Consider the following 43,206-nt stretch of genomic DNA (forward strand, 5'->3'; position numbering starts at 1 on the left):
GTCAGAAGTGGGCTTCGACCACGAGCATCGGACAGGAGGTCTGGGTCGTCCCCGGTTGCTCGGAGGACGGCGTGCCGTACATGTTGTGCCAGTATTCGTAGCCGATACCTGCATACGCGGTACGCGGATGGCCGGCGAACGATCCGACATCAGCCAGCAGCGACACACGGGTCAGGAATTCCGTGGTGGTGTTGACGCCGAAGCCGTCCTTGCCCTTCGGTCCGGTCAAGCTGGCAAAGCCCTTGAAGACCAGGGGAACCGGGCCCAGACGGAACGGATACAGCCAAGAACTCTCGAGGTGCACCGCCGGATTGAAGTGCACGTCTACGTTGGTGATGCCGTCGTGGTTGCTTTCCGTGCGAACGCCGAGCGTGACGTTCCAGAAACCGTGCGGTACATTGAACTCGATGGTGGGTCCGAGAACGAGCATGCGGGCCCGTTCGGCATAGGCATCGTTCTTGGTGCCGAATTCATAGCCGGCGGTCAGGCCGAAGTCCCGGATGAAGCCATAGGAAAACGATCTACCGAAAACCTTGCCTGCGCTGAGCTCGACGCGGCCTACGCTGTAGACCTCCTGCGCGCCGCCCGAACCCGGCGTCGGATAGCCGTATGCATTGGTCGGACCCGCTTCGGGGTTCGCCATGTTGGAGACCAGGTAATCGACGTTGAACGCATAGCTACCGTACCGGAAGCCCCCCGTGGTCGTCAGAAAGCCGATGTTCTGCGTGATCTTGGCCGGTGCGCCGGAGGCGGTTCGCACGCCGGGATAGTAGAAGTTCGTCCCCACGCGATAGCCGATATACGTGTCATTCCACGAGGTCGGTGGTGCGAATAGCCCCGGCGGTGGTGAAGTTGGCGCGGTGACTGTGCTGGCCTGGGACAGCGTCACGGGTGCCGCAGTCAAATTTGATGCGGCGGCGGGCGCTGTGCTGTCCGTCTGAGCAAGCTGCAGTGTCTGTGCATCTCCTCCTGCGGCCAGCGGCGCATCCCCTGCATGCGCCAGACCCGTGAGGCAGCCAAAGAGAGCGATACCTAGCAGTGGCACGCGGACGGCGTTGGATTTTTTCATGTCTCCTTCCATATTTGTGTTGATAGGCAAGACGCGGTCGTTTCACGACTATCATTTTTCGTACCGTCGACAACAGGTTGCAGAAATCAACGCCGTGAAGCCTGTCGCGGTGGGATGGAATGTATGCGATGCCTGCGCGAATGCCTTTACACAAAATTGAGATTCGCTGGCACTTTTTAATGAGGGATAGAAGCGGGTAAGTCTCAGTTGCGGATGGTCCGGATGTATGGAAGGATCAGCTGTTTTCTGGTCGGATATCCGAAGTTGTTCGGTGGACACAGCAACAAAGGATGGAGCTGGCTGCTTTGGTTGAAAAGGAAGTTCCATGACACTTGGCACGATGACAAAGGATCATCACCGCAAGCAAAGCGGTGCCCTTAAACAGACAACCGTGCCGAAGGTACGGCTCTATGTCGAACGCCCGGAGGACGAAAACTGGTTCGTCCACGTCGGGCATGTGACCGAGCGAGGCCGCTGGCGTACCGAGCCGCATGCGCATCCGGCGTATGGCCAGGTGATCTTCGTGCTGCGCGGGCGGGGCGTCATGAATCTAGAGGGCAGCAGTGTACCCTTTGAGGGGCCGTGCGCACTGCTGCTGCCGACCGAATGCGTGCATGGTCTCGACTATGAGATCGATGTCGACCGCTGGGTCGTCACGATTGACGAGGTTTATCTCCGCCAGATCAATGTTGAGTTGCGCGAGTTCAGCGCGTTGTGGTCCGCGCCTCGCCTGATTCCGCTTGCCGGTTCCGCTCAGACCGGGATCGAACTCTATCGTCTGATTGGCGACCTCAAGCGGGAAGCCGAATCACATGCGGTCGGCCATATCGCGGGAACCCGGGCGTTGCTGACGACGCTGCTGCTCTTGCTGGTGCGTGAGGCGCGTCTGGGTCAGCAGGCTGCGGACAGCGAGACACGCAATGACTTCCGGCTGGTTGATCGTTTCCGTCAGCTCATCGATCAGCACTCTCGAGAAAATCTGTCACAGCAGGACTATGCATCGATGATGGCCATCTCGCCCGTGCAGTTGCGCACCGCATGTGCTTCGGCTGCAGGGCAGAGTCCGACCAAGATCATCCACGCGCGCATTGTCACGGAAGCCAAGCGCAATCTGATTTTCGGGAATCTGTCCGTGGAACAGATTGGCTTCGATCTCGGCTTTGCCGACGCTGCTTATTTCACTCGCTTCTTCCGCCGGGAAGTCGGACAAACCCCGAGTCAATTCCGTGTGACCGCTCGCCAGCAGACGGAGCAAGACACACTGCCCCAGTAAGGCGCTCCGCGATTCGAAGTGCGGTGCCTAAAGTCCAGGCGAACCCGCACTTTGTACAAGGACAGGCGCCCGCGCAGCGAATAGTCTCGAAACGTTCTAACAGAGAGGCCGGATGCGGGTCAGCCGCCGACCGGGCCAAGGAGCGTGAGAAGATGATGCAACGACTTTTTCTGGACACTTGCATGAAACGAATAGCGGTTGCCGCGTTAGGTCTGTCCATCGGATTGACCGGGATGTTCGAACAGGCGCACGCCGTGTCCGGATACGATCAGTCGCAACTGGTCTATGTGGGAACGCAGCAGGCCCAGATACAGGCACTGCGCTTCGACCCGTCGACGCGCAAGCTGGCCGTGATCGGCCCGGTGGCGAAAGGGCTCAACGCGACATGGGTGGAGAGCGATCCGCAGCGGCCGGTCATTTATGCGGTCGATGACGACAAGGTGCGGGAGGGAAGCGTGACCGCCTATGCCGTGGACCGTGCCACGGGTGCGCTTGCCGAGCTGAACCGGGTGGACTCCAACGGTCGCGGGACCACGAATCTGTCGCTCGACGCGCGGTCGATGACCTTGCTGGCTGCGAGTTATGACAGCGGGACCGTGTCGAGCATTGCGCTCGAACCGGATGGCCGGCTCGGCGCGCGCGCGTCGACGACGATGCAGGAGACCGGCTCGGGCCCCAATCAGCGCCGCCAGGCCAGTGCGCATGCCCATAATGCGGTCGTGGACCCTTCCGGTCGCTATGTACTGGTTCCCGATCTCGGGGCCGACCAGGTGTTCGTCTACGGCTTCGATGCCGCGAAGCATGCGTTGCTGCCGGATAACGGCGATCCGCCGCGTGCCTTTACGGCGCCGCCCGGCAGCGGGCCACGGCATCTGGTATTCGCTGCCGATGGCCGTTTTGCCTACGTGATCACCGAATTGAGCGCCGAGATCTTCGTGCTGCGATGGGATGCGGTGCATGGGCGCCTGGCGCCGGTGCAGACGGTGTCGCTGAGCAGCCCGGAATTCAAGGGCGTCAGGAGCGGGGCGGAGATCGTCATGAGCGCCGATGGCCGGTTTGTCTATGCCGAGGATCGCGGCGAGGACGCGTTGGTCGTCTATCGTGTCGATCCCGAATCGGGCAAGCTGTTCGAACTGCAGCGTATTGCTTCTGGCGGCGCGAAACCGTGGAGCATGGAACTCGATCCATCGGGCAAGTGGCTGTTCGTGGCGAACCAGCACAGCGGGAATGTCGCCGTGTTTAGCGTCGATTCGAGCTCGGGGAAGCTGGCGAGCACGGGGGCGACGGCGGACGTGCCGACGGCGGTGAGCGTGACGTTCGTCAACTAAACCGCAGGGGAGCCGTCATCGATCCGCGAGCTGCGGGAACATTTCGTCGGGGGGGCGCGCGATTCGCAGGCGCAGGATCCGCGCCTCGATCCACTGGCGGCACGCGGATGCAGCGGCCCACGAGCCGCTTCGCATTGCATAGCAGCTTCGCTTTCCGCTGGCTTTGAGGCCAGCCTTCACCCTGTCTTCCGAACCTTGTATATATGGTTCTGTCGCAATAAGGATGATTGGACGAGCAAGGGCGATATGATAAGTAATGCTTATTTGGCTAACGAGTAAAACTGCTCGGCGGTAGTTTGGCCGGGGCCTTTCATTTGCCCTTTCTTAATCATGTACATGACTTCGATTCCACCCAGCAGAATGCGCGCACACCGAAAGGTCTTGAATCCAAGCATCGGTCGGGTGCGACGCTTGATTGCCCGATGATCCTGTTCAATAATGTTATTCATATACTTGTTCTGGCGGATCTTGATCGGTGTGTCGCGCTGGGCGTTCAGCGCCTCAAGCGCGGCCAGATTTGAGCCACTTTTATCGATTGTGATCGTCTCAGGCTCGCCGTTCTGATCGATCGACTTCTCGAAATAACGCTGCGCCGCGGCCTTATCGAGATGGGCTCGTAGCAGGAAATCAACCGTGTGGCCGGCCTTGTCCACTGCTCGATACAAGGGTTCTGTCGCAATAAGACGGTGCGTTATGATTGGCGGGAAGAAAACGAACTGCGTGCTGCGATGAAACAGAGCCTGACGCCGGCGTTGGCGCGTGTGTTTAAACGCCTTCACTATCCGTTTGATGTGATGCTGATGTGCGTGCGCTGGTATGTCGCTTATGGGCTGAGTGTGCGAAACCTGGAAGAGATGATGGCGGAGCGCGGCATCGAGGTCGATCATTCGACGGTGCACCGTTGGGCGATTAGACTGCTGCCCGTTTTGAGAAAGCGTTCCGTCGCCGCAAGCGAGCGGTAGGCAGAAGCTGGCGTGTCGATGAGACGTATATCAAGGTCAAAGGACAGTGGAAGTACTTGTATCGAGCAGTGGACAAGGCTGGAGCAACAGTCGATTTCCTGCTTCGAGCCCACCGTGACAAGGCCGCCGCGCAACGTTATTTCGAGAAATCGATTGATCAGAACGGCGAGCCTGAGACGATCACAATCGACAAAAGTGGTTCAAATCTGGCCGCACTTGAGGCGCTGAACGCTTCGCGCGATAAGCCGATCAAGATCCGCCAGAACAAGTATCTGAACAACATTGTCGAACAGGATCACCGAGCAATCAAGCGACGCACTCGACCGATGCTCGGATTCAAGACTTTTCGGTGTGCACGCATCCTGCTTGGCGGCATCGAGCTCATGCACATGATCAAGAAGGGGCAAATGAAAGGCGGCGGCCAAACTCCCGCCGAGCAGTTTTACTCATTAGAAAAATAAGCATTGCTTATCATATCGCCTTTGCTCGCCTATCCATCCTTATTGCGACAGAACCCTCCCGCGTCGGGAAAAACTGACCGCAACCTGACGAATACGCTAGTGTGCCGCTGATCCGCGGGCACAACGCGCGAACGATCGCCCGACTCTCAATGGAGACTTCGCAGATGAAATCGTTGTCGAAGGAAAACCGCTGGGGCGTTCTTGTGCTGCTCGCTCGGCCTGATGATCAGCTTCGTGGATCGGACCAGCCTTTCGGCGGCGCTCGCGGACTGGCGCTTCGTGCATGAGTTTGCCTTGACCAACGTCCAGCGCGGCTGGCTCAATTCCACGGTGTTTTGGTCTTACGGTCTCGTCCAGATGCCGATGGGATGGTTGGTCGACCGCTACGGCGTGAAGTGGCCCTATGCGATCGGCTTCTCGCTATGGCGCCTGGCGGCAGCGGCGACGGGCGCTGTCACAACGCTCGAAGCGCTGATTCTCATGCGGCTGATCATCGGCGCAGCCGAGGCCGTCGTGATCCCCGCCACCTATCGCTATCTGGCCGACCATTTCGAGGAAACCCGGAAAGGCACTGCGCTCGGCATCTTCTCGATCGGCGGCAAGATGGGGCCGGCGCTGGGTGCACCGATCGCCGCCTGGATGATCACGGCCGGCTCATGGAAACTGATGTTCGTTGCAACCGGCCTCGCCGGGCTGCTCTGGCTCGCGCCCTGGCTACGCATGGTCAACAACGATCATCGATCGGGCAAGGAACTAGCGGTGGCCAGGCAGCGTGCCGCGTCGGTACCGCTGAGAAACCTTCTGGCGAGCCCGGTGGTCTGGGGCGGACTGATCACCAACTTCTGCTACAGCTATTTCGCGTTCTACTGCATGACCTGGATGCCGGCCTATCTGGTCGAACAGCGCGGGTTATCGCTCGAGAAATCCGGCCTGTATACCTTCTTCAGCTTCGTCGGCATCGCAATCGTTGCCGCGCTGGCCGGATGGGCCTCGGACCGGATCATCGCGCGCGGCGCAGATGCCGTCTTCGTGCGCAAACTATTCGTCATCGCTGGATTCGTCGGAGGCACGACGGTCCTGCTGGGCGCCTATACGCCGTCTGCCGGCATGGCATTGTTCTGGAACGTGCTCTCGCTGTCCTTGCTGGGACTCGCCACGGCAAATAACCTGGCACTAAGCAAGCTGATCCTGATCCCAAAGCAGGCGGTGGGCCTGAACACGGGGCTTCAGCAGGTCGCGACGAGCCTTGCGGGTGGCGTCTCCGCGAGTCTCTCCGGTTGGCTGCTCCATCTCGGCGGCAGCTATCGATTCCCCATGCTGGCGATCTTCTCATTTCTGCTGCTCGGCGCGACCAGCACTGCCATTCTGTTCCGGCGCAAATGGGCGCCGAAAGTCAACGACCTGGAACTGACATTGCCGGCGGCAGCGCAAACCGGGTGCGAATGTCGTTGACCGCACGGCACACGCACGCTACATCGTCGAGCGTCATCTGCGTAAATGGCGGCAGCGTTACGGTGCTGGCACCGAAGCGCTCGGCATGCGGGAACAGGCCGTCCCTAAGACTCATCCGACGGTATAGCGAAAACCGGTGAACAGGTGGATGGTGCACGCTTGAACCGATGCCTCGCTCCCTGAGTGGCTCCATGAATTCCGATCGGCTGGTCGCCAGCCGTTCGAGCGGTAGCGTGATCCGGAGCATATGCGCGAGCGCATGACGCTGCTGCGTGAAGCATTCCAGATGCAGCACTTAGCCAGGCCGACGCGCGCTGCGACATCCGTCAGGTTTAACTTTCCGCTAAGCACTTGCCCCTTCCATGTCGAGCCGGGTGCCTGCGCGGCATCCTCGATTACGCGCAGCCTGTGAGCGCGCGCAATCGCGTAGAGCCGGTGCCGCCCCAAAAAAAGCACCGTGCTTAGGCGCGGTGCCTTTGTCATTGCCGTCAGCAGGACAGCTTACTGCTTGGAAATGTAGAGCGGCATCGAATCTTCCCAGAGCGTATCGGTAATCGCATGCTGATCGCTGCCGTCAGCATTCATCACCCAGTTCTGGCCATCCGGCTGGAACGTGTCGTCGTAGAGCGAAAGCTCGTCGCGGAAACCGTACTCACCCGAGCTGTACGCGATGCGGCCATCCGCGGTCCACGTCGCATGGGCCTGGTTCGAGCCTGGCGTGGTCAGACGCTTCACGTCCGTGCCGTCCGGGCTGATCGTGTACACATCGAAGTGGAATTTGTTCGGATCGCTCGGATTGACTTCCTTGCGCGTGAACACGATCTTCTTGCCATCCGGCGACCAGCCCGGCAGGTTGTCCGGCTCGGTGGTCAGGACCGTGGTCTTGTGCGTCTCCAGCTCGAGAATCCGCAGACCCATGTCCTTGGGGCTCCACACACGGTAGACGATCTTGGTACCGTCCGGCGAATAGCTCGGGAAGCCCGCGTTCTCCTTGCCGTCGGTCAGGACTTCCGGCTTGCCGTTCATGCTGCCGTCGGCCTTGATGCGCATGATGCGGCCCGGCATGTAGGCGCGCGTGAAGAACCAGCCGCCCACGCCGAACGCCACCCACTGCTTGTCCGGCGACCAGGTCGGCTGGAACGCGCCGGCCAGACCCGCCCCGAGCATCCTCGGATCGAGGCCGCTGGTGGCCGGATCGTAGATATGGTGGGCATCGGTGAAGTCGGCATTCGCAACCACGATAGACGAGTCGCCCGCCTTCTCCGTGTACACGAGCGACTTGCCGTCGCGAGAGAGCTGCGGGAACACATCGACGAAACGGTAGTTCCACTCCGGATCGAAACTATAGAGCGACGTGCCGTTAGGATGGAAAGGCTTGCTGTACACCACCTTCTCGTAGATGACCTGCTTGCCGTCCGCCGAATAATGGGGCGAGCGGATGCCCGTCCCCGGTGTGGCGCGCGACTGACCGTCTGTCGTGTAGAGGCCCTCCTGGGCGCCATTCTTGATGTGATACGCGACATTCGTCGTCGCACCGACATACTGCGGAAAGATCTTGATGCCCGGTGTGTTCGTCAGATCCTTGCGCTCGCCCGTGGCCACATCGACCTGCACGATCTGCGTGCTGACCTTGCCGATCGCTTCGGGACGGTGCGCCCCCCAGGTCGATTCTTCCGGAGTTTCGTAGAACACGACGTCCTTGCCGTCCGCCGACCACGACGGCGAGCCTTCGGCATAGCCCGGACGCCCGGTGATCTGCTTGAAGCCCGTGCCATCCGGATGGATCTCGTAGATGCTGCTTTCCTGGGTACGCTCCCAGCCGACCGGCAGGTTGTGGCCACGCCAGTCGGTGCCGATGTCAGAGGACAACGCAATCCACTTGCCATCCGGCGACCACGAAGGGCGGAAGAAGCTGTGCGGCTTGCTCGGGTCGAACTTGATATCGCCGGTCACGTTGTGCAACGCACCCGTCTTGATGTTGAGTGTCCAGATGTTGGTGGTGCCCCACGTGTTCTTGCCGCGACGCGACGACACAAACGCAATCAGATCCGGATCGGCTGGGTCATAGACGGCAGCATCGCTAATTCCGGTCCAGTCGGTCAGGCGTTGCAGGCCCGTGCCGTCCACGCGCACGCGGTACAGGCTGGCATGGCCGAGGCCATCGCGCTCCGAGGTGAATACCACCCATTTGCCGTCTGGCGAAAACGAACCGTGATAGTCGAAACCATCGGACGGAATCAGCCGGTGTTCATTGCTGCCATCGGCGTTGGCGACATACAGTTCCGAAGTCGTCGGGCCGATGCGATACATCAGCAGGTCGCCCTTGGTGGCGGTCGCGGCGCCCGCCGCCGGAACGAACGCGGCGACGGCGGCCATCACCAGGCCCGGCAGGATTTGTTTTTTGAGCAAAAGCGAAGAACGCACGATACTAGTCTCCATGTTTTATCGGTATTAGAACAAGCCTGAAACCGCCAGGCGACTATCCCGCCCGGCTGTCACCCCATCAGCCAAGACTGCCCGTCACATCGTCAAACAGCTCGTCGACCGACAGGCGGTGCGGAATAATCTTCTGGTCGAGCGCCCAGTCGATCGCAAGCTGGATGCCCTTGCGATTCGCCTCCAGTCCGATCGGCGGAAACACGGCCGGTACGCCTTCAGCCAGCGAGCGGCCTTCGACAATCATGCGGTACAGCTCGCGCACAATGTCGGGACGCTGTTTCGACACGCTCTCGTGAACCACGAACATGTGGTTGATCGGCACCACGCCCTCCCGGGCGAACCAGTCCTTCGCCGCCTGCTGCGCATCCGGCACCAGCGTGCGCACGCGCGAATCCTTCGGCATGTCCTCGCCGAGCAACGCAGCGGCCAGCTCGCCCTCGAGCATCAGGTCGGGAATCGACGAACCGGCCGGCAAGCGCTCGCAGTTGCTCGGGTCGAGGTATTCAGCGAGATGCCCGTCGCCCAGCGTCATCCAGGTGACCTTGTCCAGATCCACGCCATACTCGTGGCGCAGGATGCCGCGAATCCACAGCGCCGTGGTCTGCGTATAGGTACGCACACCGACCTTTTTGCCTTCGATGTCCTTTGGGTCGAGATGCCCGAAATCGAGGTTGTAACCGGCGCAGTGGTGCTGGAAACGGCCCGAGATCGGCGTCGGCAACAGCACGTATGGCTTGCCGTAGGCCTTGGCCTGCAGGAATGTGACGATCGCCAGTTCGCCCGCGTCGAACGCATTCTCGCGCACCATCGCCTTGAAGCCATTGTGTGCCGGCGTCGGGCCGCAAAAATCGAGCGTGACCAGATCGGACTTCACGCGTCCGTCGCGCATCGCCTTGGTCACCGCATATTCGGACAGATTGGTGCGCAACGTGGGCACCCCGTTCAGTGTCGTTGTCATGGATGTCGTTCCTTGTATATCCGGATCATGTGAATCAGTACAGCCGCACCTCGATCAGGCGCGGACCGGGTTCGCGTGCCGAATCGGCCAGCGCCCGGTAAAAATCCTCGGCGGTCTCCACTGCCACAGCCGGCACGCCCATGCTTTGCGCCATGGCGAGCCAGTCGATGCGCGGACGGTCGATGTCGATCATCGAGAGCGCGCGCTCGCCTGGCGTGCCGGCGCCCATGTTCGAGTATTCGGCCTTGAGAATCGCGTAGCTATTGTTGGCGAAGATGATCGTCGTGATATTCAGCTCTTCGCGCGCCTGGGTCCACAACGACTGGATCGTGTACATCGCGCTGCCGTCGCCGACCATGCAGAACACGCGCCGGTCGGGACAGGCCAGCGCCACGCCCGTCGCCACCGGCGTGGCATAGCCGATCGAACCGCCCATGTTGTTGATCAGGTCATGCGGCGCCGCGCCCATGGTGTGGCCCATCGTCTCGCGCCCAGTGGTCAGCGATTCGTCGACGACGATGGCGTTCTCCGGCAGCGCCGCAGCCAAGGCGTCCGCGATGCTCAGCGGATTGAGCGCGCCGCTCGGCACCCGCGTCTCCACACGAGGCTGAAGGATCGGCCGTGTGGCACTTGCACCCAGCACGTCGAGCAACATCTCGAACGCGAGCGCACTGTCCTCGTCGGCCTTGACGAGTGGGTGCACCAGCGTGCCTTCGGCTTTGAGCAGGCTCGGCCGGTCCGGGTACGCGAAGAACGCGACCGGCTCCGTCGTCTCGACCGTGACGATGTGCCTGAAGTCCTTGAGGAAAGCCTGGGCGAGCGGCACCGCGTACGGAATCCGCTCGATCGGCACGCGTCCCGCACCGCGCTCGATGCGCGCGCTGAAGAACTGTGAGCCGAGGCGCGCGCCGGTCGCGGCCGCTACCTTTCCGGCACGCTCAAGTGCGACGCCACGGGTGGCCTTGTTGCCCAGAATGATTAGCGTCGGCTCGCCTGAGCGCAGCACGCGCGCGACGTGTTCGATGCGCGCCGCGTCCGGCGCCTTGCGCGATACGGCCGCACGCGGCGGTGTCACCGACGTGCCCGCCTCCTGCCACGACGTATCGCCCGGTAGAATCAGCGTCGCGATCTGCCCCGGGTGTTCGGATGCCTTCGCCACCGCGGTCGCCGCGTCCCATGCGATCGTGCTCGGCGATTCGGCGCGCCGCACCCAGTGGCTCAGCGGCCGCGCGAGCCCTTCGATGTCCGACATCAGCGGCGGGTTGTATTTGAGATGCGCGGCCGAATGCTCGCCGATGATGTTGACCATCCCCGATGAGGCGCGCTTGGCGTTGTGGATGTTGGCGAGACCGTTGGCCAGCCCCGGCCCGAGATGCAGCAGGGTCGATGCCGGCGTGTCTTTCATCCGGTACCAGCCATCCGCGGCACCCGTTGCCACGCCCTCGAACAGGCACAACACGCTGCGCATTTGCGGGTTCTCGAGCGCCGCCAGAAAGTGCATCTCCGACGTGCCCGGGTTGGCGAAACAGATGTCGACGCCCTGATCGACCAGCGTTGCGACAAGGCTTTGCGCACCGTTCATTTAGTAGCCTGCCGTCTCGCGGGCCTGGCCCACGACACCGTAGCTGCGCAGCGGTGCCGACATCAGCAGGCCGTAACCCTCTTCAAGCAGGCGCTTGTGGTTCTTCGCAACCACATGCGGGTTGCCGACCACAACCTGGTGCTTCTTGCAGGTTTCGACGATCTGGCGCATCGCATCCACCACTTCCGGATGCTCATAGTCGCGCGGATGGCCGAGCTGCTGGCTCAGGTCGCCCTCACCGATCAGGATGAAGCCGATGCCCGGCACGTTCACCAGGATGTCGTCGAGGTTCTCGATCGCTTCGGTGCTTTCGCACATGAGGCCGACGAGGATTTCACCTTCCGGTGCGAGCGGCCACACGTCTGCCTTCCTGTAGTAGTCGGCCATGCTCAGGCCCCAGTAGCGCGCGGCGTTTGCCGGGCCGTCGCCACGCACGCCCTTCGGCTCATACAGCGGTACGCTCTTCGGACGCGCATAGCGGCACGATGCCACCGCGTTGTAGGCTTGCTCCACGGTCGAAACGTGCGGCCAGATCACGCCGTAGGCACCCCGATCGAGCACCTGCTTGGCAAACGACTGGTTCATTTCGACACCGTTGGCCGGAATGCGCGCGATCGGCGTGATCTTCGGTGCGACCGAACCCGACTCGGCGATATGTTTGCGGTTGAGTAGGTACTGGAATGCATCGCCCAGCGACGACACGTCGTACGGGTTGTGTTCCATTTCGAACACGAGCGCATCGTAGGGCGAATCGCTCAGTTCGATCGCGGTCTGCTTGTCGAGCTTCGAGAACGCGGCGTAGGCAGGCTTGCCCGATTCGAAGGCGCGGATCATGCCATTCAGGCGGGTATTACTCATGTTGTTTCTCTCTGGTTGATGTCGATGTGCGGCGGCTCAGTCTGCCGCCTGCCAGTACATGAAGCCCATGCCCTCGCCGGTACCGGCGGGTGTGCGCCAGCACGGCACGTAATCCACCAGCGTCATCTGCGCGCCGGTTTCCTCCATCGCCTTCATCACGCTGGCGTAGAGCTTGATTTCCGAGGTGCCGGACTGGTACGAGCGGTTATCCACTGCGGCAAGGCCGTCGTAGTCGTAGTCGGCGAGCATCTTCAGGATGCGTTGGTCGAATTCCTCGTCGTTGACGAAGTGCGACAGGCCACCCGACGCGAAGATGCCGATCCGCACATCCTCGGGCCAGGCCTTGAGCGCCTCGCGCAGAACCTGGCCGAATTCGATGCAGCGCGACATCGACGGCTGCGTGGGCGGGTAGAAGCAATTCATCAGCACCGGCACATGCGGCGGCGGGTTGTCGCCCATGATCTGGTGATAGACGAAGCTGAAGGCATGCGGTACCACCGGGTACTCAGGCAGCGGCTTCATCCAGACGTTGTCAGGCCAGGCGAGCAGATCAGTCAGATCGAAACCCTCGCGCTGGAAAGTCTCGATCAGCGAGGTCGCGAGCTTCGGATGGCACTTGTGCGTGACATGCTGGTCGGGCGCATAAACCGCCCGCTGAGGCGGACCGTTATATACCTCTTCGCCGCTATAGATCGCGATCGACGGCGAATGATCCGTGAAGATTTCCTTCTGGTCCTTGCCGAGAATGATGGCGACGTCAATACGCGCTTCCCGGTATGCGGCCGCCATCTTGTCGAGCGCCGCGCGGCAGCGCGCGGCACGCGCGCTACGCTCTTCGAGCGTGAGATACGGTTCGAACGCGGCGCCGCGATGCGCCTCCAGTTCGGGATAAGTCCATGTCCGGTTGCGGAACCACAGCTTCGGATTGGCGCGGTCCCGCTCTCCGTTCTTGAGCCAGTCCTCAGGCGCCTGTCCCAGCATACCGCTGTGCGGTACCGCCATCCCGAATACGATTTTCGCCATGTACGATTTCTCAGTAAATTAATGTGTTCAACAAGACCGGCTATTCCAGCTATCCCGGCCATGCCCTGATTTCTAGGCTTGCCGCAACGACCCCTGCGGCTCGATTACCTTGGGCGCCCATTCGGGACGAAACAAGAACGCGGTGGCCATTGCTCCGATCACCAGGAAGATCAGGATCACCATGATCGGAAGGTCATAGCTTCCGCTGATGTGGAGAAGCCAACCCGACAGGCTTGCCGCCACACCGCCCGCGAGACTGGTTGCCACCTGCTGCACGCCCGTGACGAGACCAATCGCCTGTTTGGGGATCAAGGTCAGGCGGGACAAAACCAGGTTGTTCGCCGTGGCAAGGCCGAGGAACGAGAGCGAGAACACGTTCCAAAACAGCGCCGCATCCAGTGAATGCGCATAGGCACCGAGCAGAACGGTGCATCCACCGACGAAGCCCGCGATGGTGAAGGCCTTGCGTACGAAAATGGGGTTGCCTCCCCTGGCGACAATCCGGTCGGCTGCCCATCCTGCGATCGCCGCGACAATCGCGATCCCCGCGAAGCTGAAGAACGTGTAGAGTCCGGAGCGCGAAATCGAAAGGCCGCGTTGCTCGACCAGATACGCAGGCATCCAGGTCATGCAATAGAAGGTAAAATAACCGTAGCAAAAGTTGGTGATCATTCCGCCCCAGACGACCGGGCTGGACAAGATGCTGCCGAAGCTGACCGAGCGCGCGCTACGATTTGCCACCGTGAGTTCCGCTTTGGATGGAAGGTCGTTGCGGACCAGCCGCAACCACGGAGCCAGCCAGATCAGACCGACCAGGCCGGTCGCGATAAACATCACCTGCCATGAATAATTGACGAGGAACCACGCTCCGACCGGCGCACCGAGTGCGGGACCGAACTTGTTGCCCATGGCGAGAATACCGACGGCGAGTCCATTCTGGTTTTCGCCGAAGTTGTTCCGAATCCAGCGATAGCTCGCCGGAATCACAATGGCCTCGGCCATGCCGATGATCAGGCGCATGACGACCAGGCTTGCGAGCGCCGTCACGGCACCCATCAGCGCGGTGGCGATGCACCACAGCGCGAAGCTGATCGCGTACGGCCATTTCACGCCGTAGCGGTCGGCCACCCAGCCCATCGGAACCTGGAACACGCCATACGACCAGAAAAAGGCTGAATTGATCCAGCCGCGGTCGACGTTCGTGAGTGCGAAATGTCGAATGAAACCTGCATCCGCCAGCGTGGAAGAAATGCTGGTGCGATCAACAAACGAAATCAACACACCGATCGCAAGGAGCGCGAGTACGGCCCAGCGGCTCACACCCCCTTGTCGTGCAGGTTTGTTTGTCTCCATCTGCTTCTGTCTCTTCAGTTTGATTGAATTCTGCGTGCCGGCCACCCGAAGGACACTTCGGTACCCTGAGTAGCCGGCGATGATGCGACGCAACCTCAGGCCAGTGCCCGATACAGTTGCTGCGCGGTCTTGCCGAAGATCCACGCGCGGTCTTCGTCGCTCAGGCATGCCAGACCCGCCTGCGCGGTCGCAAGGATTTCCGGCAGCGAGCCCGTCGAGGTCGGATAGTTGGAACCCCAGGCCATCCGCTTTGCACCGAACGCCTCGACTACGCGCGGGAAGAACGTTTCGGCGCTCGCCTTTTCCTTCTTCACATCGCCAAAGATGCGCGGCGTGAGCTTCAGATAGATGTTCGAGAGCGGCGCGAGGTCGAACAGGCTTTTCGCCGCTGCATAGGGTGCGCCATCGGCAACTTCGGGGCGTCCCAGGTGATCGAGAACGATCGCGACCTTCGGGAAACGCTTCGCCAGCGCCGTGACCTGCGGCAGACCGATTGGGCCGGTCTGGATGCACATCGGCAGGCCCAGTTCGCCGCACAATTCCCACGCCGGGAATGAGCGCGGATCATCAAGCTCGCTCGGGTCAAACTCCTTCGTGCTGCCGCCCGTGAACAGACGCAGGCCAGCGAGATCGCGCCCGACCCATTCGCGGATGCGTTCCGGTGCATCCGGTTGCAAAACATCGACGGAGCCGACAGCCACCAGGCGGTCCGCATATTTCGCGCAGCCATCCACCACGTAGCTGTTATCGAAGCCGTAGGTGGTCGACGAATGCACCACAGCGGCCTTGGCCACACCGGCCTCGTCCATCGCCGCGATCAGCGTCTCAACGGTCGTGGGGCGCTCCTTCGACCAGTCCGAGCGCTTGCCGAACAACGGCGCCGGAGGATAGCGGTTTTCATCATCGGAAATGATGTGCGGGTGAATATCAACGATGGAAGTCATGGTATCTCTGTGCCTGCCTATACGTGTGTCTGTGTGTCTCTATGCCTGTTTCAGTGCCTGCCGCTCGCACTGATGCCACGCTGATGTCATTTAGCGCGCGCTTTCAGGCGTGCATCGAGACGCGGGTAGACGCGCCGCGCATTGCCCTCGAAAATCTTGTAGCGGTCCTCCTCACTCAGCGCGGCACAGGCGTCGAGGTAGCGCTTGGTGTCGTCGAAGTACTGGCCGGTTGCCGGATCCTTGCCCCGCACCGCGCCAATCATTTCCGAGCCGAACAGCACGTTGTCGGCAGGAATCACCTTGGTCAGCAACTCGACGCCCGGCTTGTGATACACGCACGAGTCGAAGAAGATGTTGTCCAGCAGCCCCTCGAGCGGCCGGTCGCGCATTTCGAGCGACATGCCGCGGTAACGGCCCCAGTGATACGGCACCGCGCCGCCGCCGTGCGGAATCACGAGACGCAGCGTCGGGAAGTCCTTGAACAGATCGGATTGCAGGATCTGCATGAACACAGACGTATCCGCATTCAGATAATGTGCGCCCGTGCCGTGAAAACAGGGATTGCACGACGCGGCCACGTGGATCATCGCGGGCACATCCAGATCGACCAGCGCTTCGTAAAGTGGGTACCACTCGCGATCGGTCACCGGCTCGCCGGTCCAGTAGCCGCCGCTCGGATCGGGGTTCAGGTTACAGCCCACAAAACCCAGTTGCTCGACGCAGCGGCGCAATTCCGGAATCGAATTCGCGGGCGCAGCGCCCGGCGATTGCGGCAACTGGCACACCGGCGCGAAGTTGTCCGGATAGAGTTCGGTCACGCGGTACACGAGGTCGTTCGACACTTCGGCCCATTCCAGGCTGGTGCGCTCGTTGCCCAGGTGATGGCTCATCAGGCCGGCGATCGGCGAGAACAGCGTCAGGTCGCTGCCGCGCTCGCGCTGCAGCTTGAGCTGACCGTTGCCGATCGCTTCGCGGATTTCGTCGTCGCTCACAAATGCGCCGTCACGCGACGGTGCGTTGGCCGGGTCGTTTGCAAACTCAACCTGTTTGGCGCGCCAGGCGCGGAATGACGCGGGGACGGTCGTGAAGTGACCGTGGCAATCGATGATCATGGTTTTTTCCGTTCGAGTCAGCGGGCCAGCGGGTCCACAAACAGTTCGTTAATGGACATGCGGCGCGGCGTCAGGCCTTGCTTGAACGCAGTGGCTTCCAGGGTTTCGATCGTCTTCAGGTTTTCCTGCAGACCGTACGGCAGCGGATCGTATCCAACGATCTTGCGCAACTCGAGATACTTCTTGTCGCTGGCGGCGGTGGCTTCGCCAGCATCGAGACGCGCCAGCCATTCCTTCTTCGCTTGAGCGAAGGCATCGTAAATCGACTTTGCTATCCACGGATTTTCGGCAAGCACCGAGTCCTTGACGACGATGGTGCCGTGCATCGGATAAACGCCAGTGCGCGTGTAATACTCGGTTTCGAGTTCGGCCGCATTGGGCAACAGATCGGGGTAGTCGGCCTCGACCTCCTTCCATCCACCCGTGGGCGCACCGGTGCGGCCGATACCCGCAGCGGCGTCAAAACCTGCCGACAATTCGCCCGAAGCCATCATTTCGGCCAGCGAGCTACCCTCCGGCGCATGAATGACATTCGGTGGCAACTTGAGCTGCGTCACATGCTCTTCGTCGTCCACCACCCAGGTCACCTTGGAAGAATCCAGGCCGAACTCGTCGATCAGAACCTGACGTGTCCACACGCCGGTCGTGACCGAGTAGGCGCGCACGCCCACTTTTTTGCCTTCCAGGTCCTTGGGCGTTTTGATGCCGGCGTCCGGGCGCACCAGCAGGCCGCCATGGTGAAAACGCCGAACCACGAAGATGGGCAGGCCGACGAACGGCGCGCCATAAGCACGGGCGATGATGTAGGTGGTCGGTGCCAGTTCGCAGACGTCGAATTCGACGTCGCGCACCATCCGGCGAAACGCGCCGATTTGCGGCTTAACGGTGATGAACTCGGCATCCACGCCCTCAATGGGGATGGAACCATTACGGATGGCTGACGTATGCGGGTGCTCGGCGATTGCGATCTTGAGCGGGACTTTCTTGGTCAACATCCTCTCCTGTGGATTAGTCGTCGTAGACAGCCGGATGAAGGCTCCAGCGTCGGACGTGTCGTCTCGATAGGTTGAGAATATTTGAGGACGGAACGCACGTCCCTACACAAAAATCAGATTCACTGGCATTTTTTTGGCCGAGCGGGGATTACAGAAGGCTTGCCCTCTCCCGCAACATACTAGGCCTGACTGGCCGGTGCCGACCGCCGACTGTCATTGCGCAATGACAGCGCCCCTCCGGAAGGTCACGTAACAGGCCGGGCGGTCTTTGCCGCTTATCTTCTCGACGGCCGCCGACAAAAGTGCCGGTGAATCTGATTTTTGTGTAGGGACGCGCCGTCCATCATCAAATATCGTCACTCGCAGAGACAATATGTCCGGCATTGGCACCCCTTGGCCAGTCGTCGGTAAGGACCCGAGGAAAAGGTGTTAATTAGAAACGTCCCATTCAGGATCGCAATTCCTGAGCAGACCCACACACATCGGGGTGGTACATGAAACTGGTCCATCAACTCCCGCTGGCATTGGGCGTTGCGTTGCTGGTTGCGTCCGCGGCGGGACTCTTCGGCATTTTCCAGATGAACGATGCCGCCGACACATACAAACGGCTCATCGAAGTGGATGGCGCCCAGGAGCGCCAGGTCGCCGATGCACTGGTCGCTTTCAAGAACCAGGTGCAGAACGGGAAGGACGTCCTGCTGCGCGGCAAGGACCCGAGGCAACTGGACAAGTATTGGACCGCCTTTCGGAAATACGAGCAGTCTTCCCAGGCCGCCACCGAGAAGCTCGCGCTCGAGTTGCCTCCCGGCGAGGTCCGCTCGAAGCTCGAACGATTCAACGTTATTCACAAGGAGATGGGGCAGTCGTACCGCCAGGCGCTCGAGCAGTTCAAGACATCAGGATTCGATATTGCCGTCGGGAACCAGGCGACGGATGGCATCGACCGGGAAGCGGTGATCCTGCTGCGCGAATCCGGTAGCAAGATCGTCGAGCAGACTACGGCTGCAGTCGGCGACGCAAAGGAAAAGCAGAAGCGCGCAGTTCTTGCGAGCTTCGGTGCCATGGTGCTCACGCTGCTGGCGGGCGTTGCTGGCGCCGTCATGTTTTCGCGCGCGATTACACGCAAGCTCGGCGGCGAGCCCGGCGACGCACGTGAGGCGGCGCGCCAGATCGCGACGGGTAATCTCGATGTCGACCTGCACCTGCGGCCGGGAGACACGGATAGTCTGATGGCAGCCATGAGGGCTATGACGGTCTCGCTCGCCCGCATTGTCGGGCAGGTACGCAACGGCAGCGATTCCATCGCAACCGGCTCGGCGCAGATCGCGTCCGGCAACGCGGACTTAAGCCAACGGACAGAGGAACAGGCAAGCGCGTTGCAGGAAACCGCAGCGTCCATGGAACAACTGGGTGCCACCGTCAGGCAAAACGCGGAGAACGCCCAGCAAGCCAGCGAGCTGGCCACCGGTGCCTCTTCAATCGCATTGAAGGGAGGAACCGTGATGGGCCAGGTCGTCGCGACCATGAAGGACATCAACGAGAGTTCGCGCAAGATTGCCGACATCATCAGTATCATCGACGGCATCGCGGCGCAAACCAACATCCTCGCGCTCAACGCGGCGGTCGAAGCGGCCCGCGCAGGCGGCCAGGGCCGCGGCTTCGCGGTCGTTGCCGCCGAGGTCCGCAGTCTCGCCCAGCGCACGGTGCAGGCCGCGCGGGAGATCCAGGTGCTGATCTCCGACAGCGTCGAGCGGGTCTACCACGGTACCGCGCTCGTCGACGAGGCGGGCACGACGATGACCCAGATCGTCAGCGCCATCCAGCGCGTGACGGTCATCGTGGGCGAGATCAGCAAAGCCAGTGCCGAACAGAGCGCCGGCGTCGAGCAGGTGGGCGAAGCTGTGGGCCAGATGGATCAGACGACACAGCAAAATGCCGCGCTGGTCGAGCAAAGCGCCGCAGCGGCCGCGAGCCTCCAGCAGCAGGCAGCGCAGTTGGTCCATTCCGTGGCCCAGTTCCGGCTCTGATGGGACGTAGAGATGCAGTTGCTCAAACGATGGTCTGAGACAGTCCGAGCTGATACCCTATACTTGTGAATTGACCGCTAAGGTTTAACAAGTCCGCCTGTTAAGTATCGACGCGCGAATGACTTCCGAATAACGCCAACGCGCTCACACGACTCCTTTGGCTACTCCATCCTCCACATCCACGCGAAGCCGTGGGCGACCCGCATCCGCCTCGCCGGAAAAGCGGCGTGAGGTGATCCTGAAGGTTGCCGAACAACTGTTCAGGCATTCAGGCTATACAGCAACCAGTATGGCGGATATCGCCCGCCACGGTGGCATGTCGAAACGCACGATCTACGAAGCGTTTCCGACCAAGGAAAAGTTGTTTGCCGCCCTGGTCAGTGACCTCGAATCTTTTCCCGATCGCGATGAGGCGATCGATCCTGCCGACGCGCCACACAAGGTCATCGAATCGGCACTCATCGAGATGGCGCATTACGCGCTGAGCGAACGCCATATCCTGGTCAGCCGGTTGGTGATCGCCGAATCCGATCTGTTCCCCGCCATCCGTCGACATTATCACGAGCAGGGTATCGACCGGTGCAAGCGTTGCCTCGTCTCGCGCATCACGGCATTGATGCAGCAGTCGCGCATTGAGCCGGTCAACGCGAATCGCACAGCCGACATGCTATTCGGTGCAGTAATCGCCACGTACCTGATTGCCGCGATCAACTATCGGCAAGCGCCCGATTTCGAGGAGGTGGCGATCAAAATCGGCGAGGCAGTGGGCCGCTTTATCGTCGCCCTTTAAATGCAACCACCGGAACGAGCCCGGCGGATTTGCGAACAGTAGATCTATTTCGTGATCTACTGGAAGCTCGCGAGCGGCACAGCCGGATCGGCCAGCATGGCCCGGTCCGGCCTGACGCCCTTGCCGATCGCGACACGCCCCTGCATGAAATCCTTGACGGCATTGATCGCATCCATCCCGATCAACACCCCATCACGCAAGTAAGGTATTGAGAAGGACTTCGTGTCCGGATTGCCCCGGATCACGACATCGTCGTGGCTGCTCGACAGGCCAGCCATCTGTAGCCGCAGATCGAACTGGATCGACCAGAACCACGGCACCGACGGCTTCGGCTGGAGCCGCTCCATGACATCGTTCGCCACCAGCGTCGCCTAGTCGACCGCGTTCTGCACGCTTTCGATACGGATCATCTGGTGGCCGGCGAAAGCATGGCTCTGTCGTGCACATTCGCCAATCGCATAGACATGACCGAGACTGGTTCGGCAATGCCGCATCCACGTCGACACCGTTCTGGCCCACCGCACCACCCGCCAATAACGGCGCCACGGCCGGCTCGATGCCGATACCGACGATCACGAGTTCGGCCGGCAGCACACGACCCTCTTGCAGGCGAACCCCGCTCACCCGGCCATGCCCGCCTTCCAGCGCCTCGACCTTCGCGCTCAGGCAGATCTCGACGCCATGCGCGCGATGTTCCCGTTCATAGAAGGCGGACAGATCCGGCCCAGCCACACGTGCCAGCACACGGTCGAACGCCTCGACCACCGTGACCTGTTTACCCAGCTTGTTCAGCGAAGCCGCGGATTCCAGGCCAATAAAGCACCCCCCGACCACCACCGCCGTATGCACCGGCCCATTGGCCAGGAAGCCCGGCCCGACGATCGCTGCGACTGGAATTTCCATGATCATCATGGAACACGCGCCACATGGACCGGATCGTGCGTGTGCAGTGCCCTGCTCTCATCCGGGCTGCCAGCAGCAATGACGAGCACGCGGCCATGCACACGGATGACATCGATGTGGTAGCCGTACAGCCTTCCCAGCACTTCGCTGCGCACCACTTCTTCACTCGACCCGCTCGCGGCATGACCATTGGCGAGATACACGATGCGGTCCATCACCGGCAGCAGCGGGTTCATATCGTGGGCCGACAGCAGCACGGCAATCCCCTGCTCGACGCACAACCAGCGCAACAGCGCGACAACGCCGGCGACGCTGCGCACATCGAGATTGGCAAGCGGTTCGTCGAGCAGCAGCAGACTGGGCCTGCGGATCAGCGCGTGCGCAATGAGCACCCGCTGCTGCTGGCCGCCCGACATGTCGCCGATGCGCTGGTCCGTGAAAGGTTCTGCCTCGACTGCCTCGAGCATGGCGTCGACCGCCGTCCACCGCTTCCTCGAAGGAACGGCAGGCCGGAACGCCGCCCGTCCAAGTCCGAGCGAAACCAGATCGCGGGCCCGCAGGGGCAGATACGGATCCAGCAGGATCTCCTGCGGCACATAACCGATGGAGACCGGGCCGCTTGCTCCGTTGACGCGGATACGGCCCGCATCGGGCTTCTGGAATCCGAGGATCGTACGCAGCAGCGTTGTCTTGCCCGATCCGTCCGAGCCGATCAGCCCGCAGAACTGGCCCGCCTGCACGGTGAAGCCTACATCATGCAGAACGGTATGCCCCGGGAACGAGACACTTACCCCCTCGACGCCCAGCACCTCACTCCTGTGACACATTGCGCTACTTCCCTGCGTGCAGCACTTCGGTCGAGACCTTGCGGGTCACGGCCGTCTCCAGCGCATTGACTTCCGCCACCATCCACGACTGGTACGTAAAGCCCGGCGTCGGCATGGTCTCATAGACGCCCACAACCGGGATACCGTTCTTCTTTGCCAGCGCAAGGAACGACCGCGTGAGCGCGTCGGTGACCTGCTGGTTGTAGACGAACACCTTCACCTTGTGGTCCGTGAACAGCGCATTCTGCTTCGTCACGTCCTGCGGCGACGGGTCGGTGCCGTTCATGATCGCCGCCTGCATGCTGTACGGCGTCTGGATGTCCGCGCCCGCCGCCTCCAGCATGTAGTCCGCGACGGGCTCTGTGACCGCGAGAGGCGTACCCGCATGGTGGGCCTTGAACGCGGCGATCGCATCAAGCCAGGGCTTGAGCGATGCATCGAACTTCTTCTCGTTTGCCTGGAAGTAGCTCGCATGGGCGGGATTCAATGCGGAAAGATCAGCCGCGATCTCCTTTGCCACGGCAGGCATCGTCTTCGGGTCGTACCACAGGTGCGGATTCGGTGTGCTGTCGGGCAGACCGAGCAGGTGCTGGACGTCGATTACCTTGGGCTTGCTGTTCGGTGCGGCCGCGATGATCTTGTCCGCCCACGCGTCGTAACCGATGCCGTTTTTGATCACGAGATCGGCTGCTGCAATCTGACCGGCGACCTTCGGGTTGACTTCGAACGTATGTGGATCGGTGTTCGGGTCCGTCTCGATCGCCGTCATCTCGACGTACTGTCCGCCAATCTGGGAAATGACATCGGCGTACTCGTTTTCCACGCCGACTGCCTTGATCACGGCAGGGGCCGCCGAGGCCGCGGTGACACTGCCCAGCAGTACAGCCGCGGCGATTACCGCGCGCGAAACGGCCGGTACCCGGCCTCGTGCTGCCCTGGTGCGCGACGGAAGATCCCGGGTCGCCTTAACGTCGATCACATCGTTTTCTTTCATCTTCTTTTCCGTTCGTCGGTAGTTAGTGGTCAATTAATGAAATGATATGACATTACATATACAAGAAACACTTTTTACCTCTCACGGGGACCGGAGCCCGCCATGCAAGTCGCCGCCGAAGTGCCACGTATCCCCGTCCCCATCCTCACCGGTTTCCTGGGTGCCGGCAAAACGACCCTGCTGAACCGGATCCTGACGGAGCACCATGGCGGCCGGGTAGCCGTCATCGAGAACGAGTTCGGCGAAGCCGGCATCGACAACGAACTGCTGGTCCAGGACGGCAACGAGCAGATCATCGAGATGAACAACGGCTGCATCTGCTGCACCGTGCGCGGCGATCTCGTGCGAATCCTTTCGACGCTGGTGGCCCGGCGCGATGCGGGTGAACTCGGATTCGACCGTGTCATTGTGGAGACCACCGGTCTTGCCGATCCCGCACCCGTCGCCCAGACTTTTTTCGTCGACGATGCCGTGCACCAGCGGTACCTGCTCGATGCCATCGTGACGGTGGTCGATGCCCGCCACGGCGCCGACCAACTCGACGAGCATCATGAAGCCCAGGAGCAGGTCGGCTTCGCTGATCGCATCCTCGTCTCGAAGGCGGATCTCGCGGGCGAAGCGCAAACCGAGGCGCTGATGAAGCGGCTGCGCCAGATGAACCCGCGCGCGCCCATCCGGGAGTCCCACTTCGGCAAGACCGATCTCACCCAGTTGCTGGACACCCGCAGCTTCGACCTCGATGCGATCGTCGAGATCGAGCCGGACTTCCTGCAGGACGTCTCGCACACGCACGACGACGATGTAACGTCGTTCGTCTACCGCAACACAGCACCGCTTGACCAGGAAAAGCTCGAGGCCTTCTTCAGCACGATCGTGTCGATTTACGGCACGTCCATGCTGCGCTATAAGGGTGTGCTGAACGTCGCAGGACTGGACCGGCCTCTCGTCTTCCAGGGCGTGCACATGATCTTCGGCGCGGATCTGGGCACGCCGTGGCGTGCGGACCAACCGCGTGAAACGAAAATCGTCTTCATCGGCAAGCAATTGCCTGCGGACGTCTTCAAGGCGGGGCTTGACGGTTGCATGTAACCCGGCCGGCTCACCGCGCGGCTGATTTTCCGGCCGGTCATGCGGACGGCCCGCCGACAGACATGGCTACGTCCGTTCGTGCCGTATCAGCCAGACGAGGCATGCGCCACCGAAAAGCGAGGTAACGACGCCGATCGGCAGGTCGTCAGGTGCGGCGAGCATGCGCGCCGCGACATCTGCCCACACCAGCAGCACGGCACCAAAAAACGTCGACGCGGGCAACAGGCGCGCATGGCCCGCACCCACCAGGCGCCCGGCCACGTGCTGCGCCACGAGTCCAACAAATCCGATTGCCCCGCTTACTGCGACCATCACGGCCGTCAGGCTTCGACGCAACAGCGGCGTCAACTGAAATGCCGTGGCTGCTGGAATCGGTGCCGGTTACAGAGCCACCGCTTCCAGCAGAAGCCCCGTCGGTTCCGGGAGTGCCCCATGTGGTGCCTGATTTTCTACCCAGTCTTTGATGAAGCTGAAGCACTCGCGGGCATGTCCAGGAACGAAGTAATTCACCCAACCGCGTACACCGGATTGATCAGTTCTACCACCCGATCCACCGGCTGCGACCGGTATCGCCGGAACACCTCTTTGAGCTTGCGTAATAACGCCGTGCGCTTCTTCAGCTTTGGCGTACAGTGCGCCCGCCATGCCTGCCTCCGTACGCTGCTGAGTCGACGGCAGTCGAATCCCTGAAAGCGAAGCCCCACCGCCGCCGGCACAACCTACGGATGGCACGCGACCTCTGCCTGCAAGGCAGCGGTGCAGTGCGCACTGGGCCGGCGCCAGCTTCACGAAAATCCCGTGCTTTGAGCCCTTCCCGCCTGCCGCCCTGGCGGCGGTGTCCCCTTGCCCCCGCCCCTCCCTTTTCACGGCGGGCCTGCACCTGCTCGTTGCGCAACAAACCACAATGCACGACGCCAGCCCCGACGTGATCGACAGAGACGACCGCACCGGTTTTCCGGCATGGCGTCGCACACGATTGCTGCCAGTTAACCCCAAATGTGAAGCGCAACAATGGGATTAGTCAACGGAAGCATCAGGCCGGGAAGCGAGTGCAAGCATGTTGGCGAACACCGACTTCGAGGAAAAAAGCTGACGATAATCGCCCATCGAATCGGCACAAACCGGATCACTATCCAAGTGAAGTTCACCGTTCCATGGTTGATACAGGTCGAGCAACAGCTTGATGAGCGTGCTCTTGCCGCTACCGTTCTTCGCGATAGAAAACCGCTACTCGCAACCGTCTGCACACCGGGTGGTCCTGAAGCAGCAGGATCCGCCCGATCACGACGATGAACAGCGCCGCCCCCATCATGCCAGGCCCATAGAACGATCGCATTCCCGGATTTTCACAGCAGTGATCTGGTCCGCGATCCCGGAAACCTGCATGCGAAATACACGTAGACGAGGTTCGAGATTGATCCGCAGTTTGTTTGCCCCCTCGGGGATCGCACGATACTGTCTCTGGAAGTGGTTACCGGCGTCGGGAGGCCTGCTTTGAACCGGAGGCTGGTCCCACTGCGAAAGCTAATGGCGAAGTTGCCCCGGGCCCTTTCCCGTCCACCGTTTCAAGGCCCTGCGAAAGTTGGCAGCATCGCTAAAGCCGAGCAGCATGGCGATATCTTCCGTGCTCATCTTTGTCGTCTTCAGATACTCCGTCGCCAGCGAACAGCGCACGTCGTCAGCAATCGCAACGAATGACGTCCCCTCTGCCTCAAGGCGTCGTCGAAGGGTACGGCTGGTCATCTTCAGGACGTGCGCTACGGCGTCCATACCCGGGAATTCTCCAGGCTTGCGCATCAGAACCTGATAGACCTCCCCGGATGCACCGGTTGAAGTCTTAGCCTGTCCAATGAGCCGGTCGCACATTTCCTGAATCAATGCAGCCGAGTGTCTGTTGGCCAGTTGCGGCTTTTGTTCAAGGATGGCGCTGTCATACACGAGTTCGCATTGCTCCTGCGCGAAATAACAGGGACACCCTAGATACTTCGGGTAGATGTCCGCATAGGTCGGTGCTGGATACGAAAAGCAGGCTTTTACCGGGGGACAGCTATGACCCGCTACGTCCTGCAGATGGGTGACGTGCTGGGTAAATTGCTGCTCGATCAGGAAGTCCCCCAATTCGCGTGTTGGACTGGAAATGAATGCGTCTGGGAATGTCCAGACTGCCCTGTCGGGGTACTCGTTCCATACGATAGTGAGGGTGGGCGTTGCGAGCCGATGGTATTTCGTGCCGAGCCTGAAGTAGTCGCGAAGTGAAAGACAAGACATCAGCGCATAGCCATACATGCCGTAGGCGGCGAGATGCAGGCGCGAGCCCACCTCGAAGGGCGTGGCAGGCTCGCGAGACATCGCGATGGCGTTCTTGCACACGGCGGCGTACTGGCGCACCGACGTCAACGTGGATGTGCCGTAAAGCTGATCCACGTCGACGCCGCTGCCCTTCAGGCTGTCTTCTGGCGCAATTCCCTGTTCAGCAAGGACCTCGACCAGTGCCGCGATCTTGTATGGCGCATAGATACGCTCGTTGAGTAGCGGAAAACCTGGCAACGCCGCACCTCCTCAGAATGTCCCGCGTTGACATCTACCTGTCCGGAAATGACCTTACGGAGACGATGCTATCCGACTATTATCGGCAGCACAAGAGAGCCGTTCGCGAGCTGTTGGCGAGCACGTAGAGGTCCATACAAATTGCCGGAGACAGTCAAATGAGTAGCATCAGCCGGAAAGTCATCATCACCTGCGCCGTAACAGGCTCCGCACACGTCCCGTCGATGTCCGAGTATCTGCCGCTCACACCAGCGGATATCAAATCGCAAGCCATTGAAGCTGCACAAGCGGGCGCCGCGATTCTTCATCTGCATGCGCGCAATCCGGAAGATGGCCAACCGACGCCGAGCCCGGAGGTCTTCAGGGAGTTTGTGCCCGCCATTGCCAAAGAGACCGACGCGGTGATCAACATCACCACCGGCGGCGGTACGCGCATGACGCTCGACGAACGGCTTGCCTACCCACGCCTTGCAAAGCCCGAGATGTGTTCATTGAACATGGGATCGATGAATTTTTCCCTTCATCCCGTCGCGGCGAAAATCTCTTCCTGGCGATACGACTGGGAGAAAGACCATCTTGAAGGGATGGAAGACACGATCTTCCGGAACACCTTCAAAGACATCAAGAACATCCTCACGGAGTTTCAGGGCTACGGCACCCGCTTTGAGTTCGAATGCTACGACGTCGGACACCTCTACAACCTCGCGTACTTTATCGACCAGGGGCTTATCAAGCCGCCATTCTTCATTCAGTCCGTACTCGGGATACTCGGCGGAATTGGGCCAGACCCGGAAAATCTGTCGGTCATGCGTTCCACTGCTGACCGGTTGTTCGGCCGGGACAACTATCACTTTTCAGTCCTCGGTGCCGGGCGGCATCAGATGTCTCTCGTGACCATGGCTGCGATTATGGGAGGCAACGTTCGCGTAGGACTGGAGGACAGCGTTTATATCGCCAGGGGAGTGAAAGCGCAGACCAATGCCGAGCAGGTCCGCAAGATCCGGCGAATCCTTGAGGAGCTTTCCTTTGAGATTGCAACTCCGGCCGACGCCCGGCAAATGCTTGGATTGAAGGGCGGGCACAACACTACCCTGTGACGACTCCGGCCCCGCCGGACGCACGTTGGTTCATCACTCACCATTGGAACATTGGCAATGCGACTGAAAGGTAAGGTGGCAATCGTTACTGGGGCCGCTCAGGGCATCGGCGCGGCAACGGCCCGAAAGTTTGCCCGTGACGGGGCGATCGTCGCTGTATGTGACCTCAATCGCGATGCGGTCTCAAAGATGGTCGACGCGTGCTGCGAAGCGGGCGGTGTCGCCGAGGGATTCAGCATCGACGTCTCGGACCGGCAGGCGGTAGACGGCATGGTCGCCGACGTACTCGAGAAATATCGGAGAATCGACGTCCTGGTGAACAACGCCGGCATTACGAGAGACGCCCGCCTGCAGAAGATGACGCTGCAGCAGTTTGACGATGTTGTCGACGTCAACCTTCGAGCGGTCTTCCATACCACGCAGGCTGTGGTCGATACGATGAAGAACAACGCGCAGGCGTTATTCTGAACGCGAGCTCGGTCGTCGGCATATACGGCAACTATGGCCAGACCAACTATGCCGCGACGAAGTTCGGTGTGATCGGGTTCACGAAAACGTGGAGCCGCGAGCTCGGGCCGAAGGGTATCCGGGTAAATGCGGTTGCGCCTGGTTTCATCGACACGGCCATTCTGTCGACTGTGCCCGATGAGGTCATCGCCAGAATGCGCGAGCAGGTACCGTTGGGTCGACTGGGAAAGCCCGAAGAGATTGCCAATATCTACGCCTTTCTGGCAAGTGACGAGGCAAGTTACATCAACGGCGCGCTCATCGAGGCATCGGGTGGGATGACGCTTTGATCGGGAGCAGCGAAGCGGCCTTCACAGCTTCCCGCTTTGACTTTATGGAGACGACGGATGAACGCTTTAGACCTTCTGAAACCGAAGCCAGGCCTGCGAGTACTCGTGTCGGGCGCGGCTACAGGCATTGGCGTTGCGATTGCCGAGGCATTCCTTCAGGCGGATGCCCTCGTCTACGTTTGCGATATCGACCCTGTCGCTGTCGATAAGGCGAAGGAACGAAATCCCCGCCTCCACGCGGGCGTTGCCGACGTCGCGAATCGCGAGCAGGTCGACCGTGTTGTCGACGACGCCCGCGCTACGCTCGGCGGGCTCGACCTCCTTATAAACAACGCGGGCATCGCCGGCCCCACGGGGGCGGTAGAGACGCTGGAACCCGAACAATGGGACCGCACCGTTGCCACGAACCTGAACAGCCAGTATTACTTCCTGAGAAAGGCCGTGCCTGTCCTGAAGGAGACGTCGGACTGTCCCGGCATCATCGCGATGTCTTCGGTTGCCGGGCGTCTCGGCTATCCATTCCGAACACCCTATGCGGCAACCAAGTGGGCAATCGTCGGTCTGGTCAAGTCTCTCGCCGTCGAGCTCGGGCCGAGCAATATCCGCGTGAACGCGATTTTGCCCGGTGTCGTAGAGGGCGAACGGATGGACCGCGTGATTTCGGCGCGTGCGCAGGCACTCGGCGTGATGTTCGACGCCATGAAGGAAGAGTACCTTCGAAAGATTTCTCTTCGACGCATGGTGACAGTACACGACATCGCTGCGCTCACGCTGTTTCTGGCATCGCCAGCGGGTCGAAACATTTCCGGTCAAGCGATCAGTGTGGACGGGAATCTGGAGTATCTGTGAGCGACGTCAGTCCAACCCGCGCGTGGCCTGCCCAGGTCGGCCAATGGGCGTTTGCGGCTGGCTGCCTGATGCGCAGGCGCGGTCTTCGGCCCGGCCAAGGGGCACGCCGGTTCGCTCATAGGTGAAAGCACTGATCAACGGCCTGTTCGCCTTGTCCACCAAGGCAGGTAGACGTTTCGGCAAGGTCGCATGTCCGCAGAACACATTTTCACGTCCGGAAATGACCTCGCCTTTGCATTCCCTGCTCCTTACTATCAAGGAGCCCCCATAAAAGCGGGGCGCCGGGTGCAAGGACACCGCCCGGGCGAATCAGGCAGCTCAAAAATACGATGGAGACAGCGATGCGATTTCAGGGAATGGCGCGGTCGGCGTCAACGGCGAATCTCGCCAACCCTCAGCACTCCACACGCCAGTCCGGGGCATTGCCATCGAAACCGATCCCCCGTCGGTGCATTTGCGCTCGAGGGGTTCACCGGAGAGCTGGCGCCCAAGGCCTCCGTCATGCCGGTTGGCGGCCTAAATTGCGACTCTGAACTGGCATGACGGGCGGCGATGTTTTAGAAGCTGCTGCGAAATCAGATAAAGACCCGATTCAAAAAACATGGAGACAATCTAATGAAAAAATTGCGTTTCTCTCTAGGCGGTGCCGCTGTTTTCATGGCGCTGGCGTCTGGCGCTGCGTCGGCAGAAACAGTGAAGATCGCCTTCATTGATCCGCTGTCCGGTCTGATGGGTTCATTGGGGGCCAACGAACTGAGGAGCTGGCAATACGCTGCCGATCTCGCCAATCAGCAGGACTGGACCGGCGGACCGAAACTCGAGGTGGTTGGATTTGACAACAACCTGTCTCCCCAGCAGAGCCTCACGCTTCTCAATGAGGCCGCCGATCAGGGAATCCGCTATATCGTCCAGGGCAACGGGTCTTCGGTCGGGCTCGCGCTCGAGAATGCGGTGTCCAGATACAACGAGCGCAATCCCGGCAAGGAACTCATCTACCTGAATTATGGTGCGGTGGACCCAACCATGACCAACAGCAAGTGCGACTTCTGGCACTTCAGCTTCGATGCCAATTCCGACATGAAGATGGAGGCGTTGACCACTTTTCTCGCCAAGGATCCACATGTCAAGAAGGTCTACCTGATCAATCAGGATTATTCCTTCGGCCACGATGTGTCGCGCACCGCGCAGGAATACCTCAAGCGCAAGCGTCCGGACATCCAGATCGTGGGCGACGATTTCCACCCGCTGGCCAAGGTCAAGGATTTTTCGCCCTACGCCAGCAAGATCAAGGCGTCGGGCGCCGATACCGTGATCACCGGCAACTGGGGAAGCGACCTGGCACTGCTGATCAGGGCGAGCAAGGACGCGGGAGTGACCGCGAATTACTACACCTATTACGCCCCCACGACCGGCGTGCCGACCGAAATGGGTGCGGCCGGTGCCGGGCATGTCAAGTACATCGGCTATTTCGGTCCGAACACCAAAGGTAATCCTCCGCAAGCCGACCAGGTATTCGACGGCTTCAGGAAGAAATACAACGACGACTTCTACATGATTGCGGCCTATAGCGGCATTGCGATGGTGAGCAAGGCGTTCAAGGAGACCAGATCCACCGATCCGGTCAAGGTGGCCAAGGCGATGGAAGGGATGCAGGTCCAGAGCCTGAATGGCATCGTCCAGATGCGCGCTGCCGACCATCAGGCGCAGCAGCCCCTCGTGATTACCACCTGGGTCAAGGCGGATGGCAAGGACGTCAGGTACGACCAAGAGAAAACCGGTTATGGCTGGCGAACTGACGCGGTGCTGGACGCGTCCTCCGCGACCTTGCCGACCACGTGCCAGATGAAACGCCCCAACTAGGCCGGGGACTGTCCTGCCCAATGAATGACTTGCGCAGGCCGGCCCGGGCGGTCTGAAAGCTGCGACTGCAGCGTCAGTCCCCGCGTCAGCAATATTTATGTATCGACACGTCACTGGACGTGGTTCGGCCGCCGCCTCTCGTCGTGAGGCGGACACTTATAGCCGCTAATGCCAGAAGTAAGGACTGTTCGTGGAATTTTTCATCATCTCCCTGTTGAACGGCATCAGCTACGGGCTGCTGCTGTTCCTGTTGTCTTCGGGGCTCACGCTGATCTTCAGCATGATGGGCGTGCTCAATTTTGCGCACGCCAGTTTCTACATGCTGGGTGCCTATTTTGCGTACAGCATTGCCAGCAGGTTCGGCTTCTGGCCAGCGCTTGTTTTCGCCCCGCTGCTGCTGGTACTCGTCGGTGCGCTGGTTGAACGCTTCGGTCTGCGTACCGTGCACAGGTACGGGCACGTGGCCGAGCTATTGTTCACCTTCGGCCTTGCCTATCTGATCGAAGAGGGGGTGAAGCTCGTCTGGGGTCAAGCGGCCGTGCCGTACCGCATTCCGTCAGAACTGGACGGTCCTCTGTTCCATGTTTTCACTTCGACGTTTCCCACGTACCGTGCCTTCATGATGCTGGTGTCGGTGCTGTTGCTGGTGGCGATGTATCTCGTGCTCACGCGCACGCGTATCGGACTGGTGATACAGGCCGCGCTGACGCATCCGCAGATGGTCGAGGCACTCGGCCACAACGTGCAGCGCGTGTTCATGCTGGTGTTCGCCGGCGGCGCCGCGCTTGCCGGACTCGCCGGCGTGATCGGCGGCAATGCGTTTGTCACTTCGCCGTCGATGGCCGTGTCGGTCGGCACGATTGTGTTCGTCGTGGCGGTGGTGGGCGGGATGGGATCGCTCGCGGGAGCGTTCATCGCCTCACTCCTGATCGGGCTGCTGCAAACTTTCGCCGTCGCCATCGACGCCTCGCTGGCTGACCTGTTCAGGGTATTCGGCCTTCACGTGACGGGCGCCACGCTGCTGTCCTCGGTGTGGAATCTGAGCGTGTCGCAGATGGCCCCGGTACTACCGTATCTGCTGATGGTGGTGATGCTGATTGTGCGCCCACGTGGCCTGATGGGAACCCGGGAAGGCTAGCTCATGAAAACGACACTGCAGCAAAACTACGAGCCGGCGACGTTGCAAGGCCGCCTGCGTTACCGGTACCGTCAACTCGCGCACTACGCCATCTGGGTCCTCGCCGCCCTCGTCATGCTGGTGGCGCCGCTGTGCTTCTCAAGCCGTTTTGCCATCGCGCTGCTGTCGCAGATGGGCGTCATGATCATCTTCGCGCTGTCGTACAACATGCTGCTCGGGCAATCCGGCATGCTGTCCTTCGGTCATGCTGTCTACTCGGGTCTGGGCGCGTTCATCGCCGTGCACGTGCTCAATAGGGTCGGCGCGGGAGAATTCTGGCTGCCCGTCTCGCTGCTGCCACTGGTGGGGGGCCTCGGCGGCGCACTGTTCGGCGTGCTGTTCGGCTACGTGACCACGAAGAAAGCCGGCACTACGTTCGCCATGATCACGCTGGGTATTGGCGAGATGGTGTACGCCAGTTCATTGATGTTTCCCGATTTCTTCGGCGGCGAAGGCGGGATCTCGACTGATCGGGTGGTCGGTCATGCGGTGTTCGGCATTACGTATGGTCCAGGACGTCAGGTCTACTACCTGATCGCAGCGTGGTGCCTGCTATCCATGATTGCGATGTATGCGTGGACGCAGACGCCTCTGGGCCGCATCGCCAACGCCGTGCGCGACAATCCCGAGCGCGCCGAATTTGTCGGGTACAACACCCAGCGCGTGCGCTATCTCGTGATGATCCTGTCGGCGTTTTTCGCAGGTATTTCCGGCGGCCTGTCGGTCATCAACTTCGAGATCGTGTCGGCCGAGAATGTCGGTGCCGTGCATTCCGGCGGTGTTTTGCTGGCCACGTTCATCGGCGGCAGCGGCTTTTTCTTTGGACCCGTTATCGGCGCCATCCTGTACGTGCTGTTCGCGGTAGCGCTGTCCAGCCTGACCCATGCGTGGCTACTCTATCTGGGACTCTTCTTCGTGCTGATGGTGATGTTCGTGCCGGGAGGCATCGCCAGTCTGCTGATGAAGCAGGTGCCGCTGATCGCCGCACGAAAGCTCGGCCGCATGCTGCCTTCCTATTCGGTCGCATTGGGCGCAGGCCTGATCCTGCTGGCCGCGTTGATCCTGACTGTGGAGTTGACCTACAAGCTGCAGATCGATAGCGACAACGGCACCGGCATGACGTTCGTTGGCCTCAGCTTCGATGCGTCGTCGTTCAAGCCTTGGGCGGTCGCTGCAGCGCTGTGGTTAGTGGGTGCGCTAGGGTGGCGCTCGGCTGTGGCGCGCGTGCATCAGGCCTGGGACACCGTTCAGACGGAAATCGCAGGAGGCGGGGTATGACCGCGGCACTCGAATTGAGCGAAGTGCGTAAGCAGTTCGGAAAGACGGAGATCATCCGCGGAGTCAACCTGAGCATTCCGAAGGGTGAACGCCATGCCCTGATCGGCCCCAATGGCGCGGGCAAGTCGACTACCTTCAATTTGATTTCGGGGCGCAGTGTGCCGAGCTCAGGGTCGGTGAAGCTCAACGGTACCGAGATCGGTGGACTCAAACCGTTTGTGATCAACCGTATGGGGCTGTCGCGCAGCTTCCAGATCACTAATATTTTCCACCGGCTTTCGGTATTCGAGAACCTGCGCTGCGCGGTGCTCTGGTCGCTTGGCTACAAATACTCGTTCTGGCATAGGCTGTCTCAACTGCATGACGCGCGTCAGCGTGCCGAGGAGGTGCTCGAACTGATCGGGTTGCAACGTCGCCGCGATACGCAGGCGAGCCTCCTGACCTACGCCGAGCAACGGGCACTGGAGATCGGCATCACCATCGCCGGTGGCGCCGAGGTAATCCTGCTCGACGAACCCACGGCCGGCATGAGCCGCTCGGAATCGGACCAGGCGGTGGAGCTGATCCGCAATGTCACCGTCGGCAAGACGCTGGTGATGGTCGAGCACGACATGGGCGTGGTGTTCGGCCTCGCCGACCGCATCTCGGTGCTGGTGTATGGCGAGGTCATCGCAACGGATACACCCGAGGCGATTCGCAACAACAGCAAGGTCAAGGAGGCCTATCTCGGCGCCTCGCTCGACGAAAGCTCTACGGAAGGAACGCACTGATGACCCAGCAAATGCTCGACGTGCAAGGCCTGCACGCCTGGTACGGCAAGAGCCACATTCTGCAAGGCGTCGACGTGCATGTGGACGAGGGCGAGATCGTCACGTTACTCGGGCGCAACGGGGTGGGACGCTCCACGATGGCCAAAACCATCCTTGGCATGGTCAAGGCTGCAGGTTCGGTACGCTTTCGCGGCGAAGAGATTCTGGGGCACCGCACCTTTGAGATCGCCCAGTCAGGGCTAGGTTATGTTCCCGAGAATCGCGACATCTTCCCCACGCTGACCGTGCATCAGAACCTGCTGCTAGGCGAGAAGCGCAATCCGCGCCGCGCAAAACCACGCTGGGCGCTGACGGATATGTATAGCATGTTCCCGCGCCTGAAAGAGCGCGAAAACACCGCAGCGGGGGTCCTCTCGGGCGGCGAGCAGCAGATGTTGACGCTGTGCCGCACGTTGATGGGCGATCCAGACCTGATCCTGATCGACGAACCGACCGAAGGGCTGGCGCCAAAGATGGTGACGCTGGTGGGTGAGTATCTGCAGGCGCTCAAGGAACGCGGCGTATCGGTACTGCTGATCGAGCAGAAACTGGCTATCGCGCTTGACATCTCGCAGCGGGTCTACGTCATGGGTCACGGAAACATCGTGTTCGAGGGAACGCCCGCCGGGCTGAAAGCCAACGCGCAGGTGCGCAAGGAGTGGCTGGAGGTCTAGGATCGTTGGCACAACCATGCGTTTCGTGCTTTCGCCCCGACGCAGAATTTTGCGATATCCGGAATAGATAAATTAAGGAACAGCATATGCGAGCAGCGATCGTGGGAGCCGGTTCTCTTGGGACCATCATCGGCGCGCTGATCAATCAGGCGGGAAAACAGATTGATCTGGTCGATGCCTACAAGGATCACGTCGACGCGCTCAACCGGTCTGGCGCGACAATAACAGGGTCGATTGATTTTAATGTGCCGGTCAAGGCCTATACCCCGGATCAGTTGACCGGCACGTACGATCTCGTGTTCCTGTTGACCAAGCAGACCAGCAATCAGGAAACCCTTCCGCATCTTTTGCCACACCTACATCCCGATAGCTCGGTATGTACGTTGCAGAATGGAATTCCCGAGCATTCCGTCGCAGCCATTGTGGGTCGCGAACGCACCCTGGGCGGCGCAGTCGGGTTTGGCGCAACGTGGCTGAGCCCCGGCGTTTCTTCCCTGACTTCGAGTTACGAGGCAACGAAAAACTTCGCATTCGAAATTGGTGAGACCGACGGCACCATCCGCCCACGGTTGCAGGTGGTCCAAGAATACCTGGAATGCGTCGGCAAAACCGAGATACGTACTGATCTGATGGGCATCCGGTTCTCCAAAGTTCTCATGAATGCCACGTTCAGCGGTATGTCCGCGGCATTGGGGTGCACGTTCGGCGACGTGCTTGCCGATCCGAAAGCCATGGTGTGCCTGGCGTTTGTGGCAGATGAATGCGTCAAGGTCGCTCACGCAAACGGAATTCGGCTTGTGATGATGCAGGGCGAAGATCTCGAGTTCTTCGAATTGCGAAACGCTACCGAGATACCGTCGAAGATGCCGCTTTACAGGAAAATCTGGGGAGCGCATGCAGGATTGAAGGCAAGCATGCTTCAGGATCTCGAGAAAGGTCGTGATACAGAAATCAACTACATCAATGGCCTCATCTGCCAGAAAGGGCGCGAGCGCGATGTCGCGACTCCCTTCAACGACAAGATCGTCGAACTGGTAGTCGAGGCTCAAAAGAGACGTGGAGTCAATAATTTTGGCTATCTGAGCCGATTTGACGGGCTGCTGAAGATCCATGCGCACGACCTTCCCGGCCAGCTTGCATGGTAAGAGCGCCCCGGCAGCCGCTTCGACCCAACGGAAAAGCTCATGAGCAAGAGCGTCATCAGACAGCGGTCTTCACGCTCCTTGGGCCAGACGCCAGTCCCCTCTCTTCATGTAGCGCTTTATAGAAGCTGGTAGCCATGATTTCACTGGACCACACTCACGACCCGGCTGTGCGCAGCTGGCTCGACTCCGCCAACCTGGTTGGCACCGACTTTCCGATTCAGAATCTGCCCTTCTCCGTGTTCCGCCGGCGCGGCACGCAAGAGACCTTTCGCGGCGGTGTCGCGATTGGCGACCAGGTGGTGGACCTTGCCGCACTCACCGCCTCCTCTGCGCTCGACGGTGTCGTGCTGCAGGCCGCGCGCGCCGCCGCCCAGGCCACGCTCAACGACTTCTTCGCGCTCGGCCCCGACGCCTGGCGCACGCTGCGACGCGCGCTGTTCGCTTTGCTGCACGAAGATACCGCGCCAGCACGGGTCGGCACCGTAAGCAGTTGCCTCGTGCCACAGTTGGAAGCTGAATACACCGTGCCTGCCCGTATTGGCGACTACACCGACTTCTACACCTCGCTCGATCACGCGCTCAACTGCATGCGCATCATGTACCCCGACGCCGACGTAACACCCAACTTCCGCTGGATGCCACAGGCTTACCACGGGCGCGTGTCCACCATCGGGGTGAGCGGCCAGCAGTTCCACCGGCCCACGGGTCAGTGGCTGAGCACGGGCGCGAGCGCACCCGCACCCGTGTTCATGCCCAGCGCCCGCATGGACTATGAGATGGAGCTGGGCATCTGGATCGGTCAGGGTAACGCCATGGGCAAGCGCATTCCGCTCGAACAGGTCGATGAGCACATCTTCGGTATCAGCCTGCTCAACGACTGGTCGGTGCGCGACATTCAGGTGTGGGAGATGACGCCACTCGGCCCCTTCCACGCCAAAAACTTCGCCACTACCATCTCGCCCTGGATCGTGACAGTGGACGCCCTGGCGCCCTACCGCACGGCCTGGACGCGCCCAGCAGCGGACCCGCAGCCGCTGCCCTACCTCGAATCCGCCGCCAACCGCGAAGCCGGCGCTCTCGACATCCGGCTGGAAGTGTCGCTGCAAAGCGAGCGCGCACGGCGCGAGGGCCGCGGCACGGCGCGGCTGTCGGGCACCAGCTTCCGCCACCAGTACTGGAGCATCGGCCAGATGGTGGCACACCACACCGCGGGCGGCTGCAGCCTCAATCCGGGCGACCTGATCGGCAGCGGCACCATCTCCGGTCCCGGGCCAGGCGAAGCAGGTGCCATGATCGAGCTAGCCCAGGGCGGGCAGAAGCCGGTGCCTCTCGGCGATGGCGATGAGCGAGGTTTCCTGCAGGACGGCGACACAGTGGTGATGCGCGGCTGGTGCGAGAAGCCCGGCGCCGCGCGCATCGGCTTCGGCGAATGCAGGGGAACGGTGTTGCCGGCGCTGGCGGTTTGAGGCGGTCAAGCGTGCATCGGCTGCAACCGCGCCCGGCGCGCCATCCACAGATTGCTCCGCGAACAATTGTGCAATTTCAACATGTTCTTCGCCACTCCACGACAGCGCAACTTTTTGCACGAGAATCGCCCTCCTGGGAAGATCCCTTAGTCAGCAATCGAACAGATAACCCTCGCGCGATTTGTAATGACAGCTTTCGTGATCGGGAAACCGTGTCGACACTTCGCGAGGCAGACGGACATCGAAGCAAACGCAACGAAGGAGCTACGCCATGCGCCCCTTTTGCGAAGATCAGGTACAGGTTGTTAACAAAGCGCTCGCCTCCCCCCAAGTATGAGCAACTTGCGCGGCAGCACCTGGGAAGATGTCAAACACTCGACGCCGTCGCATCGCCAACACCGCGAGGTTCACCATGAACCAAGGCAGCCATTTCCTTCACGCCGCCGTGCTGGCAATGCTCATAACGGTATGCGATCCATCAGTAGCGCCCTTGTGTAGAAATCGCTGCACTCTGATGCTAGGTGTCCACGTGGACACTTAGAGGTTTTGCACCGATGACAGAAGCAAATGACTTGCGAAGCCGTTTAGTGATCGGCCAAAAGCGCGATGGCCGACGCGAATACGATGATGAAGCGCGGGATGAACTGATCCGTCTGTGTCTGAATCGAGGCGTATCGATTGCCCGAACAGCCATGGAACATGATATCAACCCGAATCTGTTGCGCACCTGGGTTACGCAGTATCGGCAGCGGCAAGCCGCCACAGAATCGGTTGCTAAAGTCTCCGAGGTATCGGACGAAGTGATGATCGACATTGCGGTGCCTGCCGCGCTAACGATGTCGTACAACGATCACGCTGCGCCATTTGTTGCGGTCGCCCATGCAGCGACGCCACCATCTGCTGCGCCACCCCCGATGACGATGTCTTTGACGCTGCATGTTCGTCTATCGAACGGCGTCGAACTTGAGCTCGGCAGCTCGATCGCGACTATCGACGAACTGACGACGAACTGACGACCGTAGTGCAGATCCTGGGGACGTTGCCGTGTTCAGGTTCGACGAAAAGCTGAAGGTCTACTTGCACCGTGATCCTGTCGATTTCCGCTACGGTATGAACAGCCTGTCAATCCTCGTCGAGCAGTCCATGCAATTGAACCCAATGGACTCCTCTCTTTACATCTTCGGGAATCGGCGTCGTGACCGCATCAAGATTCTCTTCTGGGATGGTAGCGGTTTCTGGCTAATGATCAAACGATTGGAGACGAGCCATTTCATCTGGCCGGACAACAAGGCCGAGGTCGTGACGATGACAAGCGACATCCTGCATGCGCTGCTCGACGGCGACGACATAACGGCGATCCGGCGACATACAAAGCAAGAATATCTCCGCGTTAGCTGAACGTGCCCTTGGCATACTAGTCGAAGCAGTATGCCGATCGAGGTCACGATCACCGCCGACGAATTGAAAGAGCTGCTCGCTGAGCGCGAGGCCGCCCGCGCACTGCGCGAAGAACAGGAAGCGCTACGTGGCGCGTTGCGGCTTGTGACAGCGGAACGTGATCTTGCCGAGGAGCGGCTTCGTGCTTACCGTCGTGAACTGTTTGGTGCGAAGAGCGAAGCGCGGGGTTCCGATCAACTGGGTCTGTTCAACGAAGCCGAAGCGCTCAGTGCGAACAACACGACCGCCTTGGAAGACACTCCAGAGACGACAGTTGGCACGCGTCAGCGCAAGCGGCGTGGTCATCGCAAACCGCTCGATCCGAATCTGCCGCGCGAGGTTGTGCGACATGATCTCCCCGAGGCCGAACGCTTCTGCACGAACGACGGTCACGCGCTCGTGGAAATTGGCGTAGAGATTAGCGAGCAGCTCGATGTGATTCCAGAGCAGCTTCGCGTAATCCAGCACCAGCGCGTCAAGTATGCGTGCCCATGCTGCGATCTCGGCATCAAGGTAACGCCGGCGCCCGCGCGCGTCATCCCTCGCGGACTGCTTACCGAATCGGCGCTTGCGTGGATTGCCACGGGCAAGTACCAGTTCGGGATGCCACTTTATCGTCAGGCTGGTTTGCTGCGGCGCTTTGGCGGCCACATCTCGTCCAACACGATCGCCGCGAGCATGGTTCGCGTCGGTCTGGCAATACAGCCCGTGATTAACCTAATGCGCGATGCATTGCTCGATGCAGAGCTCGTCTACTGCGACGAGACGACATTCCAGGTCCTGAAGGAGAAGGGGCGCCAACCTCAGACGAAGAGTTATCTCTGGTCGCAGATGACGGATTCAGGAAATCCAATCCGCTGCTTCACGTACACGCGCCCGTTCGCGGTGCGTACCTGGCTGACCAGCTGTTCACGGGCATTCGTAAAGGTGCGGTCCTGATGATAGTCTCTCGTGTCAACTCCTCAGGTGAAGCGGGGTGACCCGCGTTACACCCAGGCATGCCGGGCAGGCATGGGACTTCACGCACAGTCTGTTCAGGGGGTCTTTGATCATCGGCCCAGAGCTGGACAGACAGAGGATCGCCGAACGCGTGTTCGGCCTCTACGTAAGCCGGGTTTTCTGCCAGATCTCGCGCAATGGCCCGGTCATGAATCTGATGGACCATCCGTTCCGGTTTTTAGACGCGAATGGGTGGCGGAATTGAAGGGAATACCCAGCTACGGCTGCGTGTCCAGGAACACAGGCGACTAAAGTCCCAATCCGGTCAGGAATACATCGATCTGGCGCTCGAAACGGGGCCGGTCGTAGTCCACCAGCGCCATGCGCCACATGCCCTGCAGATAGGTGACGATAACTGATGCGGTAACGTGCGGATCCAGTGTTGCAGGCAGCCGACCCTGACCCTGATCCCGATCATGACTCAGGCGTTCGGCGAGAAGCCCCTGAAAGCCTCCAAGACCCTCCTCGACAAGCTTGCGTAGATCAGGCTCCGCCAGCACCTCCCCGGAAGCCATCGCCGCCATCATGCACAAGCGGGACGGTGTTGACGGATCGTCCAGACAGTCGAGCACAACATCGAACAACGCGCGAACCCCCTGACTGGCCGTCGGCGCGCTCATCAGCGCCTGCCAGCGCTTGCGCCCCTCGGTCTCTTCGTAGCGCTTCACGCATGCCAGATAGAGCTGCTTTTTACTCTTGAGAGTGTTGTAAAAGGAGCCCTCGCCGATATCCATGATCTTCAGCAGATCGCGCAGCGACGTGGCGGCATAACCGCTCTTCCAGAACAGCCAGGTCGCCCGCTCCAGGGCCTGATCATAGTCGAATGCAATTGGGCGTGCCATGGCGCCATCATAGCTTATTTGTAGCGATTGATAAAAATGCATTGACAGGCTGGGCGGGCCTGAGCGATATTTGTATCGGTCGCTACAAACTGGTTTGCGGCGAAGCACCGAAGCGTGCCGAACATCAATCGGAGTGCGCCTCTCTCAAGCGTCTGCCCGGCGGTATCAGCCAGGCATTTATCGTGTCAACGAACACAGGGAGCAAAGTCATGTCGGTCAAACAGGCCTCGGCGGAATACAAGGCAATGGTTCAGGAAAAGCTCGGCGAGAAGTTCAGTATCATCGCTGGCGATATGGAGCGCGTTCGCGCATCCGGCGCGATCGATGGTGCGTTGAAGAGCGGACAATCCGCACCGGACTTCACGCTGCGCGACGCGTTCGGCAATCAGGTCTCGCTCAAGACCCTGCTGACCAGGGGGCCGGTGGTGATCAGTTTCTATCGCGGCGAATGGTGTCCGTTCTGCAATCTCGAACTACGCGGCTTGCAGGAAGCACTGCCGAAGATCGAAGCGCTCGGCGCAACCCTGATCGCCATCTCTCCGGAAAAGCCGGATCACGGCATTGTGGCCACCGAGAAGAGCAAGCTGACATTTCCGGTGCTCAGCGATTTCGGCAATGCGGTGGCGCGGCAATTCGGCATCGTGTTCCGCGTCGGCGATGAATTGCAGGCGTTTTCGAAGAACGTCTTCAAAAATGACATCGCGCTGCGTAACGGGGAGGATTCCTACGAGCTACCGGTTCCTGCGACGTACGTGATCGATGCAAAGGGTGTCATTCGCTTCGCACATGTCGATGTGGACTACATGATCGGTCGCGCCGAACCCGACGAGGTGGTCGCCGCGCTGGAAGCCTTGAAGTAAGCTCGCTCAAGCTCAAGAGCCCCCCATAGGCGACCGGCCGGAGCCGCGCCGATGGCTTGCCGTTGGCGCGGCATCGCGCTTCGCCCCAACCATAGTGGCGGCTTACGCGTTGATGCAACAGATTCATCGGCCACGCTGAGCGGGATCCGGCGGCCGACGTCCCTGTGTCTGTGTGAATTCAATGGCATCCGGCGATTTCGGTCCGACGTCTCCCCAGTTAGCAACCTGAAGCAGTCGATGCGACCACGAACTGAGGCCCTCTCGCAGCCTTGCACTTCGACCGATCACTGCTCCCGTAGAAGACCTGCCCGCTACCGCGCTGCGGCCAGAATCACGCGACCTCGTTCCGAAGATCCGTGTAGTGGCTGATGCTTTTGCCCAGGCATTTCAAGCCACGCCGCCGTCGGATATCGATTGGCCAACGCCCCCACATCGCGCCTGAACTCAGTCAGCGGCAATGCGATAGAACAAATCAGTAGGCACGCAAGATTTTTTCAACGAACCGGGCGCCGAAGTCGAACGATTACTCAGGGCCGTATCCGGTCCCCCGAGGTCAGGTTGAGGCCGTATCGTCATCATCTGGATCGAGTGCGTCCGGCCTCCGTTCCCCCCGGTTGTTATCTGCTGTGGAGATCAGGCATCACATTCTCCAGCCGCCGACACACCCGTTCGACAAACGCCCTCACTCACGGCGAAAGCCGCAGTGAGTGCGGATAGACCGGTTGTATCGGCAGATCCGTGGGTTCAAAATCCCTTGAAATCCTGAACAGGCGACCATCGGCACGCTCGTCGGCCACCTGGCAATGCAACAGTCAGGTACCCTCACATCGCCCGCTGGACCGAACGGGTGCAAAGACTGCCCGGTTATCTGCCAAAGCCTTGATCAGCTATGCCCCGTACCTGGAGTGACCATGAATTATCAGTTCAACG

At 60.5% G+C, this 43,206-nt stretch carries 38 protein-coding genes and 5 pseudogenes; 21 read left to right on the top strand and 22 right to left on the bottom strand.

Annotated features, from left to right (window positions below):
- Position 1 precedes the first annotated feature (1 nt).
- The gene (locus ACSQ36_RS45960; protein ID WP_436187455.1) at positions 2 to 1,069 is read right to left on the bottom strand and encodes a hypothetical protein; all 1,068 of its coding nucleotides are present in this window, start codon (positions 1,067 to 1,069) and stop codon (positions 2 to 4) included.
- A 325-nt stretch (positions 1,070 to 1,394) separates the two neighbouring features.
- On the opposite strand from ACSQ36_RS45960, the gene ACSQ36_RS45965 reads away from it, so the two are divergent.
- Together ACSQ36_RS45965 and ACSQ36_RS45970 are read left to right on the top strand one after the other, a co-directional pair.
- Positions 1,395 to 2,342, top strand: a complete 948-nt coding sequence (locus ACSQ36_RS45965; protein ID WP_436187456.1) for a helix-turn-helix domain-containing protein — start codon at positions 1,395 to 1,397, stop codon at positions 2,340 to 2,342.
- A gap of 182 nt (positions 2,343 to 2,524) precedes the next feature.
- On the top strand, positions 2,525 to 3,670 hold the full coding sequence (locus tag ACSQ36_RS45970) for a lactonase family protein (protein ID WP_436187457.1): 1,146 nt from the start codon (positions 2,525 to 2,527) through the stop codon (positions 3,668 to 3,670).
- Between the two features lie 260 nt (positions 3,671 to 3,930).
- Here the strand turns inward: ACSQ36_RS45970 and ACSQ36_RS45975 are convergent.
- Positions 3,931 to 4,335: pseudogene (locus tag ACSQ36_RS45975) on the bottom strand (IS6 family transposase); the annotation flags it as partial.
- A 63-nt stretch (positions 4,336 to 4,398) separates the two neighbouring features.
- On the opposite strand from ACSQ36_RS45975, the gene ACSQ36_RS45980 reads away from it, so the two are divergent.
- Together ACSQ36_RS45980 and ACSQ36_RS45985 are read left to right on the top strand one after the other, a co-directional pair.
- Positions 4,399 to 5,093 (top strand): IS6 family transposase gene (locus ACSQ36_RS45980; protein ID WP_436187492.1). Its coding sequence is split into 2 segments (ribosomal slippage): positions 4,399 to 4,597 and positions 4,597 to 5,093, totalling 696 coding nucleotides; the frame shifts between segments, so codons are not numbered across the junction.
- A 234-nt stretch (positions 5,094 to 5,327) separates the two neighbouring features.
- Entirely contained in the window at positions 5,328 to 6,545 is a 1,218-nt protein-coding gene (locus ACSQ36_RS45985) for an MFS transporter (protein ID WP_436187458.1), read from the top strand.
- Here ACSQ36_RS45985 and ACSQ36_RS45990 read toward each other — a convergent pair.
- The 10 genes and pseudogenes from ACSQ36_RS45990 to ACSQ36_RS46035 all read right to left on the bottom strand — a co-directional run.
- Positions 6,487 to 7,037: pseudogene (locus ACSQ36_RS45990) on the bottom strand (DegT/DnrJ/EryC1/StrS family aminotransferase); the annotation flags it as partial. The gene ACSQ36_RS45985 and the pseudogene ACSQ36_RS45990 overlap by 59 nt on opposite strands.
- Before the next feature lie 9 nt (positions 7,038 to 7,046).
- The gene (locus tag ACSQ36_RS45995; RefSeq protein WP_436187459.1) at positions 7,047 to 8,969 is read right to left on the bottom strand and encodes a hypothetical protein; all 1,923 of its coding nucleotides are present in this window, start codon (positions 8,967 to 8,969) and stop codon (positions 7,047 to 7,049) included.
- A 79-nt stretch (positions 8,970 to 9,048) separates the two neighbouring features.
- Positions 9,049 to 9,942, bottom strand: coding sequence for a phosphate ABC transporter substrate-binding protein (locus tag ACSQ36_RS46000; protein ID WP_436187460.1), 894 nt, complete (start codon positions 9,940 to 9,942; stop codon positions 9,049 to 9,051).
- A 34-nt stretch (positions 9,943 to 9,976) separates the two neighbouring features.
- Positions 9,977 to 11,524, bottom strand: a complete 1,548-nt coding sequence (locus ACSQ36_RS46005) for an acetolactate synthase large subunit (RefSeq protein WP_436187461.1) — start codon at positions 11,522 to 11,524, stop codon at positions 9,977 to 9,979.
- The gene (locus ACSQ36_RS46010) at positions 11,525 to 12,382 is read right to left on the bottom strand and encodes an HpcH/HpaI aldolase family protein (RefSeq protein WP_436187462.1); all 858 of its coding nucleotides are present in this window, start codon (positions 12,380 to 12,382) and stop codon (positions 11,525 to 11,527) included.
- 36 nt (positions 12,383 to 12,418) lie between these two features.
- Positions 12,419 to 13,405 (bottom strand): protocatechuate 3,4-dioxygenase, encoded by a 987-nt coding sequence (locus ACSQ36_RS46015; RefSeq protein ID WP_436187463.1) that lies wholly within the window; start codon positions 13,403 to 13,405, stop codon positions 12,419 to 12,421.
- 72 nt (positions 13,406 to 13,477) lie between these two features.
- Positions 13,478 to 14,758 carry an MFS transporter gene (locus ACSQ36_RS46020; protein WP_436187464.1) on the bottom strand — a complete coding sequence of 427 codons (1,281 nt, stop codon included), beginning with the start codon at positions 14,756 to 14,758 and terminating at the stop codon, positions 13,478 to 13,480.
- 95 nt (positions 14,759 to 14,853) lie between these two features.
- On the bottom strand, positions 14,854 to 15,702 hold the full coding sequence (locus tag ACSQ36_RS46025; RefSeq protein ID WP_436187465.1) for an amidohydrolase family protein: 849 nt from the start codon (positions 15,700 to 15,702) through the stop codon (positions 14,854 to 14,856).
- An 86-nt stretch (positions 15,703 to 15,788) separates the two neighbouring features.
- A complete protein-coding gene (locus ACSQ36_RS46030; protein WP_436187466.1) occupies positions 15,789 to 16,814 on the bottom strand; it encodes an amidohydrolase family protein in 1,026 nt (341 codons plus the stop codon).
- A gap of 17 nt (positions 16,815 to 16,831) precedes the next feature.
- The gene (locus ACSQ36_RS46035; protein ID WP_436187467.1) at positions 16,832 to 17,809 is read right to left on the bottom strand and encodes an ABC transporter substrate-binding protein; all 978 of its coding nucleotides are present in this window, start codon (positions 17,807 to 17,809) and stop codon (positions 16,832 to 16,834) included.
- A 494-nt stretch (positions 17,810 to 18,303) separates the two neighbouring features.
- Here ACSQ36_RS46035 and ACSQ36_RS46040 point away from each other — a divergent pair, with 494 nt between their 5' ends.
- Positions 18,304 to 19,836, top strand: coding sequence for a methyl-accepting chemotaxis protein (locus ACSQ36_RS46040; protein ID WP_436187468.1), 1,533 nt, complete (start codon positions 18,304 to 18,306; stop codon positions 19,834 to 19,836).
- A gap of 232 nt (positions 19,837 to 20,068) precedes the next feature.
- Positions 20,069 to 20,626 (top strand): TetR/AcrR family transcriptional regulator, encoded by a 558-nt coding sequence (locus ACSQ36_RS46045; RefSeq protein WP_436187469.1) that lies wholly within the window; start codon positions 20,069 to 20,071, stop codon positions 20,624 to 20,626.
- A gap of 56 nt (positions 20,627 to 20,682) precedes the next feature.
- Here the strand turns inward: ACSQ36_RS46045 and ACSQ36_RS46050 are convergent, their stop codons facing one another.
- From ACSQ36_RS46050 to ACSQ36_RS46065, 4 genes are read right to left on the bottom strand one after another with little or no spacing between them, the layout of a single operon-like run.
- Complete coding sequence (locus ACSQ36_RS46050; RefSeq protein WP_436187470.1) at positions 20,683 to 20,904, bottom strand: oxidoreductase C-terminal domain-containing protein; 222 nt, start codon at positions 20,902 to 20,904, stop codon at positions 20,683 to 20,685.
- Positions 20,819 to 21,538: an FAD-dependent oxidoreductase gene (locus ACSQ36_RS46055; protein WP_436187471.1), complete on the bottom strand. Its 720-nt coding sequence runs from the start codon at positions 21,536 to 21,538 to the stop codon at positions 20,819 to 20,821. The genes ACSQ36_RS46050 and ACSQ36_RS46055 overlap by 86 nt, the downstream gene beginning before the upstream one ends.
- Complete coding sequence (locus ACSQ36_RS46060) at positions 21,535 to 22,356, bottom strand: metal ABC transporter ATP-binding protein (protein ID WP_436187472.1); 822 nt, start codon at positions 22,354 to 22,356, stop codon at positions 21,535 to 21,537. The genes ACSQ36_RS46055 and ACSQ36_RS46060 overlap by 4 nt, the downstream gene beginning before the upstream one ends.
- A 4-nt stretch (positions 22,357 to 22,360) precedes the next feature.
- Entirely contained in the window at positions 22,361 to 23,350 is a 990-nt protein-coding gene (locus ACSQ36_RS46065; protein ID WP_436187473.1) for a metal ABC transporter solute-binding protein, Zn/Mn family, read from the bottom strand.
- Positions 23,351 to 23,452: 102 nt separating this feature from the next.
- Between ACSQ36_RS46065 and ACSQ36_RS46070 the strand changes: the two genes are divergently transcribed.
- Positions 23,453 to 24,439, top strand: coding sequence for a CobW family GTP-binding protein (locus ACSQ36_RS46070; protein ID WP_436187474.1), 987 nt, complete (start codon positions 23,453 to 23,455; stop codon positions 24,437 to 24,439).
- A gap of 66 nt (positions 24,440 to 24,505) precedes the next feature.
- Here ACSQ36_RS46070 and ACSQ36_RS46075 read toward each other — a convergent pair.
- The 5 genes and pseudogenes from ACSQ36_RS46075 to ACSQ36_RS46095 all read right to left on the bottom strand — a co-directional run.
- Positions 24,506 to 24,760, bottom strand: a pseudogene (locus tag ACSQ36_RS46075) (iron chelate uptake ABC transporter family permease subunit); the annotation flags it as partial.
- Between the two features lie 60 nt (positions 24,761 to 24,820).
- Positions 24,821 to 25,084, bottom strand: a complete 264-nt coding sequence (locus tag ACSQ36_RS46080; protein WP_436187475.1) for a hypothetical protein — start codon at positions 25,082 to 25,084, stop codon at positions 24,821 to 24,823.
- Positions 25,085 to 25,456: 372 nt separating this feature from the next.
- Positions 25,457 to 25,615, bottom strand: coding sequence for a hypothetical protein (locus tag ACSQ36_RS46085; protein WP_436187476.1), 159 nt, complete (start codon positions 25,613 to 25,615; stop codon positions 25,457 to 25,459).
- Positions 25,616 to 25,640: 25 nt separating this feature from the next.
- Positions 25,641 to 25,775: a hypothetical protein gene (locus ACSQ36_RS46090; protein ID WP_436187477.1), complete on the bottom strand. Its 135-nt coding sequence runs from the start codon at positions 25,773 to 25,775 to the stop codon at positions 25,641 to 25,643.
- Positions 25,776 to 25,963: 188 nt separating this feature from the next.
- Complete coding sequence (locus ACSQ36_RS46095; RefSeq protein WP_436187478.1) at positions 25,964 to 26,986, bottom strand: AraC family transcriptional regulator; 1,023 nt, start codon at positions 26,984 to 26,986, stop codon at positions 25,964 to 25,966.
- Positions 26,987 to 27,144: 158 nt separating this feature from the next.
- Here ACSQ36_RS46095 and ACSQ36_RS46100 point away from each other — a divergent pair, with 158 nt between their 5' ends.
- From ACSQ36_RS46100 to tnpC, 13 genes and pseudogenes are all read left to right on the top strand, one after another.
- On the top strand, positions 27,145 to 28,083 hold the full coding sequence (locus ACSQ36_RS46100; protein WP_436187479.1) for a 3-keto-5-aminohexanoate cleavage protein: 939 nt from the start codon (positions 27,145 to 27,147) through the stop codon (positions 28,081 to 28,083).
- Positions 28,084 to 28,140: 57 nt separating this feature from the next.
- Positions 28,141 to 28,880, top strand: a pseudogene (locus ACSQ36_RS46105) (beta-ketoacyl-ACP reductase).
- A 57-nt stretch (positions 28,881 to 28,937) separates the two neighbouring features.
- Positions 28,938 to 29,729, top strand: a complete 792-nt coding sequence (locus ACSQ36_RS46110) for an SDR family oxidoreductase (protein ID WP_436187480.1) — start codon at positions 28,938 to 28,940, stop codon at positions 29,727 to 29,729.
- A 615-nt stretch (positions 29,730 to 30,344) separates the two neighbouring features.
- Positions 30,345 to 31,589, top strand: a complete 1,245-nt coding sequence (locus ACSQ36_RS46115) for a branched-chain amino acid ABC transporter substrate-binding protein (protein WP_436187481.1) — start codon at positions 30,345 to 30,347, stop codon at positions 31,587 to 31,589.
- A 190-nt stretch (positions 31,590 to 31,779) separates the two neighbouring features.
- Positions 31,780 to 32,727: a branched-chain amino acid ABC transporter permease gene (locus ACSQ36_RS46120; protein WP_436187482.1), complete on the top strand. Its 948-nt coding sequence runs from the start codon at positions 31,780 to 31,782 to the stop codon at positions 32,725 to 32,727.
- A gap of 3 nt (positions 32,728 to 32,730) precedes the next feature.
- Positions 32,731 to 34,044, top strand: a complete 1,314-nt coding sequence (locus ACSQ36_RS46125) for a branched-chain amino acid ABC transporter permease (protein ID WP_436187483.1) — start codon at positions 32,731 to 32,733, stop codon at positions 34,042 to 34,044.
- The gene (locus ACSQ36_RS46130) at positions 34,041 to 34,814 is read left to right on the top strand and encodes an ABC transporter ATP-binding protein (protein WP_436187484.1); all 774 of its coding nucleotides are present in this window, start codon (positions 34,041 to 34,043) and stop codon (positions 34,812 to 34,814) included. The genes ACSQ36_RS46125 and ACSQ36_RS46130 overlap by 4 nt, the downstream gene beginning before the upstream one ends.
- Positions 34,814 to 35,527, top strand: a complete 714-nt coding sequence (locus tag ACSQ36_RS46135; protein ID WP_436187485.1) for an ABC transporter ATP-binding protein — start codon at positions 34,814 to 34,816, stop codon at positions 35,525 to 35,527. The genes ACSQ36_RS46130 and ACSQ36_RS46135 overlap by 1 nt, the downstream gene beginning before the upstream one ends.
- Before the next feature lie 86 nt (positions 35,528 to 35,613).
- Positions 35,614 to 36,672 (top strand): ketopantoate reductase family protein, encoded by a 1,059-nt coding sequence (locus ACSQ36_RS46140; RefSeq protein ID WP_436187486.1) that lies wholly within the window; start codon positions 35,614 to 35,616, stop codon positions 36,670 to 36,672.
- A 134-nt stretch (positions 36,673 to 36,806) separates the two neighbouring features.
- Complete coding sequence (gene fahA, locus ACSQ36_RS46145; RefSeq protein WP_436187487.1) at positions 36,807 to 38,138, top strand: fumarylacetoacetase; 1,332 nt, start codon at positions 36,807 to 36,809, stop codon at positions 38,136 to 38,138.
- Positions 38,139 to 38,692: 554 nt separating this feature from the next.
- Positions 38,693 to 39,151: a transposase gene (locus ACSQ36_RS46150; RefSeq protein ID WP_436187488.1), complete on the top strand. Its 459-nt coding sequence runs from the start codon at positions 38,693 to 38,695 to the stop codon at positions 39,149 to 39,151.
- Positions 39,152 to 39,182: 31 nt separating this feature from the next.
- Complete coding sequence (tnpB, locus tag ACSQ36_RS46155; protein WP_436187489.1) at positions 39,183 to 39,536, top strand: IS66 family insertion sequence element accessory protein TnpB; 354 nt, start codon at positions 39,183 to 39,185, stop codon at positions 39,534 to 39,536.
- A 30-nt stretch (positions 39,537 to 39,566) separates the two neighbouring features.
- Positions 39,567 to 40,516 (top strand): annotated as a pseudogene (gene tnpC / locus ACSQ36_RS46160) (IS66 family transposase); the annotation flags it as partial.
- Between the two features lie 306 nt (positions 40,517 to 40,822).
- Here the strand turns inward: tnpC and ACSQ36_RS46165 are convergent.
- Positions 40,823 to 41,416 (bottom strand): TetR/AcrR family transcriptional regulator, encoded by a 594-nt coding sequence (locus tag ACSQ36_RS46165; protein WP_436187490.1) that lies wholly within the window; start codon positions 41,414 to 41,416, stop codon positions 40,823 to 40,825.
- A 209-nt stretch (positions 41,417 to 41,625) separates the two neighbouring features.
- Between ACSQ36_RS46165 and ACSQ36_RS46170 the strand changes: the two genes are divergently transcribed.
- On the top strand, positions 41,626 to 42,276 hold the full coding sequence (locus ACSQ36_RS46170) for a peroxiredoxin-like family protein (RefSeq protein WP_436187491.1): 651 nt from the start codon (positions 41,626 to 41,628) through the stop codon (positions 42,274 to 42,276).
- The last annotated feature ends 930 nt before the right edge of the window (positions 42,277 to 43,206 follow it).

This window comes from Caballeronia sp. LjRoot34 (assembly GCF_964253815.1).
Classification (GTDB): Bacteria; Pseudomonadota; Gammaproteobacteria; order Burkholderiales; family Burkholderiaceae; genus Caballeronia.

Excerpts from the sequence above, each read along its gene's own strand:
- ACSQ36_RS45960 (WP_436187455.1), bottom strand. The coding sequence starts at position 1,069 with ATGAAAAAATCCAACGCCGTCCGCGTGCCACTGCTAGGTATCGCTCTC.
- ACSQ36_RS45965 (WP_436187456.1), top strand. The coding sequence starts at position 1,395 with ATGACACTTGGCACGATGACAAAGGATCATCACCGCAAGCAAAGCGGT.
- ACSQ36_RS45970 (WP_436187457.1), top strand. The coding sequence starts at position 2,525 with ATGAAACGAATAGCGGTTGCCGCGTTAGGTCTGTCCATCGGATTGACC.
- ACSQ36_RS46000 (WP_436187460.1), bottom strand. The coding sequence starts at position 9,942 with ATGACAACGACACTGAACGGGGTGCCCACGTTGCGCACCAATCTGTCC.
- ACSQ36_RS46005 (WP_436187461.1), bottom strand. The coding sequence starts at position 11,524 with ATGAACGGTGCGCAAAGCCTTGTCGCAACGCTGGTCGATCAGGGCGTC.
- ACSQ36_RS46010 (WP_436187462.1), bottom strand. The coding sequence starts at position 12,382 with ATGAGTAATACCCGCCTGAATGGCATGATCCGCGCCTTCGAATCGGGC.
- ACSQ36_RS46015 (WP_436187463.1), bottom strand. The coding sequence starts at position 13,405 with ATGGCGAAAATCGTATTCGGGATGGCGGTACCGCACAGCGGTATGCTG.
- ACSQ36_RS46020 (WP_436187464.1), bottom strand. The coding sequence starts at position 14,758 with ATGGAGACAAACAAACCTGCACGACAAGGGGGTGTGAGCCGCTGGGCC.
- ACSQ36_RS46025 (WP_436187465.1), bottom strand. The coding sequence starts at position 15,702 with ATGACTTCCATCGTTGATATTCACCCGCACATCATTTCCGATGATGAA.
- ACSQ36_RS46030 (WP_436187466.1), bottom strand. The coding sequence starts at position 16,814 with ATGATCATCGATTGCCACGGTCACTTCACGACCGTCCCCGCGTCATTC.
- ACSQ36_RS46035 (WP_436187467.1), bottom strand. The coding sequence starts at position 17,809 with ATGTTGACCAAGAAAGTCCCGCTCAAGATCGCAATCGCCGAGCACCCG.
- ACSQ36_RS46040 (WP_436187468.1), top strand. The coding sequence starts at position 18,304 with ATGAAACTGGTCCATCAACTCCCGCTGGCATTGGGCGTTGCGTTGCTG.
- ACSQ36_RS46050 (WP_436187470.1), bottom strand. The coding sequence starts at position 20,904 with ATGGCTGGCCTGTCGAGCAGCCACGACGATGTCGTGATCCGGGGCAAT.
- ACSQ36_RS46055 (WP_436187471.1), bottom strand. The coding sequence starts at position 21,538 with ATGATGATCATGGAAATTCCAGTCGCAGCGATCGTCGGGCCGGGCTTC.
- ACSQ36_RS46060 (WP_436187472.1), bottom strand. The coding sequence starts at position 22,356 with ATGTGTCACAGGAGTGAGGTGCTGGGCGTCGAGGGGGTAAGTGTCTCG.
- ACSQ36_RS46065 (WP_436187473.1), bottom strand. The coding sequence starts at position 23,350 with ATGAAAGAAAACGATGTGATCGACGTTAAGGCGACCCGGGATCTTCCG.
- ACSQ36_RS46070 (WP_436187474.1), top strand. The coding sequence starts at position 23,453 with ATGCAAGTCGCCGCCGAAGTGCCACGTATCCCCGTCCCCATCCTCACC.
- ACSQ36_RS46080 (WP_436187475.1), bottom strand. The coding sequence starts at position 25,084 with ATGGCGGGCGCACTGTACGCCAAAGCTGAAGAAGCGCACGGCGTTATT.
- ACSQ36_RS46090 (WP_436187477.1), bottom strand. The coding sequence starts at position 25,775 with ATGCGATCGTTCTATGGGCCTGGCATGATGGGGGCGGCGCTGTTCATC.
- ACSQ36_RS46100 (WP_436187479.1), top strand. The coding sequence starts at position 27,145 with ATGAGTAGCATCAGCCGGAAAGTCATCATCACCTGCGCCGTAACAGGC.
- ACSQ36_RS46110 (WP_436187480.1), top strand. The coding sequence starts at position 28,938 with ATGAACGCTTTAGACCTTCTGAAACCGAAGCCAGGCCTGCGAGTACTC.
- ACSQ36_RS46115 (WP_436187481.1), top strand. The coding sequence starts at position 30,345 with ATGAAAAAATTGCGTTTCTCTCTAGGCGGTGCCGCTGTTTTCATGGCG.
- ACSQ36_RS46125 (WP_436187483.1), top strand. The coding sequence starts at position 32,731 with ATGAAAACGACACTGCAGCAAAACTACGAGCCGGCGACGTTGCAAGGC.
- ACSQ36_RS46130 (WP_436187484.1), top strand. The coding sequence starts at position 34,041 with ATGACCGCGGCACTCGAATTGAGCGAAGTGCGTAAGCAGTTCGGAAAG.
- ACSQ36_RS46135 (WP_436187485.1), top strand. The coding sequence starts at position 34,814 with ATGACCCAGCAAATGCTCGACGTGCAAGGCCTGCACGCCTGGTACGGC.
- ACSQ36_RS46140 (WP_436187486.1), top strand. The coding sequence starts at position 35,614 with ATGCGAGCAGCGATCGTGGGAGCCGGTTCTCTTGGGACCATCATCGGC.
- fahA (WP_436187487.1), top strand. The coding sequence starts at position 36,807 with ATGATTTCACTGGACCACACTCACGACCCGGCTGTGCGCAGCTGGCTC.
- ACSQ36_RS46150 (WP_436187488.1), top strand. The coding sequence starts at position 38,693 with ATGACAGAAGCAAATGACTTGCGAAGCCGTTTAGTGATCGGCCAAAAG.
- ACSQ36_RS46165 (WP_436187490.1), bottom strand. The coding sequence starts at position 41,416 with ATGGCACGCCCAATTGCATTCGACTATGATCAGGCCCTGGAGCGGGCG.
- ACSQ36_RS46170 (WP_436187491.1), top strand. The coding sequence starts at position 41,626 with ATGTCGGTCAAACAGGCCTCGGCGGAATACAAGGCAATGGTTCAGGAA.